Genomic DNA, 55500 nt, shown 5'->3' with positions numbered 1-55500 from the left:
ATCGGCCTCGTCGGCCGCAACGGCGCCGGCAAGACCACCCTCACCAAGTGCCTCGCCGGCGAGGGCATCCCCGCCGGCGGCACCATCACCCGCTCCGGCGAGGTCGGCTACCTCCCGCAGGACCCCCGCACCGGCGACCTCGACGTCCTCGCCCGCGACCGCGTCCTGTCCGCGCGCGGCCTGGACGTACTGATCCGCAAGATGCGCGAGAACGAACAGCGGATCGCGAACGGCCAGGGCGCCACCCGGGAGAAGGCGCTCAAGCAGTACGAGCGCCAGGAGACGGAGTTCCTCACCAAGGGCGGGTACGCCGCCGAGGCCGAGGCCGCCACCATCGCCGCCGCGCTCAACCTACCCGACCGGGTGCTCGGCCAGCCCCTGCACACGCTCTCGGGCGGTCAGCGCCGCCGTATCGAGCTCGCCCGCATCCTGTTCTCGGACGCCGACACGCTGCTGCTCGACGAGCCGACCAACCACCTCGACGCGGACTCGATCGTCTGGCTGCGCGACTACCTGAAGACCTACCGCGGCGGCTTCATCGTCATCTCCCACGACGTCGACCTGGTCGAGACGGTCGTCAACAAGGTGTTCTACCTGGACGCCAACCGTGCCCAGATCGATGTCTACAACATGGGCTGGAAGCTCTACCAGCAGCAGCGCGAGGCCGACGAGAAGCGCCGCAAGCGCGAGCGGCAGAACGCCGAGAAGAAGGCCGCCGCGCTGCACTCACAGGCCGACAAGATGCGCGCCAAGGCCACCAAGACCGTCGCCGCGCAGAACATGGCCAAGCGGGCCGACCGGCTGCTCGCCGGACTCGAGGCGGTGCGGGTCTCCGACAAGGTCGCCAAGCTGCGCTTCCCCGAGCCCGCGCCCTGCGGCAAGACCCCGCTCACCGCCGAGGGCCTGTCGAAGTCGTACGGCTCGCTGGAGATCTTCACCGATGTCGACCTGGCCATCGACAAGGGATCCAGGGTCGTCATCCTCGGCCTCAACGGTGCCGGCAAGACCACCCTGCTCCGCCTCCTCGGCGGGGTCGAGAAGCCCGACACCGGAGAGGTGATCGAGGGGCACGGCCTCAAGCTCGGGTACTACGCCCAGGAGCACGAGACCCTGGACCCCGACCGCACCGTCCTGGAGAACATGCGCTCCGCGGCCCCCGACATGGACCTCGTCGAGGTCCGCAAGGTGCTCGGCTCGTTCCTGTTCTCGGGCGACGACGTCGACAAGCCCGCCGGGGTCCTCTCCGGCGGCGAGAAGACCCGCCTCGCCCTCGCGACCCTGGTCGTCTCCTCGGCGAACGTCCTGCTCCTCGACGAGCCCACCAACAACCTCGACCCGGCCAGCCGCGAGGAGATCCTCGGCGCGCTGCGCACCTACAAGGGCGCGGTCGTGCTCGTCACCCACGACGAGGGCGCCGTGGAGGCGCTCCAGCCGGAGCGGATCATTCTGCTGCCGGACGGCGTCGAGGACCTGTGGGGCGCCGACTACGCGGATCTCGTCGCGCTGGCTTGATCGAATGCGTGATCACCGGCGTATGGATCATTCGGCCTATCGGTGATCCATCATCTGTGTGAGATCTCCTCGTACCGAGGTGTGTACTACATCGATTTCACGGCCGAGTCCTTTATCGACAAGGGCTCGGCCGTCGTGCGTCCCTGACCTGGCATTTCGCGAAAGAACCCGTTCGGCCGTACGGACAACTCGCGGCGGAATTACAGATTCCGCATGTGGGGATGTGCTCCTGTCGTCAAAACCATGTCTCACGGACCTTGCCGAATGGGTGGCCATGAAGGCCCGGAGGGGTGATCATGAGGAGACCAGAGCGCACTTCCCATGAGGAGGCACGGGTGGCCGAGACTCTGAAGAAGGGCAGCCGGGTAACCGGCGCCGCGCGCGACAAGCTCGCGGCAGACCTGAAGAAGAAGTACGACTCCGGTGCGAGCATTCGGGCACTGGCCGAGGAAACCGGCCGCTCGTATGGCTTCGTGCACCGGATGCTCAGCGAGTCGGGCGTCACGCTCCGTGGGCGTGGCGGTGCGACACGAGGCAAGAAGGCCGCCGGCTGAGACCGGGCGGCCCATCGGCTTCGATGGTGGCCACCCGGTCGGTCGGTTGATCGGCCGGGTGGTTACTGTGCAGTCACTTAGGGGGTGCCCTCCGGGCATCCCGTGATGACCGCACGCATCGGAGGCACCCCATGGCTTCGGCCGACCAGGAACTCGCTCCCCTGCTCGACAAGAACGGCGTACGGCTCACCGTCGACGGCGCGATCGCCACGGTGACGCTGAACAACCCGGCCAAGCGCAACGCGCAGAGCCCCGCCATGTGGCGGACGCTCGCCGAGGCCGGGCAGTTGCTGCCGGGCAGCGTGCGTGTCGTCGTGCTGCGCGGTGAGGGCAAGTCCTTCTCCGCGGGGCTCGACCGGCAGATGTTCACGCCCGAAGGGATCGAGGGCGAGCCTTCGTTCATCGAGCTCGCGCGCAGCAGCGACGGCGAACTCGACGCTGCCATCGCCGAGTTCCAGGAGGGCTTCACCTGGTGGCGGCGCAACGACATCGTGACCATCGCCGCCGTACAGGGCCACGCCATCGGCGCGGGTTTCCAGCTCGCGCTCGCCTGTGACGTGCGCGTCGTCGCCGACGACGTGCAGTTCGCCATGCGCGAGACCAGCCTCGGGCTGGTGCCGGACCTGACGGGCACGCATCCGCTGGTCGGGCTGGTCGGATACGGCCGTGCGCTGGAGATCTGTGTGACGGGCCGCTTCGTGCTGGCCGAGGAGGCCGTGAGCAGCGGCCTGGCCAACCTCGCGGTGCCCGCCGAGCAGCTCGACGACGCCGTACGGGATCTGGCGGGGGCCATCGTGGCCGCGCCGCGGGATGCCGTGATCGAGACCAAGGCGCTGATTCGTGGTGCCGTGGACCGGACGTACGACGAGCAGCGCGGCGCCGAGCGCGCCGCGCAGGCGCGGCGGTTGCGGGACCTGGCCGGCCTCGGCGAATGAGGCGTGCGCCGCTGAGCCATGCCCGGGTCAGCCGATGGCGGTGACCAGTACCGCCACCGTCGGATGATCCGGCAGCGCCTCTCCCACCTTCCTGCGGACCTCCCGGGCCACCTCCACGGCCCGGCGGTCCGCGCTCACCGCGATCTCCACGCGCGCGTGCCGACGCGGCAGGGCTGTCTCGTCCTGCCGCTCCTCGAGGTGCACCGCACGCCCCAACCCGCCCAGCGCGCCCGTCAGTCGGGTCACGCCCGGTACCGCCAGGGCCGCGGCGGCGAGGCGCTCCTCGTCGGGGTTCTGGGGCTCCGCGGCCTGCGTCGGCTCCGGCTGCCGTAGCGGTGCGGGTTCCGCGTCCTCGTCGAGCAGAGCCGTCACCCGTAGGTCCACCTCGGCCACCGGCAGACCGAGGCGTTCCGCCGCCGCCGTGGTCAGCAGCTCGCGCAGCCGTTCCGCCGTCGTCGGCAGTGGCCCGGTCGCCGTCGCCGCGAAATCCGCCGTCACCCGGAGGGGGCCAGGCGGCAGGGCGCTCGGCGGCGGCGGTACGGCCGCCTCGCCGACGTCGTCCGGGTCGATGAGCGCGATCCGGAGCGCGTCCAGCCGTACCCCGCGCATGTCCTGGGCCGCACGCCGGAGCACCGCCTCGGCCGCCCCCTCGGTGATCCACGCGCCGTCGTGCGGGCCGCCCAGGGGCAGAAGCCTGCCGAGGCCGAGCTGTCGTTTCACTGCCTGCGTCCATCGGTCCGCCGTCATTCCTCCAGCCTGCCGCATCCCTGGCGCGCGATCGCGCAACCGTGATTAACGTGGTCAAAGGACGACAACCGAAAAGGATGTACGGCCATGACTGAGACTACGGAGCAGACCCGGGGGACGGAGGGCGAGGCCCTCAGCACACGAAAGAGCCAGGCGCCCAGGCGCGGCGGGGGAGACCCCGGCGCCCGGGGGCGGACGACCATCGCGGACGGCGTGGTGGAGAAGATCGCCGGGATGGCCGCACGTGATGTGGACGGCGTGCACGCCATGGGCAGCGGACTGTCGCGCACCTTCGGCGCCGTGCGCGACCGGGTGCCCGGCGGCGGGCCGAAGTCGGTGACGCGGGGTGTGAAGGCCGAGGTCGGCGAGGTGCAGGCCGCGCTCGACCTGGAGATCGTCGTCGAGTACGGCGTGTCGATCGCCGACGTGGCCCGGGACGTCCGCGAGAACGTGATCACCGCCGTCGAGCGGATGGCCGGCCTCGAAGTGGTCGAGGTCAACATCGCGGTGAGTGACGTGAAGCTTCCGGAGGAAGAGGAAGAGGAACCGGAGCGCCGGATCCAGTGAGGCATCGGCGACCGACAACTCGGCGGCGGAAGCCGCTGAGGAGCTGAGGAGCGCACCATGAGCATGGCTGTGGTCGGCATGATCGCCGGCATGGCACTGGGCTTCGCCGGATACTTCGGCGGATTCGGCGCCTTCCTGCTGGTGGCGGCCCTGGGCGCCGTCGGTTTCGTCGTCGGGCGGTTCTCGGACGGCGAGTACGAGCTCGGTGACTTCTTCCGGCGCCGTGACGAACGGCGGCGGTGAGACCGGTGGGCGCGGGGGCCGGTGAGTTCGGCAGACCCCTTCCCGTCGTGCCGCCGGGTGAGCGCGGGGCGACCCGGATCGCCGACCGGGTCGTCGCGAAGATCGCCTCGCAGGCCGCACGCGAGGCGGTGGGGAAGCCGGCCGACGACGCCAACCGGCCCTACGCCGACGTCGTCGTCGCCCACGACACCGCCCGCGTCCGTGTCCACCTCGAACTCGACTACCCCACCGACATCGGCGCCCGATGCGCCGCCGTGCGTCGGCATGTCGCGGAGCGGGTAGGCGCGTTGGTGGGCATGCAGGTGCCGGAGGTCGCCGTGCACGTGGAGCGGCTGCACCCGGCGCCCGGACAGGGCGCGGCACGCGGGAGGACGCGATGAGCGAGTCCCAGGGCTCCGAGGGCACCACACAACGACTGCCGGTCATGGAGAAGACGGCCGAACCCGACCACCCCCTCGACCAGTCGGCGTCGGCGGCGGACTACGATCCGCCGCCCCCGGTCGACGACAAGGGCGGCGGCGAGGGCCGCTTCTGGTCGGCACGCCGGATCCCGGCCGCGATCACAGCCCTCCTGCTCTTCCTCGGCGCAGGCATCTTCCTGTACGACATCGCCGCCGTGCGCGCCGACCGGCCCGCCATGCGCTGGCGCCGCGAACTGGCCCACCAACTCGCCGAACGCCCCCTCGACGACATCTGGGTGCTGCTCGGCGCGGGCCTCGCCGCGCTCCTCGGCCTGTGGCTGCTGGTCCTGGCCACCACGCCCGGCCTGCGCTCGGTCCTGCCGATGCGGCGCACCCACCCCGACGTCCGCGCCGGCCTCCACCGCGACCTGGCCGCCCTCGTCCTGCGCGACCGGGCCATGGAGGTCTCCGGGGTCCAGTCCGTCCGGGTGCGGATGGGCCGGGCCAAGGCCGATGTCCGCGCGGTCTCGCACTTCCGCGACCTGGACGACGTACGCGCCGAGCTGGACGCCGTGCTCGCCGACGCGATCAGGGGCCTGGGGTTGGCCCGGCCGCCCTCGCTGTCGGTGCGTGTACGGCGGCTCGGACGGAAGGGGTGAGGGCCGTGCTCAGGGTGGTCAACCGGGTGCTGATCGGGCTCGTCGGACTGGTGCTGCTCGTGATCGGCGGCTCCGTACTGGCCGTGGGACTGGGGCTGGAGCCCCCCTCCTGGTGGATCCACGACAGCCGCCACGACGTCCTGCTCAGCGACGCCGAGCGGACGCGCTGGCGGGACGACGGCTGGTGGTGGCCGACCGTGATCGCCGTACTCGCCGTCCTGGTCCTGCTCGCCCTGTGGTGGCTGACCTCGGTGCTGCGCCGACGCCGCCTCGCCGAGGTCCTGGTCGACACCGGCGACGGCGAGGGCGCCCTGCTGCGGGGCCGGGCCCTGGAGGGCGTACTGGCGAACGAGGCGGGGGGCCTGGAGGGCGTCCACCGCGCCCACGTCCACCTGCGGGGCAGGCGCAGCGCCCCCGAGACGCGGGTACGGCTGCTGCTGGAGCCGCATGTGGACCCGGGCACCGCTTTGAACGACCTCACGGCCCAGGCGCTGACCCACGCCCGCAATTCAGCGGGCCTCGCATCATTGCCGACAGAGGTCCGCTTGAGGGGCGTCAAGCACCGTGCGGAAAGGGTGAGTTAGAACCCGTGCCGCATCCCGCCATCCACCGGCAACATGATCCCCGTCAGATATGACGCGGCCGGAGACAACAAGAACGCCGCCGCACGCCCGAACTCCTCCGGCGTCCCGTACCGCCGCAGCGGAATGCGGGCCTCATTCGCCGCCCGAGTCGCCTCCGGGTCGGCGGACATGCCATCCAGCTCCCGCACACGATCCGTGTCGATACGGGACGGAAGCAGCCCCACCACCCGAATCCCCCGCGGCCCCAATTCGTCCGCAAGGGACTTGGCGAATCCGGCGAGCCCCGGCCGCAGCCCATTCGAAATGGTCAGCCCCGGAATCGGCTCATGCACCGACCCCGACAGCACGAACCCGATGACACCGCCCGCGTCCAGCTCCGCCGCCGCGGCCCGCGCCAGCCGGACCGCTCCCAGGAACACCGACTCGAACGCGGCCTGCCACTGCTCGTCCGTGTTGTCGGCGACGAACCCGGCCGGCGGCCCACCGACACTCACGAGGATGCCGTCGAAGCCCCCGAACGCCTCCCGCGCGGCAGCGATCAACCGTGCGGCCGCCTCCGGATCGGCGTTGTCGACGGCCAGCCCGAGGGCGTTCGGCCCCAGCTCGGCCGCGGCGGCGGCGACCCGCTCCTCGTCCCTGCCGGTCAGCACGACCTTCGCCCCGTCGGCCACGAGCTCACGTGCCGCAGCGTTGCCCAGTCCACGGGTGGCCCCCGTGACGACGTACACCCGGTCCTTCAGTCCAAGATCCATGGCCCCTATCCTGCCCCGTCGCCCCCGAACAGGGCGAGGGCGGTGTTCACCAGGCCGATGTGGCTGAAGGCCTGCGGGAAGTTGCCGAGCTGGCGTTCGGCCACCGGGTCGTACTCCTCGGACAGCAGGCCCACGTCGTTGGCGAGCCCCACCAGCCGGTCGAACAACTCGCGTGCCTCCCGCGTACGACCCGTCATGTGCAGCGCCTCCGCCAGCCAGAACGAGCAGGCCAGGAACGTGCCCTCGCCGCCCGGCAGCCCGTCGACCGTCGTCTCGTCGGTGCTGTAGCGGCGCAGGAAGCCCCCGTGGCTGAGCTCGGCGCGGATCGCGTCGATGGTGCCGGTGACGCGCGGGTCGTCCGGCGGCAGGAAGCCGACGCGCGGGATGAGCAGCAGCGCGGCGTCGAGTTCGCGGGAGCCGTAGGACTGCGTGAAGGTGTTCCGCTCGGCGTCGTAGCCCTTCTCGCACACCTCGCGGTGCACCTCGTCACGCAGCTCGCGCCAGCCGTCGAGGTCGCCCTTCAGCTTCGGGTTCTTCTCCAGGGTGCGCACGGCCCGGTCCGCGGCCACCCACACCATCACCTTCGAGTGCACGAAGTGGCGGCGGCCGCCGCGCACCTCCCACAGCCCCTCGTCCGGCTGCCGCCACTCCGTGCGCAGCCACTCCATGAGGGAGGTCTGGATCGCCCACATGTGCGGCTTGATGGGCAGGCCTGCCTCCCGGGCCAGCGCCAGGGTGTCCATGACCTCGCCGTACACGTCCAACTGCAGTTGTTTCACTGCCTCGTTGCCGATGCGTACGGGTCCGGAGCCGGCGAAGCCGGGCAGCCACGGCACCTCGAACTCGGGCAGTCGGCGCTCGCCCGCCAGGCCGTACATGATCTGCAGGTCGGCCGGGTTGCCGGCGACCGCGCGCACCAGCCAGTCGCGCCAGGCCTTGGCCTCCTCCCGATAGCCCGCCGACAGGCCCACGTTCAGCAGGAGGGTGGAGTCGCGCAGCCAGCAGTAGCGGTAGTCCCAGTTGCGCACGCCGCCCATCTCCTCGGGGAGCGAGGTGGTGGGGGCGGCGACGATACCGCCGGTGGGCCGGTAGGTGAGGGCCTTGAGGGTGATCAGGGAGCGGACGACGGCGTCGCGGTACGGGCCGTCGTAACGGCACTGCCCCGCCCACTTCCGCCAGTCCCGGACGCTGGCGTGCAACGCCTTGTACGGGTCGACGAGCGGCGGGCGCGGCTCGTGCGAGGGGTGCCAGGTGAGGACGAACGCGACCTTCTCGCCCTTCTCGACCGTGAACTCCGAGTGCGTACCGAAGTTCTTGCCCCACGTGTGCACATGGGGTTCGCTGCGCAGCCAGACCGAGTCGGGGCCGGCCACGGCCACCCGGTGCCCGTCGGTCTTGCGCACCCACGGCACGATCGAGCCGTAGTCGAAGCGGAGCCGCAGGGAGCTGCGCACGGTGACGCGGCCGTCGAGGCCCTCCACGATGCGCACGAGGTCGGGGGCGCGGTCGCGTTGGGGCATCAGGTCGGTGACGCGTATCGCGCCCTCGTCGGTCTCCCACTCGGTGTCGAGGACCAGCGTGTCGCGGCGGTAGGCGCGGCGCGTGCAGGGGCCCCTGGCGTGTTTGGGGGCGATGCGCCAGTGGCCGTTGTCGCTGTTGCCGAGGAGTCTGGCGAAACAGGCTCCCGAGTCGAAGCGGGGCAGACACAGCCAGTCGACGGAGCCGTCCCTGCCGATCAGGGCGGCCGTCTGCTCGTCGCCGATGAGGGCGTAGTCCTCGATGCGCGGGTGCACGCAATTGCGGGTTCCCCAAGGGCCGGTGGGCCAATCAGGGCTGGGGCCGGGGGAGTGATGCGCCTGCCTGGGGCCCGGTGGGCGATACACCTGCCGGGGGTCCGGCGACCGAACCGTCTGCCGGGGACCCTCCGGTGACCGAACCGTCTCCTGGCGGTCCGGTGACCGGAAAGTCTGCCTGGGGCGCGGTGAGCGCTACGTCTGCCGGGGGCCGGTGACCGAACCGTCTTTCGGGGATCCGGCAGTCATGCGCCCACCGGGGATGCGGCGAGTCATGCGCCCACCAGGGATCCGGCGAGTGATGCGCTCGCCGGGGCCTAGGTGAGCGACAAGTCCGCCGTGGACCCGGTGAGTGACAAGTCCGCTGTGGACCCCGTGCCGGAGAAGATCACGCCGGGATCGGCCGGGGCCTGGTTGAGGACCCACAGCCCGATCAGCGTGGCCAGGGCGAACACGACCGCGACGAGGACGGCGAGGACGAGCCGGCGCCGGCGTTCCCGGCGCAGCCACTCACCGCGCGCCGTGCGATAGGCGTCGGGCGCCGCCTGCACCCCGTCGGCGAGCGCGGAGAGCGCCTCGCGCAGCTCACGCTCCGTGCGGTCCGCACTGGTGCCGGGCGACGGGGTCGCGTCTCGATGCGTCATCGCCGGGCCTCCATCGCCTGGGTCAGGGCGGCAAGGCCGCGTGCCGTATGGGTCTTGACGGACCCGCAGGAGATTCCCATCGCCGCGGCGATCTCGCTCTCCTTCAGTCCGAGCCAGTGCCGCAGCACCAGCGCCTCGCGCTGCCGGGCCGGCAACTGCTGGAGCGCGTCGATCAGGACGCGCTGGTCGTCGCGCAGGAGCGCGGTGCTCTCGGCGGAGGCGACGAGCTCGTCGGCCGGCTTCTCGACATGTTTGCGGGCCACTTGGAGGTGTCGTATCCGCATCCGCGTCAGATTGCACACCGTGGAGCGCAGATACGCCTCCGCCGCCTCGGTGTCCCTCAGCCGCCGCCACTTCCGGTAGATCTGGTAGTAGGCCTCCGCGACCACGTTCTCCGGGTCGTCGGCGCCGAGCAGGACGGCCAGGCGCAGCATCGAGGAGTAGTGCAGCTCGAACAGGCGGGCCAGGCCCGCCTCCCGTTCCAGGTCCGCGGGGTCGCTCACCGGCGGGGCGAGGGGCACGGCCGGTGCGGGGGTGCTCGCGGCGGCGGTGCCGCCGAGCGGCGGAGCCGCGTTCCGGTGCAGCCCGTCTCGGTGCTGTCTCACGGGTGGTTCACTCCCGTCTCGGGGCGCCGCCTGACGCTCAGGTGTGACGGCAGGTCGGTGAGGTCGGCGCCGCGCGGGACGCCGAGACGTTCGAGCACCGCGGTCCCGGCCACGGCGATGGTCAGGTTGAGGAGCAGGGCGGCGAGCCCGGCGTAGATCTCCGGCCCGGAGCCGAGCGGCACGATCGACGAGAATCCCTCCCGTACGACCATGAAGGTCCCCGCCACCATGCCCACGCCCCACCCGGCGAGCAGCGCCCGCGGATGCAGCCGCCCGGTGAACAGCCCCACCGCGACGGCCGGGAAGATCTGCAGGATCCAGACCCCGCCGAGGAGCTGGAGGTTGATGGCGTCCTGGTCGCGCAGCCCGAACACGAACGCCACGGCGCCCACCTTCGCGGTGAGCGACACCGCCTTGGCGATGCGCACCTGCCGTTTGGGCGTGGCCGTCGGATGGACGTACTCGACGTACACATTGCGTACGAAGCTCGTGGCGGCCGCGATCGACATCACCGCCGCCGGGACCAGCGCCCCCACGGTGATCGCCCCGAAGACCAGCCCGGCCAGCGGCGCCGGCATCAGCCGGTCGACCAGCATCGGTACGGCGGCCTCGGCGCCGCCCGCCGGGGCGCGCACGCCGGTCGCGAGGGCCGCGATGCCGAGGAACCCGAAGAGGGCGAGCAGCCCGGTCCAGGCGGGCAGCGCCACGGACACCTTGCGCAGCGTCCGCGGGCCGTCGGCGGCGAAACCGGCGGTGAGCACGTGCGGGTACATCAGCAGGGCGAGCGCCGAGCCGAGGGCGAGGGTGGCGTAGGCGGGCTGCTGCTCCGGCGTGAGGAGCAGCGCCGGGCCGCCGATGCGCTCGGCCGCACCGTCGAAGACGGCACCCGGGCCGCCGAGCCGTTCGAGGACCAGCCAGGTCACCGCGGTCAGCGAGACGAAGACGGCCACGGCCTTGAGCGCCGAGATGACGGTGGGGGCGCGCAGCCCGTGCCGGTAGGTCGCGACGGCCAGCCCCGCGAACAGGGCCACCATCACCAGATCACCGGCCGCACCCCGCGGATACACGCCCCCCGCCGCCAGCACCGCCCGGATGCCGAGCAGCTGCAGCGCGAGATACGGCATCGTCGCGAGGATCCCGGTCAGCGCGACCACCAGGGCCAGCGGCGGCGAGCCGTACCGCCCGCGCACGAAGTCGGCCGCGGTGACGTAGCCGTGCCGGCGGGCCACCGACCACAGGCGGCTCAGCAGCACGAAGGCGAGCGGGGAGACGATCACCGTGTACGGCACGGCGAAGAAGGCGGGCGCGCCGTTGCCGTACGCCAGGCCGGGTATGGCGGCGAAGGTGTACGCGGTGTAGATCGTGCCGCCGAGCAGCAGCCAGGTCCACACCGGGCCGAGGCTGCGGTCGGCCAGCGCCCAGCCCTCCAGGGAGGGCAGCTTCTCGCTCGGGTGCAGGCGCCGCGCGGTCACGGCGAGCAGCGACGCCCCGCCGATCACGGCGAGGAACGTCGCGGTCATGGCGCCGTCGGCCATGGGTCACCGTCCTTGGTGTGCCTGGGCCTGTGACTGTGCCCTCGCGCGAGAGTTGCGCGGACGGCCCGAACGGATGACAGAAGACGGGCGGGAAATTTCCCGGAAATCCGCTGTCAACCGGTCCGAGGGAGTGGGCAACTCTTGCACAGACCGACAGCGATCGGGAGGGGAGCTCCGGCCCCCGCCTGCCTGTCGATCTGCTGAGTCACCTCTGACTCGTCTTCCAAGGAGCCGCCATGCCCGCATCAGTCCTGCCCGAAAACGGCCGTCCAGCGCCGGAAAAGTCCCGGATATCCCCTCGCTCGATCCTCCTGTGGACCACTGTCTCCCTTCTCGGCGCCATCGCCTGGGGCGTCCTCGCGCTGGCCCGGGACGAGGAGATCTCCGCGGTCTGGCTGGTGGTCGCCGCGCTCGGCTCGTACGCCATCGCCTACCGCTTCTACTCCCGCTTCGTCGCCCGCCGCGTACTGAAGCCGGACGACCGCCGGGCGACCCCCGCCGAGCGCCTGGAGGACGGCGTCGACTTCCAGCCCACCGACCGCCGGGTGCTCCTCGGCCACCACTTCGCGGCGATCGCGGGCGCCGGGCCGCTGGTCGGTCCCGTCCTCGCGGCCCAGATGGGCTATCTGCCCGGCACGCTCTGGATCGTCGCCGGGGTGATCTTCGCCGGGGCGGTGCAGGACATGGTCGTGCTGTTCCTGTCCATGCGGCGGGACGGCAAGTCACTGGGGCAGATGGCCCGCGAGGAGATCGGCCGGGTGGGCGGCGCGGCCGCACTGATCGCCGTCTTCGCGATCATGATCATCCTGCTGGGCGTGCTGGCCCTGGTCGTGGTCAACGCCCTCGCCCACTCGCCGTGGGGCACCTTCTCCGTGGCCATGACCATCCCGATCGCCCTGTTCATGGGCTTCTGGCTGCACCGCATCCGCCCGGGCCGGGTCGTCGAGACCAGCCTCATCGGCGTCGCGCTGCTGCTGCTCGCGATCGTCGGCGGCAGCTGGGTCCAGGAGTCCTCGCTGGCCGGCGCCTTCACCCTCAGCCCCACGACCCTCGTGCTGTGCCTCGTCGGCTACGGCTTCGTCGCCTCCGTACTGCCGGTGTGGATGCTGCTCGCCCCGCGCGACTACCTCTCCACCTTCATGAAGATCGGCACCATCGCCCTGCTCGCGGTGGGCGTCGTGGTCGCCGCCCCCGTACTGCGCGCGGACGCCGTGAGCGACTTCGCCTCGAACGGCGCGGGGCCGGTCTTCGCCGGGTCCCTCTTCCCCTTCCTGTTCATCACCATCGCCTGCGGCGCGCTGTCCGGCTTCCACGCGCTGGTCGCCTCCGGTACGACTCCGAAGCTGATCCAGAAGGAGTCCCAGGTCCGGCTGATCGGATACGGCGCGATGCTGATGGAGTCGTTCGTCGCGATCATGGCGCTGATCGCGGCGGCGACCCTGGAGCCGGGCCTGTACTACGCGATGAACGCCCCCGCCGGTCTCCTCGGTACCACCGCCGAGTCGGCGTCCCAGGCCGTGGCGGGCCTCGGCTTCACCATCACCCCCGACCAGCTGACCCAGGCCGCCAAGGCGGTCGAGGAGCAGACGCTGATCGCCCGCTCCGGAGGCGCCCCGACCCTGGCGGTCGGCATGTCGGAGATCTTCTCCGGCGTCTTCGGCGGCACCGCGATGAAGGCCTTCTGGTACCACTTCGCGATCATGTTCGAGGCCCTGTTCATCCTGACCACCGTCGACGCCGGCACCCGCGTCGGGCGCTTCATGCTCCAGGACATGCTCGGCAACGTCTGGAAGCCGATCGGCCGGGTCAACTGGAAGCCCGGCATCTGGCTGTGCAGCGGCCTCGTCGTGGCGGCCTGGGGCTACTTCCTCTACACCGGCGCCACCGACCCGCTCGGCGGAATCAACCAGCTCTTCCCGCTCTTCGGCATCGCCAACCAGCTCCTCGCGGCCGTGGCGCTCACCGTCTGCACCACGGTCCTGATCAAGTCCGGCCGACTGCGCTGGGCCTGGGTCACCGGCGTGCCGCTCGCCTGGGTCGTCGCGATCACCTTCACCGCGGGGTGGCAGAAGATCTTCTCCGACGACCCCAAGATCGGCTTCTTCGCCCAGCGCGCCAAGTACGCCGACGGCATCGACGCCGGCCAGGTCCTGCCGCCCGCCAAGGCCGTCGACGACATGCACACCGTGGTCACCAACTCCACGGTCGACGGCGTACTGATCGCGCTGTTCCTGCTGCTGGTCGCGGTCGTGATCGTCAACGCGGCGGTGGTCTGCGTCCGCTCGATCCGCCGCCCCGGCTCCCTGCCGACCACCGAGGCACCGTACGTCGAGTCCCGCATCGACGTGCCCGAGCAGGCGGGCGAGCCGCTGGTGGGGGTGCGGTCGTGAGGGCGGCGCGCTGGGTGCGCTGGTACGTACAGGAACTGATCAAGGTACTGAGCCGCCAGCACCGGGAGGGGCACAGGCAAGGCCGCTGCTGCTGAAACACGGGTGAGTGGACGCCCCTCAGGGGCGCGGGGCCGTGTCCGACATGCGGCTCGGCCGCGTGGGCGCGACCGGCCCCACCACCCTCAGCCGCCGGACGCGTCAGCCACCCGTGGCGAGTGGGCGGACCTACACACCCACCGGTTCCGCCTCCGCCGGCTTCTCCCTGCCCGCTGCCCGGTCACGAGCCTCCCGGCGCGCCAGAATCACCCAGCCGACGGGAACGCCCGCCGCGAACAGCCACCACTGAAGGGCATACGCGTAATTCAGCGGAGCGTTCTCGTCGCCGGGCTTTCCGATCAGTTCCGGTGTGTCCCCCTTCGGCTCCGGCGTCGCCAGCACGATGTACCCGCCGAGCACCCCCGCGCCGAGCCGGGAGGCCTCCTCCTTGCTGTTGATCAGCATGACCTGCCGGTCGGGCAACCCCTTGAGGTCCTTGATACCGCTCGCCTCGGTCGTCTCGTCGGGCATCAGCCGCCCGGTGACGGTGATACGCCCGCTCGGCGGCGCCGGGATCTTGGGGAACGCCGTCTGACTGGGACCGTCCGCGGGGATCCAGCCACGGTTGACCAGCAGCACCTTGCCGTCCGTCAGGACGAAGGGGGTGAGGACGTGGAAGCCGACCTCTTCGTCGGCGTTGACGCGCCGCCTGACGACGAGTTCCCGGTCGGTGTCGAAGCGGCCCACGGCGGTCACGGTGCGGTACCGCTCCTTGGTGGTGACCGTGTGCCCTGGGGAGGTCAGCTTCTCCACGGGTACCGGCTTCGCACCCAGCGCGTCGGCGACCAGCTGGTTGCGGGCGGAGCGCTCCTCGTAACGGTGCATCTGCCAGATGCCCAGCCTGATCATCGTGGGGATGAGGACGAGGGCGACCAGCGTGAGGATCACCCACTGCCGGGACAACAGGAAGCGGTACACCCCACGACCGTACAACTCGGTCGTGGGGTGCTTTCAGGCGGGTACGGGTCGGGGCCGAGGCCGGGGCCGGTGTCGGGACCGGCTCACACTTTGTCGACGATCCCCACCTTCCCCTCCTCGCGGGCGCAGTGGGCACCGCAGTACCACTGGCCCTCGACCTCGACGCCCTGCCCGATGATCTGGACGCGGCAGTGCTCGCAGACCGGTGCCATGCGGTGGATCGCACAGGAGAAGCAGTCGAAGACGTGCACCGCGCCCTGCGCGTGCACCTCGAAGGTCATGCCGTAGTCGTTTCCGCATACTTCACATGTCGCCATGCGCCACAGGGTGAGCCGTCGCCGCGGCCCGGGCGAGACGGCTCCGGGCGAGTCGCGCGGCAATCACCCGTCCGTACGGTCACGGCTCCGACGCCGGTTCCACGTCCCGCAGGAGCTGCCCGAACGCCGCCTCGTCGATCACCGGCGTCCCGTACTGGCGGGCCTTGACCACCTTGGAGGTGCCCGCGTCCGGATCGTTGGTGACGAGCAGGCTGGTCAGCCGGGACAGGCTCGTCGACACATGCAGCCCGGCCTCGATCGCGCGGTCCTCCAGCAGGTCGCGCTCGATCGAGGTGTCGCCGGAGAAAGCGACCCGCATGCCTTGTTTGAGCCGCTTGCCCTCTTCGTAGCGCCCTGGGTTGGGGTAGGGACAGGCGGGCCTCTTGCGGGACGGACGCCAACTGGTCGGCCGATAGCCGCTGGAGCCGCCGTAACCGCTGTAGCCGCCCGCCTGCTGTCCGATGCGGGGAGCGGCGGTGTCGCGCCACTCGGTCAGCGGCCGGCACTCCTGCAGCGGCAGCCGCACACTGCCCGCCGCCGCGGCCCGCAGGCTCGGCCGGAACGCCTCCGCCAGCACGCGCGCGTCGTCCAGCGCGTGGTGCGCGCGCTGCTGCACGACGCCGAAGTGCGCGGCGAGCGACTCCAGCTTGTGGTTGGGCAGCGGCAGGTCCAGCTCCTTGGAGAGCGCGATGGTGCACAGCCGCTGCCGTACGGGCGCCTCGCGCTCCGCGCGCGCGTACTCCCGCGCGATCATCTGCCAGTCGAAGACGGCGTTGTGCGCGACGAGCACCCGGCCGTCGAGCCGGGCAGAGAACTCCTCGGCGATGTCCTGGAAAAGGGGCGCCGCTTCGAGCACGTCGCTCGTCAGACCGTGGATCCAGACCGGGCCCGGGTCCCGCTCCGGATTGACCAGTGTGTACCAGTGGTCCTCGACCTCGCCGCGCGCGTCCAGCCGGTAGACGGCCGCGGAGATTATCCGGTCGTCCCGGGCCAGGCCCGTGGTCTCCACGTCAACGACCGCGTATCCCTGGGGATACGCGGCCGGCCACGCTGTGGCGGAGGGCGCTGCGGCAGTTCGGTCTTCGAGCATGGTCACTGAGGATACGGGCCGGGACTGACACTCCTGGCCGTCAGGTGCCTTGCCCCGTCCGCCCGTTCGAGCGCCGCGAACGTCAGCGCGTCAACCGCTCGGCGCATACACGGTGTTGCCGTTCCGTCCGTGAGCCCGGTACCTGCCCGGGAGCGTCGGTACGCCCTGGATGACCGCTGTGGTGCAATCCTCCGCATGTGGCCGAAGCGACACATGACGAGGCCCACGGTGGCGCACTGGGGGAGCCGGCTGAACCGGCTGCGGGCAGCCGTTCTCGGGGCGAACGACGGCATCGTGTCGACCGCGGGACTCGTCGTGGGCGCCCTCGCCCTGACCGGCTGGAGCAGCGCACGCCTGGGCGCCGCCGCCCCGCCCCGGGCCGTACTGCGCAATGTGGCGGGCGGCGCGCCGGCCATGAGGGTCACGTACCTGGCCGGGGCGCTGCTGGACGTGGCCGGGGTGTAGCCGCGGGCCTGCCGAGAGCGGCGCCGGTATCGCCGCGCGGTCCTCACCGGTCGCTGGCACACTCGGAGCCCTCGTAGCGCGCCGGGCGCCGACGGCGACGTACGGTGGACGCGCGCTCGACCATCCCCTGAGCGCACGTACGACCAGAGACGAGAAGGACCCTCGCCATGCGCGCCACCACAATCCACGCACCTTTCGACATGCGCGTGGAGGACGTGCCCGACCCGGTGGTGCGGCAGCCCACCGACGCCGTGGTCCGGGTGCTGCGCGCCTGCATCTGCGGCAGCGACCTGTGGGCGTACCGGGGTGAGGCGGCACGGCAGCCCGGCCAGCGGATCGGCCACGAGTTCCTCGGCGTCGTCGAGGAGACCGGCTCCGAGGTGACCGGCGTCGAGCGGGGCGACCTCGTCGTCGCGCCCTTCATGTGGTCCGACGGCGTCTGCGACTACTGCCGCGAGGGCCTCACCACCTCCTGCGAGCACGGCGGCTTCTGGGGCACCGTCGGCTCCGACGGCGGCCAGGGCGAGGCCGTGCGCGTCCCCTACGCCGACGGCACCCTCGTCCGGTTGCCCAAGGACGCGGCCTCCGACGACCACCTGCTGTCCGCCCTGCTGACCCTGTCCGACGTCATGGGCACCGGCCACCACGCGGCCCTCGGCGCCGGAGCCCGCCCGGGTGCCACGGTCGCCGTGGTGGGTGACGGCGCCGTAGGACTGTGCGCGGTGCTCGCGGCCAAGCGGCTCGGTGCCGAGCGGATCATCGCGCTGGGCCGCCACCAGGTCCGCACGGACATCGCGCGCCGCTTCGGCGCCACCGAGGTCGTCGCCGAGCGCGGGGACGCGGCCGTCGAGGCCGTACGCGAACTCACCGGCGGTCAGGGCGCACACGCCGTCGTCGAGGCCGTCGGAACCGAACAGTCCATGCGTACGGCGGTCGGCATCACCCGGGACGGCGGCGCCATCGGCTTCGTGGGTGTGCCGCACGGCAGCGGCACCGGGCTCGACCTCGGTGTCATGTTCGACCGCAACATCGCGCTCCGCGGCGGCGTCGCACCGGTCCGCGCGTACATTCCCCAGCTGCTGCCCGACGTCCTGGACGGCACGATCGACCCGTCGCCCGTCTTCGACCTGACGGTCGGTCTGGAGGACGTCCCCGCCGGCTACAAGGCGATGGACGAGCGCACGGCGCTCAAGGTCCAGGTCACCCTCTGAGTCACCAGCGGATCGGCACCGGCAGCGCCGTCAGCAGTCCGGACAGCGCCACCACCACACCCAGGGCGACGACCTCCGCCCGCGCGGGAGAGCAGGCCGTCAGCGGGTCGGCCGCCCGGCCCAGCCTGATCCGGGCCCACAGGGCGAGCGCGGCCACGGCCGCCACCAGGAGCACCTTGGCCAGCAGGGCACGCCCGTACGCCGTCTCGGTCAGCTGCGCCAGGATCGTGTCCGACGGCATCCGGCGCAGCGAGCTGCACACCCCCGTCGCCGTGATGGCGGCGAGCAGTACGGCCGCCACGCGCGCGTAGAGCCCCAGCAGGGCAGCGCCCGCCTGCGCGCCGCCCCATCCGCGCAGGGTCCGCAGCGCGTGCAGCAGCCCGCCGACCCAGAGCGACGCGCAGGCCAGATGAACCAGCGTCAGCCCGGAGCCGAGCAGCGGGCCGTGCTCGGTCGGGGGATGCGCACGCAGCGCCTCGGCGGCAACGACCGCGGCCAGCGGCCAGACCTGGGTGGCGGGCCGGCGCGAGAGGGCGCACAGCCCGGCCACGACGAAGGCGTTGACCTCCAGCAGCGCGAGCTTGCCGTCGCGTGACGCGTAGAGGCCGCCGACGTCGAGGTCGGCAGGGCTGTGCGGCACGAGGTTGCCCGTGGACACCACCGAGGCGAGGCCGAGAGCGGCGGCGAAACCGGCGCCGGCCGCGTACGGCGCCCAACTGCGAGGCATGGCCGGGGGAGCGCCGGGCACATGACGGGCCAGCCGGTTCACGAACAGCTCGCCCAGCGGGACGCACAGCGCCGCGAACAGCACCGTACGCAGCAGCGCGATCCCACCGGTGCCGGGCGCGGCGGCCTCCCCGGTACCGTCCAGCGCGGCCGACGGCCCGAGCAGCGGGATCAACGCCGCCAGCGCCACCAGGACGACGACGGCGACAGCTCGGCCCACCCCTGGGCGCGGTCTGGGCGCACTCCCGTCGGACACGCCAAGGGAGGGTCTCGTCAACGTCACCTCATGATCTTCACAAAACACTACAGAGTCGGGCAAGTGCTGGAAAACAAGTGGTGGTACGGCATTCCGCCCCTGAGTACGTTTCCGGTCCCCCCGGCGCTCAGGCCCACCGCGCCGAATCCAGCCCTCCGTCGCTCAGGCCCACCGCGCCGAATCCAGCCCTCCGCCGCTCAGGCCCACCGCGCCGGATCCGCACCCCAACCCCCCGGAGGCCGCGCCCAGTCGACCGGGCCGCCCGCGAACGACACCGGCGGCAAGGCGTACCGCAGCCGCCCGAGCGTGCTGTCCCGCTCGGCGAGCCAGTCATCCGGCCCGTCGTACGCCGCGTTCCCGTCCGGGCCCGGCTCGATCTGGTTCGTCAGCCATGCAGCCGTGCGCGCCAGCGACAGCCGTACGCACCGGCCGTCCCCCTGCTCCGCCCGCTCGGTCAACGCCCGCAGCACGGCCGCCGCCAGCAGATACCCCGTCCCGTGGTCGAGGGCCTGGGCGGGCAGCGCGCCGGGCCGCTCGGCCGATCCCTCGATCGCGGCGATCCCGGTCGCGGCCTGCACGAGGCTGTCGAACCCGCGCCGCCCGCTCCACGGCCCGTACGAGCCCCACGCCGACAACTGCGCGACGATCAGCCCGGGCCGCCGCTCGGTCAGCTCCCGAGCCGACAGCCCGAACCGGTCCAGGGCGCCCGGCCGGTACCCGGTGACGACGACGTCCGCCGCCGTGAGCAGTTCCTCGAAGGCACGCCGGTCGGCCACCAGGTCCAGCGTCGCCGAGCGCTTCCCGAAGCCCGTGTCGGCGTGCTGGTCGGCCAGTTCGGGAAGGTGCGGCGCGTCCACGCGCAGGACGTCCGCGCCGAGCAGCGCGAGCGTGCGCGTGGCGACGGGACCCGCGATGACCCGCGTCAGATCCAGTACGCGCACCCCGGCGGCGGGCAGCAGGGGCGAACCGTCGAGCGGCGGCAGCGCACGCGCGCGTGCCGTGTCCAGCCGCTCGCGCTCGACGAGCGGCCGCCGGGCCACCGCGGCGGCCTGCTCGTGCGCCGCCCACTCCTCGGGCGTACGCAGCGCCACGGCCAGCCCGCCGGCCGCGTACACGGACTCCTCCACCTCGCGCGAGGACCGCTCGGCGAGCGCCGCCCCCGCGGCGTCCGGATCCTCCTCCGGCACCCCCAGCGCGGTCAGCAGCCGGGCCCGGTGATGCGGATAGTTGGCATGCGTGCGGACCCAGCCGTCCGCCGTTCGCCAGAACCGCGACAGCGGCGCGAAGGAAACCGGTGCGCGCCCGTCGACCAGGAGATGCCGTTCACTCACGAACGCCGTGGCGATCGCCCCGTCGTCCAGCCGCACTCCGGGCACCTCGGCGAGACCGGCCCGCCGCGCTCCCAGCTCGGCCGCGGCCAGCGCACACGCACCCACACAGGCGCGCGCCAACTCCCGTACCGGAAGGCGCGCATGGAGCGCGCCTTCCCACAGCACGGTGGACACCCGCGGGAGAAGGGCGGGATCGCCGCCCACCGCGGACCAGGCGGACTTGATTCCAGTCATGACTGCACTATGCAGTATTGATTCGCTCAATATGTTGACCGGAGGCGTTGCTCTATTAGCCGGAGATGTTGCCGCCGTACATCCGGCCTCCGCGATCAATCAACGGCGTCCAGTGCGTTGACGATGCCGAACCCGTAGAACCCGTTGAACCGCTTGCCGCCCTCGCACACCGCGTCCTGCGTGCCGTCGCCGTTCTGGTCGTAGGACTCCGGGCAGCCCGGATTGTCCGCCTCGGCCTTCAGCAGTGCCTTCAGTTGGCCCGGAGTCGCGTACGGGTAACGGGACTTCAGCAGTGCGGCGACGCCCGCGGCGTGCGGGGAGGCCATCGACGTGCCCTGCAGGAAGCCGTACTTGCCGTTCGGGACGGTGGACAGGATGCGGCCGTTCTTCGACGGGGTGTCCGGGATCTGGTGGAGCCGGTCGCCGCCCGGGGCCGCGATGTCGATGACGCCGTAACCGTACGAGGAGTAATAGGACTTGAGGTTCTGTACGCCCGTGGCGCTGACCGTGACGATGCCCGGCAGCTGCGTCGGTACGTCGAAGCACTCGTGCGGGTCGACCGTCCGCTTGACCGCGGTCGAGTCGTCGGGGCTGCTCTCGTCGACGATCGCGTCGGAGTCCAGGTCGTGGGCGGAGTTGCCGGCCGACGCGAGGTTGAGCGTCCCCTTCTTCTGGGCGTACAGCTGGGCCCTGTTGACCGCATCGACGATCGCCCGCTGGTCCGGATCGTCCATGCAGTTGTACAGCCATGGATCAACGTAGTAGCTGTTGTTCGTGATCTCGACGCCGTGGTCGGCGGCGAACATGAAGGCGCACACGACGCTCTCGGGGTAGTAGAGCCCGTTGACCGGATCGCTCACCTTGATGCCGGAGACCTTGACGCCGGGAGCGACGCCGGCGATACCGATGCCGTTGCGGGGCGCGGCTATCTCGCCCGCCACATGCGTGCCATGGGCGTCGTCGCTCGTGTACGGCCGCCAGGCGCCCGTACGGGTGTCCGCCTTGCCGCCGGCGCAGTTCGCGGACTGGGCGGCGGAGAAGTTCGGCGCGAGGTCGGGATGCGTGTCGTCGACGCCGTTGTCGATCACGGCGACGGTCACCCTGCCGCTGCCCGGGTTGATCTTCGCCGCGCGGTCGGCGCCGATGGCGCGCAGGTTCCACTGATCGGCTTCGAGGGGCTCGCTGTCGTCCGCCCCGGTGGCCGCGCTCGTCGTCCTCGCGGCCTGGTCCCGCGTCATGAGCTGGAGGGGGCCCTCGTCCGTCGCTCCGGCGGCGGTCAAGGGCGCCGTACGCGTCGCCCCCGCCGACTGGACGCCGCGCACCGCGCGCAGCTCCTTGGCGAAGCCGGGGTTCGCGGAGTGGACGACGATCACGCCGATCCGCGCGTACGTGATCACCACCGTCCCGTCGGCCGCGGCGATCGCCTTCTGTACCGACTCGATCGAGCGGCGGTCCGGCCTGGTGTTGACGACATACGCCAGCGAGGGCGCGTCCGCGGCCCGCGCGGCCGGCTTCGCGGGCGGTGCCGCCGACGCCCCTGTCGGCAGGAAGCCGAGCGAGGCGGTCAGCGACAGGGCGAGGGGTACGGTGAGGCCGAGTCGGCGTCTGGACCGCAGATGAGCCATGGGATCTCCACATCATCCGGAACGAGACCGCCCGAGACGCGGATGGCGCTCGGGCAGGTACATGACGAGTGGTGCAGAGGCGAAGCTATCCCCGAACTTACTGGTCAGCAATCTGACCCGGGGCGTCTTCGGAAAGTAGCCCGGGGAGTTGAACCGGTCCTCGCGTGGCGCCGTGACGTTGAACAGGAGGCGCGAGCACCATCGAGCCCCCTGTCGGATCACGCGCCGGAGCCCTAACATCGCCACCCGGCTCAGGTGATCCATGTCACTGCGAGGAACAGAGCCGTCCATGTCCCTACCCGATTCGTCCCCGACTTCCGATCCGCCCCCCACCCCCGATCCATCCCCGTCCACTGCCGCAAAAGCGCCCGCAACGCGAGGAGACTCCGTGGCCACCGACGCACCGCCCCCCTCGAAAGAGACACACAAACTCCCCTCCACCGAGGAGTTCACCGAGGTGCAGGAGAGCGCGGAGTTCGGTGAACTGCGCCGCTCCTACCGCTCCTTCGCCTTTCCGCTGACCGTCGCCTTCATCGTCTGGTACCTGCTGTACGTCCTGCTCTCCAACTACGCGGGCGACTTCATGGGCACCAAGCTGTTCGGCAACATCAACATCGCGTTCGTCTTCGGTATCGCCCAGTTCGTCACCACGTTCCTCATCGCCTGGTGGTACGCGCGGCACGCAGGCGCCAAGCTCGACCCCAAGGCCGAGGCCATCAAGACCCGTATGGAGGGCGGCGCATGAGCCCCGCGATGACCCAGGTGCAGCTCGCGGCCAACGAGGCCAGCGAGCACCGGCCGTTGATCATCACCCTGTTCGCGCTCTTCGTGGTCGCGACCCTCTTCATCACCGTCTGGGCGGGCCGCCAGACCAAGGACGCCGCGGACTTCTACGCGGGCGGCCGGTCCTTCAGCGCCTTCCAGAACGGACTCGCCGTCTCCGGCGACTACATGTCCGCCGCGTCCTTCCTCGGCATCGCGGGCGCCATCGCCCTCTTCGGCTACGACGGCTTCCTCTACTCCATCGGCTTCCTGGTCGCCTGGCTGGTCGCCCTGCTCCTGGTGGCCGAGCCGCTTCGGAACTCCGGCCGCTACACGATGGGCGACGTCCTCGCGTACCGCATGCGCCAGCGCCCGGTCCGTACGGCGGCCGGCACCTCCACGATCGTCGTGTCGATCTTCTACCTGCTGGCCCAGATGGCGGGCGCGGGCGTCCTGGTCTCGCTGCTGCTCGGCATCACCTCCGACGCGGGCAAGATCCTCATCGTCGCCCTCGTCGGCGTCCTGATGATCGTGTACGTCTCCATCGGCGGTATGAAGGGCACCACCTGGGTCCAGATGGTCAAGGCCGTGCTGCTCATCGGCGGCACCATCCTGATCACCTTCCTGGTGCTGCTGAAGTTCAACTTCAACATCTCCGACCTGCTCGGCAAGGCCGCCGAGAACAGCGGCAAGGGTGCCGCCTTCCTGGAGCCCGGCCTCCAGTACGGCGCCACCGGCACCTCCAAGCTGGACTTCATCTCCCTCGGCATCGCCCTGGTCCTCGGCACCGCCGGTCTGCCGCACATCCTGATCCGCTTCTACACGGTGCCCAACGCCAAGGCCGCCCGGAAGTCCGTGAACTGGGCCATCGGCATCATCGGCGGCTTCTACCTGATGACCATCGCCCTCGGCTTCGGCGCCGCCGCGCTGATCTCCCAGGACGAGATCATCGCCTCCAACCCGTCCGGCAACACCGCGGCACCACTGCTCGCCCTGCACCTCGGCGGCGTCGACTCGGCCTGGGGCGCGATCCTGCTGGCCACCATCTCGGCGGTGGCCTTCGCGACGATCCTCGCCGTGGTCGCCGGCCTGACCCTGGCCTCGTCCTCGTCGTTCGCCCACGACATCTACGCGAACGTCATCAAGAAGGGGCAGGCCACCGAGAAGGAGGAGATCCGGGCGGCCCGCCTCGCCACCATCGGTATCGGCGCCGTCTCCATCCTCCTCGGCGCCCTCGCCCGCGACCTCAACGTCGCCGGCCTGGTCGCCCTGGCCTTCGCGGTCGCGGCCTCGGCCAACCTGCCGACGATCCTCTACAGCCTGTTCTGGAAGAAGTTCACCACCCAGGGCGCGCTGTGGTCGATCTACGGCGGCCTGATCGTCGCCGTCGGCCTGGTGCTGTTCTCGCCGGTCGTCTCCGGCGACCCGAAGGCGATGTTCCCCGACGTCGACTTCGCCTGGTTCCCGCTGAAGAACCCGGGCATCATCTCCATCCCGTTCGGCTTCTTCATGGGCTGGCTCGGCACGGTCCTGTCCAAGGAAGAGCCGGACGCCGGCAAGTACGCGGAGCTGGAGGTCCGGTCCCTGACCGGCACCGGCGCCCACTGAGCACGCCCCCTGAAGCGGCCGCGTCGTAGATGTCTACGACGCGGCCGCGTCGTACGTCGTGGGATCGGGTCGGTGTCGCTGTCAGTGCTGTCACGTAGGCTCGCAGGTAAGACGGAAGTTGAATCTGGTTGTGACGAGGGAGGGGGCCCACGTGCTCATCGACACCTACGGCCGAGTGGCCACCGACCTGAGGGTCTCGCTGACCGACCGCTGCAATCTGCGGTGCACGTACTGCATGCCCGAGGAGGGCCTGCAGTGGTTGGCCAAGCCCGATCTGCTCACGGACGACGAGATCGTCCGCCTGATCGACATCGCGGTGAGCTCCCTCGGCATCGAGGAAGTCCGCTTCACCGGCGGTGAGCCCCTGCTGCGCCCCGGCCTGGTCGGCATAGTCGAGCGGGTCGCGGCCCTGGAGCCCCGCCCCCAGATGTCCCTGACGACGAACGGCATCGGCCTCAAGCGCACCGCGTCCGCCCTGAAGGCGGCGGGCCTGGACCGGGTCAACGTCTCCCTGGACACCCTGCGCCCGGACGTCTTCAAGACCCTCACCCGCCGTGACCGCCACAAGGACGTCATCGAGGGCCTGTACGCGGCCCGGGACGCAGGCCTGACCCCGGTCAAGGTCAACTCGGTCCTGATGCCGGGCCTCAACGACGACGAGGCCCCGGACCTGCTGGCCTGGGCGGTGGAGCACGACTACGAACTGCGGTTCATCGAGCAGATGCCCCTGGACGCCCAGCACGGCTGGAAGCGCGACGGCATGATCACCGCCGGGGACATCCTGACCTCCCTGCGCACCCGCTTCGAGCTGACCGCCGAGGGCGAGGAGAAGCGCGGCTCGGCCCCCGCGGAGCGCTGGCTGGTCGACGGCGGCCCGCATGTGGTGGGCGTCATCGCCTCCGTCACCCGCCCCTTCTGCTCGGCCTGCGACCGCACCCGCCTGACGGCCGACGGCCAGGTCCGCACCTGCCTGTTCGCCCGCGAGGAGACGGACCTGCGCGCGGCCCTGCGCTCGGATGCCCCCGACGAGGAGATCGCCCGCATCTGGCGGTTGGCGATGTGGGGCAAGAAGGCGGGAGCGGGCCTGGACGACCCGTCGTTCGTGCAGCCGGACCGTCCCATGTCAGCGATCGGTGGCTGAGGAGCCCTCTTCCCACTCCTCCAGCAGGACCACGTCCTTCAAAAACCCCCGCACCCCGAGAAACTGCGACAAATGCTCCCGGTGCTCCTCGCAGGCGAGCCACGTCTTGCGCCGCTCCGGCGTATGGATCTTCGGGTTGTTCCACGCCAGCACCCACACGGCGTCGGCGCGGCACCCCTTGGCAGAACAGATCGGCGTCTCGTCACTCACAGATTCGTCTCACAAGTTCGCGCATAAAAAGGCGACGCCGAGCAGCCACGGGGGGAGCTGCCCGGCGTCGGTCCGTCGCTCCGACGGGGGATGCGGAGCGCCTACGAAGTATGTCACGGGTAACCCGCCGCCCGGCACCGGAACAACACTATTGATCTGAGCTTTTCCTGAGCTTGGCGTGGACTCGACTTCCGGAGGGAAGAGGTCCGCAGGCTCACACCTCGTCGTCCGGTTTCCTTTGTGCGCCCGGCGCGGAGTCGCCCGCGACATCTTCCGGGACGGATTCCGCGAAACCGTCGTTCGTCCGCGGCGGCGTGATCATCGGCCGCATCGGAGCGGTCACGAACGTCGACGGCAAGGACGGCGCATTCTCCCGCCCCGCGTTGGCGATCACCACCGCGATGTACGGCAGGATCGCGCCGAGCACCAACGCCACGATCGCGACGTGCCGTTCGACGTTCCACAGCGAGGCCGCGAGGATCACCGACACCGTACGGACCGACATCGAGATGACGTACCGGCGTTGCCGCGCACGCACATCGTCGTGGAGGCCCGCCCGGGCCCCGGTGATCCGGAACACCTCGGTGTTGCCGCCCGCGTGCAGCTTCCGCATCACATTCCACCATCCGCCCGCATCGGACTCTCCCCCTGCCCGTACCCGTCCGCCCCCGGTCGGGGACCCGGGCCAGGACACCTCCCACGGTACGCCCCGTCTCCGCCGCCTACGAGACCGGGGCCCCTGCCACCTGGGGGAACGCCCTCAGCCGTAACGCGTACGGCCGTACCCGGCATGCGACGTACCACGTCCGGACCAACACTGGGCGTAATGCTCACCCCGAGCCGTACGAGGAGGCAGCCATGGGCTGGTTGTGGGCGATCATCGTGGGATTCGTGCTGGGTCTGCTCGCCAAGGCACTCATCCCGGGCAAGCAGCACAGCCCCCTCTGGCTGACCACCATCTTCGGCATGCTCGGCGCCATCGTCGGCAACGCCGTCGCCCGTGGCTTCGGCGTCGAGTCGACCCGTGGAATCGACTGGAGCCGGCACATCTTCCAGATCGTCGCGGCGGTGATCATCGTGTACGCGGGGGACATGCTGTACATGTCGACGCTGGGCAGGCGGAAGCAGCGGCGCTGAGACTGATCATGACGAGGGGGCGGCCTCCCTGCCGGGAAGCCGCCCCCTCGTCGTGCGTACCTACGCTCAGCCTCCGGTGACCTCGACCGCCGCCAGGTTCTTCTTCCCGCGCCGCAGCACCAGCCACCGCCCGTGCAGCAGATCCTCCTTCGCGGGCACCGCGTCCTCGCCGGCGACCTTGACGTTGTTCACGTAGGCGCCGCCCTCCTTCACGGTCCGCCGCGCGGCGGACTTGCTGGCCACCAGGCCGACCTCGGCGAAGAGGTCGACGACCGGGCCGAGCTGCTCGACCTGGATGTGCGGAACCTCGGAGAGAGCCGCCGCCAGCGTCCGGTCGTCCAGCTCCGTCAGCTCACCCTGGCCGAAGAGGGCCTTGGACGCGGCGATCACGGCGGCCGTCTGGTCGGCACCGTGCACCAGCGTCGTCAGCTCCTCGGCCAGCGCCCGCTGCGCGGCACGGGCCTGCGGCCGTTCCTCGGTCTGCTTCTCCAGCTCCTCCAGCTCCTCGCGGGACTTGAAGGACAGGATGCGCATGTACGTCGAGATGTCCCGGTCGTCCGCGTTCAGCCAGAACTGGTAGAACGCGTACGGCGTCGTCATCTCCGGGTCGAGCCAGATGGCGCCACCCTCGGTCTTGCCGAACTTGGTGCCGTCCGCCTTGGTCATCAGCGGGGTCGCGAGAGCGTGCACGCCCGCGTGCGGCTCCAGCTTGTGGATCAGGTCCAGACCCGCCGTGAGGTTGCCCCACTGGTCGCTGCCGCCCTGCTGGAGCGTGCAGCCGTGCCGCCGGTACAGCTCCAGGAAGTCCATGCCCTGCAGCAGCTGGTAGCTGAACTCCGTGTAGCTGATGCCCTCTTCGGACTGCAGGCGACGGGCGACCGAGTCCTTGGTCAGCATCTTGTTGACGCGGAAGTGCTTGCCGATGTCCCGCAGGAACTCGATGGCCGACATGCCGGCCGTCCAGTCCAGGTTGTTCACCATCGTCGCGGCGTTGTCGCCCTCGAAGGACAGGAACGGTTCGATCTGCGCGCGCAGGCGGTTCACCCAGTTCGCGACCGTCTCCGGGTCGTTCAGCGTGCGCTCGGCCGTCGGGCGCGGGTCGCCGATCTGGCCCGTGGCGCCGCCGACCAGCGCCAGCGGGCGCAGGCCCGCCTGCTGGAGGCGGCGCATGGTGAGGACCTGGACCAGGTGGCCGACGTGCAGGCTGGCCGCGGTCGGGTCGAAACCGCAATAGAACGTGACGGGACCGTCCGCGAGCGCCTTGCGCAATGCGTCCTCGTCAGTGGACAGGGCGATCACGCCGCGCCACTTCAGCTCGTCGACGATGTCCGTCACGGTTCTCGTGTCTCCTCGATGGTCTTCGGGCAGTCGGGTGACAGCCGACTACGAGGTTATACGCCCTGACTGACAGAGCTCATGTTGAAATCGGGGACGCGCAGCGCGGGCATCGCCGCCCTGGTGAACCAGTCGCTCCACTCCCTCGGCAGCGTCTTCTCCGTACGCCCCGCCTCCGTGGCCCGCCCCAGCAGGCCGACCGGCGACTCGTTGAACCGGAAGTTGTTGACCTCGCCGGTCACCTCACCGTTCTCGACGAGGTACACCCCGTCCCGGGTGAGGCCCGTCAGCAGCAGCGTCGCCGGGTCTACCTCGCGGATGTACCACAGGCAGGTCAGCAGCAGCCCGCGCTCGGTGTTCGCGACCATCTCCTCGAGCGAGCGGTCCTCGCCGCCGTCCAGGATCAGGTTGTCGGCGCCCGGCGCCACCGGCAGACCGGTCAGCCCGGCGCTGTGGCGGGTGGTCGTGAGGTGCTTCAGCTCGCCCTCGCGCATCCACTCGGTGGCCGCGATCGGCAGCCCGTTGTCGAACACCGACTGGTCCCCGCCGGAGGAGTGCGCGATCACGAAGGGCGCGGACTCCAGGCCCGGCTCGTTCGGGTCGCTGCGCAGGGTCAGCGGCAGCTCGCTCAGCTTCTCGCCGACCCGCGTCTTGCCGCCCGGCTTGGAGAACACCGTCCGCCCCTCGACCGCGTCCCGCCCCGACGCCGACCACATCTGGTAGATCAGCAGGTCGGCCACGGCGGTCGGCGGCAGCAGCGTCTCGTACCGGCCCGCCGGAAGCTCCAGGCGCCGTTCGGCCCAGCCGAGGCGTACGGCCAGCTCGGCGTCGAGCACGGTCGGGTCGACGTCCTTGAAGTCCCGTGTGGAGCGCCCCGCCCACGCCGAGCGGGTACGGTCCGGGGACTTGGCGTTCAGCTCCAGCGTCCCGTTGGGCTGGTCGTGCCGCAGCCGCAGCCCCGTGGACGTGCCCACGTACGTCGACACCAGCTCGTGGTTGGCGAAGCCGTACAGCTCCCGTCCGCCCGCACGCGCGCGTGCGAACGCCTCACCCAGCGCCGGGGCGAAGTCGGCGAACACGGTGGACGACGTCTCGGCCGGGGCGTCCGTGAAGTCCGGCGACGCAGGTGCGTCCGTCACCAGCGGCTGCGCGTCCTCGGCGGGCCCGGCGCTGCGCGCGGCGGCCTCGGCGGCCCGCACCAGCGGCTCCAGCTCGTCGGCGGTCACCGCGGACCGCGACACGACCCCGGAGGCCGTGCCCTCCTTGCCGTCGACGGTCGCCACCACGGTGAGCGTCCGCCCGCGCGTGACGCCGTTCGTGGTCAGCGCGTTGCCCGCCCAGCGCAGATTGGCGGTCGACTGCTCGTCGGCGATGACGACACACCCGTCGGCCCGGGACAGCTCCAGGGCCCGCTCGACGATCTCGTGCGGCTTGTTCGTGCGGGCGCTCATCGACCGGCCTCCTGGGTGGTGTTAAGGATGTTGACGCCCTTGAAGAGGGCCGACGGGCAGCCGTGCGACACCGCCGCGACCTGCCCCGGCTGGGCCTTGCCGCAGTTGAACGCGCCGCCGAGGACATAGGTCTGCGGACCACCGACGGCCGCCATCGAGCCCCAGAAGTCCGTGGTCGTCGCCTGATAGGCCACGTCCCGCAGCTGCCCGGTGATCCGCCCGTTCTCGATCTTGAAGAACCGCTGCCCGGTGAACTGGAAGTTGTAGCGCTGCATGTCGATCGACCAGGACCGGTCGCCGACGACGTAGATCCCGCGGTCGACGCTCCCGATCAGGTCCTCGGTCGACATCCCGGCGGGATCCGGCCGCAGCGACACATTGGCCATGCGCTGCACCGGCACATGTCCGGGGGAGTCGGCGAACGCGCACCCGTTGGACCGCTCGAACCCGGTGAGCTTCGCGATCCGCCGGTCCAGCTGGTAGCCGACGAGGGTGCCGTCCTTCACCAGGTCCCAGGACTGGCCCTCGACGCCCTCGTCGTCGTATCCGATGGTCGCCAGGCCGTGCTCGGCGGTGCGGTCACCGGTGACGTTCATCAGGTCGGAGCCGTACCTGAGCTTGCCGAGCTGGTCGAAGGTGGCGAAGGAGGTGCCGGCGTAGGCGGCCTCGTAGCCGAGGGCGCGGTCCAGCTCGGTGGCGTGGCCGATGGACTCGTGGATCGTCAGCCACAGGTTGGAGGGGTCGACGACGAGGTCGTACGGCCCCGCCTCGACACTCGGCGCCCGCATCTTCTCGGCGAGCAGTTCCGGGATCTGGGCCAGCTCGGACTCCCAGTCCCAGCCCGTTCCCGTCAGGTACTCCCAGCCGCGTCCCACGGGCGGCGCGATGGTGCGCATGGAGTCGAACTCGCCGCTCGACTCGTCGACCGACACGGCGGTCAGCTGCGGGTGCAGCCGTACGCGCTGCTGGGTCGTCACGGTCCCGGCGGTGTCGGCGTAGAACTTGTTCTCGTGGACCGTGAGCAGCGAGGCGTCCACGTGATTGACCCCGTCCGCCGCCAGCAGCCGCGCGCTCCAGTCCGCCAGCAGCGCCGACTTCTCCTCGTCGGGCACGGTGAACGGATCGATCTCGTACGACGAGATCCACGTCTTCTCGGCGTGCACGGGCTCGTCGGCGAGCTCCACCCGCTCGTCCGACCCGGCGGCCTTGATCACCTGGGCGGACAGCTTCGCCATCGCCACCGCCTGCGAGGCGACCTTGGCGGCGGCGTCCAGGGTCAGATCCACCCCTGAGGCGAACCCCCAGGTCCCGCCGTGCACCACCCGCACCGCGTATCCGAGGTCGGTGGTGTCCGACGATCCGGCGAGCCTGGCGTCCCGCAGGCGCCAGGACGCGCTGCGCACCCGCTCGAACCGGAAGTCCGCGTGCTCGGCCCCGAGCGCACGCGCGCGTGCCAGCGCGGCGTCGGCCAGGGCGCGTAGGGGAAGTGCCGTGAAGGCTTCGTCGATCGTATGAGGCACGGAGGTCTCCCTGCTGTCGTGGCCTGTCGGTATCGATCATGTCGCGCGGGCGGGGCCGTGGACCACACGTTTCCGGCTGGGGTGCGCATCTTTCTGTAGGGACCCGACAGCGACACCCTTACGCCACTGTCGGTGCCCGAATGTTCCCGAGCGGGACCGGACCGATAGGTTTTCGGTGAAGCCGCCTGCCATCCAGATGTTCGGGCGGGTGTGTCAGACCCCTATCGAAAGGGTGATCCGTTGAGCCGCTCGGTTCTCGTCACCGGAGGCAACCGGGGCATCGGCCTCGCCATCGCCCGCGCTTTCGCCGACGCCGGCGACAAGGTCGCGATCACGTACCGCTCGGGTGAGCCGCCGGCCGGCTTCCTGGCCGTCAAGTGCGACATCACCGACACCGAGCAGGTGGAGCAGGCCTACAAGGAGATCGAGGCCGAGCACGGCCCGGTCGAGGTGCTGATCGCCAACGCCGGCATCACCAAGGACCAGCTCCTGATGCGCATGTCCGAGGAGGACTTCACCTCGGTCATCGACACCAACCTCACCGGCACCTTCCGGGTGGTCAAGCGCGCCAACCGCGGCATGCTGCGCGCCAAGAAGGGCCGCGTGGTGCTCATTTCGTCGGTCGTCGGCCTGTACGGCGGCCCCGGCCAGGCCAACTACGCCGCCTCCAAGGCCGCCCTGGTCGGCTTCGCGCGCTCCCTCGCCCGTGAGCTGGGCTCGCGCAACATCACCTTCAACGTCGTCGCGCCCGGCTTCGTCGACACCGACATGACGAAGGTGCTCACCGACGAGCAGCGCGCGAACATCGTGTCGCAGGTCCCGCTCGGCCGGTACGCGCAGCCGGACGAGGTCGCCGCCGCGGTGCGCTTCCTCGCCTCGGACGACGCCTCGTACATCACTGGAGCCGTCATCCCCGTTGACGGCGGACTGGGAATGGGTCACTGATCACCATGAGCGGAATTCTCGAGGGCAAGCGCATCCTGATCACGGGTGTGCTGATGGAGTCCTCCATCGCGTTCCACGCCGCCAAGCTGGCCCAGGAGCAGGGCGCGGAGATCATCCTCACCGCCTGGCCCCGGCCCACGCTGACCGAGCGCATCGCCAAGAAGCTGCCGAAGCCGGCCACGGTCCTGGAGCTCGACGTCTCCAACGACCAGCACCTCGCCCGCCTGGAGGGCCAGGTCCGCGAGCACCTGGGCGACCGGCTCGACGGCGTCGTGCACTCCATCGGCTTCGCGCCCCAGGACGCGCTCGGCGGCAACTTCCTGAACACGCCGTTCGAGTCCGTGGCCACGGCGATGCACGTCTCCGCCTTCTCCCTGAAGTCGCTGACCATGGCGTTGCTGCCGCTGATGACCGAGGGCGGTTCCGTCGTCGGCCTCACCTTCGACGCGCAGTTCGCCTGGCCGCAGTACGACTGGATGGGCCCCGCCAAGGCCGCCCTGGAGGCCACGAACCGCTACATGGCGCGTGATCTCGGCAAGCACGACATCCGCTGCAACCTGATCTCGGCGGGTCCGATCGGCTCCATGGCCGCGAAGTCCATCCCCGGCTTCGCCGAGCTGGCGTCCGTGTGGGACAGCCGCTCCCCGCTGGAGTGGAAGCTGGAGGACCCGGAGCCGGCGGGCAAGGGCGTCGTCGCCCTGCTGTCGGACTGGTTCCCGAAGACCACCGGCGAGATCATCCACGTGGACGGCGGCCTGCACGCCATCGGCGCCTGAATCTCCGTACGTCACCGACGCCCCGTTTTCCCGCCCCGCGCGGGGAGCGGGGCGTCACCCGTTCGGCCTACCCGGTCGGGCGAGGGGGACCCACAACTGCGCACTCTGGATTACGCGTTCACTACGCGAGCCCCTCCCCAGCACGGCCGAGGAGGTCCCCTTGTGCGCTTGTTCCGCAGCCTGGCCTCAACGACCGTCGTCGTCGCTCTCGTCCTGGTCGTGTCGTACGAGTCGATACCCCACGCGCGCGTGCATGCGGCGGAGGTGGAGTCCGCGGAGCCGTTCGGCGCCGCCTGCCGGATCCGCGTCAGCGGCTCCCATGTGACGGCGTACTGCCACAACCCCTATCCAGGCACCGACAGGGTGACCCTGCACGTCGAGTGCGCCCGCTGGTGGGACCTCGACAGCGACAGCTCCCCGGTCGAGGCCGGCCCCGCGCAGACCGTGCGGCTGACCGGGCGCTGCTGGAAAGAGGTCGGCTCGGTGTGGATCAGCCACCGTCGGGAGCGCTGAGGCGTCCCGGACGGCACAGGAACGGATAGCTCGCCGCCTCCGCCGCGGCCGCCGAGGAGTCCCCGGCGCGGATCGCGTCGACCAGCCGCCCGTGGTCCATGTGCGTCTCCGGCGTCAGCTCCTCGCCGACGTCCTCGCGCAGCCAGTCCCGCAGGACCTCGCCCAGGTCCGCGTACATCGCGGTCATCACGTCGTTGTGGGACGCCGCCACCACGGCCAGATGGAAGGTCGCGTCGGCCGCCACGAACGCCTCCGCGTCGCCCGACTCCCAGGCCTCCTCGCGCCGCACCAGTAGCGCGTCCAGCTGCTTGAGGTCCTTCTCCGTACGCCGCTCGGCGGCCAGCTTCGCGGCGGCGGACTCCAGCGTGGAGCGCAGCTCGGCGATGTGCCGTGGGTCGGCGTCGGCGAAGCGGCGGTGCATGACGCCGGCCAGTTCGCTGGTGGCCACCACGTAGGTGCCGGAGCCCTGGCGGATGTCCAGCAGGCCGTTGTGCGCGAGCGCGCGAACCGCCTCGCGGACGGTGTTGCGGGCCACGCCGAGCTGTTCGACCAGCTCGGGCTCGGTCGGGATGCGGGAGCCGACCGGCCATTCGCCCGAGGCGATCTGGTTGCGCAGCGCCGCGATGACCTGCTCGGACAACGCCGAGCGGCGGGGGTGGCTCAGGGGCATGGCTCACCTTCGCACGGGAAGGGCGGGGCCGCGTAGCCCTGAGGTGGACAGTCAATCATCCCATGATTCTATGATGGGTCTCATGGCAGCACGCGAGAAGACCCGGACGGCGACGTCCACGCGCATACGCACCCCCGAGGCAAGCACTCCCACGGCGCCCGCCACGCGCGCGTGGACGATGCGGCTGCTCGTGCTCGGCATCGTGCTGACCGCGCTGAACCTCCGCCCCGCCATCACCAGCCTCGGCGCCCTCCTCGAAGAGGTCCGCGACGGACTCGGCATGAGCGGCAGCGTGGCCGGACTGCTCACCTCCGTGCCCCCGCTCTGTTTCGCCGTCTTCGGCGTCACGGCCCCGCGCCTGGCCCGCCGCTTCGGCCCGGGAGCCGTGGTGTGCGCGGGCATGGCCGCCATCACCGCGGGCCTGCTCATCCGGCCGTACGCGGGCAGCACGGCAGGCTTCCTGGCCGCCAGCGCGTTCGCCCTCATGGGCATCGCCGTCAGCAACGTCCTGATGCCGGTCATCGTCAAGCGCTGGTTCCCGGACCGGGTCGGCTCCATGACCGGCCTGTACTCGATGGCCCTCGCGCTCGGCACCTCGTCCGCGGCGGCCGTGACGGTGCCCATGACCGAGGTGCTGGGCGGGAGTTGGCAGACCGGACTCGCGGTGTGGGCGGCGCTCGCGGCGGTGGCCGTCCTGCCGTGGGTCCCGTTCGTACGGAACCGGGGTGCGTCACCCGCCGCCTCCGCGCAGGAGAGCCACGCGCGCGTGGACGCGCCTGCGCTGCGGATCACCCGGAGCCGCACCTCCTGGGCCCTCGCCGTCTACTTCGGGCTCCAGGCCACCGGTGCCTACATCACCATGGGCTGGATGGCGCAGATCTTCCGCGACGCGGGGGTGCACGCCGGCACGGCGGGGCTGCTGCTCGCCGTCACGATGGTGATGGGCGTACCGCTGGCCTTCGTCATCCCGCGCGTGGCCACCAGGCTGCCGCACCAGGGGCCGATCGTGCTCGTGCTGGGCGCCTGCGGCCTCATCGGCTACGCCGGCCTGTACCTCGCTCCGGCCGCCGGATCCTGGGCCTGGGCCCTGCTGCTCGGCGTCTCCAACTGCTCGTTCCCGCTGGCCCTCACGATGGTCGGTATGCGGGCGCGGACCAGCGCGGGCGTGGCCCAGCTGTCGGGCTTCGCGCAGAGCACCGGCTATCTGATCTCGATCCCCGGCCCGCTCCTGGTGGGTGTGCTCTACCAGCACAGCGGCGGCTGGGGGCTGCCGATCGCGCTCATGGCGGGCCTGATGATCCCGCAGATGGCGGTGGGCGTCCTGGCGGGACGCGACCGTACGGTGGAGGACGAGGCGGCCCGCTGAGCCGCACCCCGGAGGGCCGCGCCGGGGCGGAGGGTGCGAGACTTGCCGCATGTCGCCAGTGCTCGACCCGAACCCCCAGAACGGCCAGAAGAAGATGCTGCTCGTCTTCGGCGCGTTCTTCGCCATCTTCGTGATCATCGCCGTCATCGCGACGATCGCCTCTCCCTGACACCTCTCCCGGAGGCCTGTGCCTCCCGCCTCTCCTGGCGTACGGCCCGACGCACGCCGTCCCGCCGATGGTGGGGCTAGCCCCCCATCCCCTAGGGGGCGAGTGTCAGGGTCAACTGGGTGGATCACCGGATGGGTTGAGGGTCGAGAAGTCCGTAACTTCGAAGTGTGACCGCGAGAGGCGGACACGGACCACTCGAAGACCCACGGAGGCGTCATGTCGGCCCGCACGCACACCCCGCCCCACCCGGCGTCCACGGGCCGTGCCGACATCCGGCTGCCCTGGTGGGCCCTCGCCCTGCCGACGCTCGCCTTCATGACGCTGCTGATGCTGATCATCAACCCGTCCGACGCGCAGGCGGCGACCACTGAGCCCGCGATCACCCAGCTCTTCGAGCGCATACAGCAGTTGATCACGCGCTGAGCACTACAGAAGCCGCCCGTCAACTCCCTGCGCCCCGTGGCCTGTTTCATGCGAAGCTGGATCTCATGAGCGTCGCAGAACCCCGCAGGATTGTCCTCTTCCGGCATGCGAAAGCCGACTGGCCACAGGTGAACGACCACGAGCGGCCGCTCGCGGATCGGGGCCGAATGGACGCGGCAGAGGCCGGCCGCAGGCTGGTCGACACCGACATCCCCTTCGATCTGGCCCTGTGCTCCACCGCGACCCGGACCCGGGAGACCTGGAAGCTCGCCGTCCACGAGTTCCCGCACCGGCCGAAAACCATCTACGAAGAGCGGGTCTACGAGGCCTCACCTGGCGAGCTGATCGCCGTGCTCAACGAAACGCCCGACGACGCGCAGAACGTCCTGCTGATCGGCCACAACCCGGGTGTACAGGGACTCGCCGAGATCCTTTCCGGCTCGGCCGACAGTGACGCGCGCGAGCGGATGAGCCGCCGCGGCTTCCCGGCCGCCGCCTTCGCCGTTCTCTCCTTCAGCGGCTCCTGGAAGACGCTGGAGCCCGGCGTGGGCACCCTGCTGGACTACTGGGCACCGTCCGAGTGACCGACCCATGACAAGGGGCCCGGCACCGCGACGGTGCCGGGCCCCTTCTCATACGGCTCATACGGCCCATACATACGGGCCATACGGGCCATCAGCCCTCGTCGTGCATGTCCGCCGCCTCGACCTCTTCACGGGTGACGCCCAGCAGATACAGGACCGTGTCCAGGAACGGCACGTTCACCGCCGTGTGCGCCGCCTCCCGCACCACCGGCTTGGCATTGAAGGCGACGCCGAGACCGGCCGCGTTCAGCATGTCCAGATCGTTGGCGCCGTCACCGATCGCCACCGTCTGCGACAGCGGCACCCCCGCCTCCGCGGCGAACCGCCGCAGCAGCCGCGCCTTGCCCGCCCGGTCCACGATCTCGCCGGTGACCCTGCCCGTCAGCTTCCCGTCGACGATCTCCAGCGTGTTCGCCTGGGCGAAGTCGAGCCCGAGCCGCTCCTTCAGATCATCCGTGACCTGGGTGAACCCACCCGAGACGACCCCGACTTGATAGCCGAGCCGCTTCAGCGTACGGATCAGCGTGCGCGCGCCCGGCGTCAGCCGCACCTCGTTGCGCACCTTCTCCACCACGGAGGCGTCCAGCCCCTCCAGCAGCGCCACGCGCGCGTGCAGCGACTGCTCGAAGTCCAGCTCCCCGCGCATCGCGGCCGCCGTCACCTCGGCCACCTTGTCCTCGCAGCCGGCGTGCGCCGCGAAGAGCTCGATCACCTCGTCCTGGATGAGGGTCGAGTCCACGTCCATGACGACCAGGCGCTGCGCCCGCCGGTGCAGACCGGCCGCGACGACCGCGATGTCGACACCCAGTGCCGCCGCGTCGGTCACCAGGGCGGTGCGCAGCGGCTCCGTCTCCACGCCGGACACCGCGAACTCCACTGCCGTCACGGGGTACTTGGCGAGCCGGAAGATACGGTCGATGTTGCCGCCGGACTTGGTGATCCGGGCCGCGATCGCGGCCGTCGCCTCCGCGGTGAGCGGGTGTCCGAGCACGGTCACCAGGGAGCGCCCGAGGCCGCGGGGCCGGTTGTCGCCGAGGCCGGAGATGATCTCCGCCTGCATCTTCATCGACTCGGCCCAGCTGTGGACGGTCGCCCGAAGGTCCCCCTCCAGCCCGGCGGGAGGCTGCGTCACGAGCGCGCACAGCGTGATCCGGCCACGGGTGAGGACCTGCTCGATGTCGACGACGTCGACGGAGTAGGCGGCCAGCGTGTCGAAGAGGCCGGCCGTGATGCCCGGCCTGTCCTTCCCGAAGATCTTGACGAGAAGGGTGGGGATGTCGGAGGTCTGCGAAGCGCTCATGGTGCTTCCACCGTATCCGGCACCCAGTGCCTGCCGCCGCTGAGGTCCGTCTAGCGGACACGGAACAGTGGGTGTCGGTCGGGTGGCGTGAGCCTTACGTTCCGGCCACGGCCGGGCCACCGACTCACGCCGGACGCGACTGCGGATGTGAGGGGCAGGTCCGAGGGCACAGGGGGGACCCCGGCAGACCCACCCCCGGCTCGGGATCAGGAGCGCCCCTTCGGCCTCCCCGGCGGCGGGGGAGGGGGAGAGGGTGGGGGAGGTGGAGGCGGTGGCCCTTCCTCCGCTCCGGACGACGACCGGTTCCCACGCCGCCGAGGCGGGCGGGGCGACCTCGGGGGCGGTGCGAACGGCCGGGCCACGGTAGGGGCGCCGTACATGTCGTCGTCACCGGGACGGGGCGGCTCGCCCGGCGGGGGGTCACTGGGCGGTGGCTCGGCGGATTGTGGATCACGGGGCAGCGGGTCGCGGTAATGCGGGTCACGGGGCCGCCACGCGCCGTCGCGCCCCCGCCTCGCATCACGCTCCGGCGCCTCCTCGAACGGCCGGGCGCCCCCTGGAGGCGGGGCCGTGCCCGGCGGTCGCGCGTCCTCCGGCTCGCGCAGGTGGTCCGGCGCACGCAGATACGGGTTCGTCGCCGGGTTCGGCGGCCGGTACGGCGTGCCGGGCGTGTACGGCCCGGACCGGCTCCCGTACGACGAAGCCCCGGCCCCCGCGGTCGCCGGTCCCGAGCCACCTTCCCGCGCACCCCCTGTCACCTCACCCCGAGCCAACGGCGCCGCCCGCTGCCCCGCGGCCCCCGTCACCCAGGCCAGCAGCGCCCCCACGGCACCCGCCCCCGCGCCCCAGACCGCCCCCAGGATCAGCGCCATACCGAGGTTCCCTCGCAACTCCACCCCGGCGCCGAACGCGTCGAAGCCCAGCACCGACAGCGACGCGTCCACGGACAGCTCCGTCAGCCACGCGAGCAACGGCAGCGTCAACGCCGTGGCGACTCCCAGGCGCAGCGCACACCGCCCGGCGAAAGTGAGGGGCCCTGGATCCCGTACGCCCCAGGAAACCGCGCTTCCCGTGGCGCCGGCTCCTGATGGCCGTACGCTCCGGACACCACCCGAGCCACCCACCGGTCCTGCACCCGAAGCCACCCCGCCTCGCAAGCCCGCAGCCTCGCCGGAGGCGGCACCCCCGCCCCCCACCCCCACCGGTGTCCGCACCGCCGTAAGCACCCCCGCGAGCAGCATCATCAGTGCCGCCGCGACCCCCAGCAGCCACACCCGCCCGTCCAGCTCGGCCAGCCCGCTCAGCGTCACGGACTGGTCGGCGCCGCCGTTCAGGAGGTCGTCCAGGGGTGCGGGCAGCAGCCCCGCCAGCACTCCCGTCGCCCTGCCGTCGAACGGCACGAACAGGCCGATCGGGATGCCGAGCCACACACCGTTCGGGGCGCCGAGCAGGGCGGCGCCCGCGATCCGCTTGGGGTGGTCGTCGCCGATCGCCGCGTAGACCGCGGCCGCGAGCCCCGCGGCGACCGCCAGCAGCAGCACCGTGACGAGGGCGGACGCGGCGGGACGTACGACGCGGTGCACGGCCTGCCAGCCGCGCGGCAGCGGGGTGCGGCGCGAGGCCAGCAGGGCGATCAGCAGGATGCCGGCGGACCAGAACATGCCGCCGAGGAGCGTCGGCGCGGTGTCCACCGTGAAGCCGACCGCCGCCTTCGCGTCGATGAGGTCACCGATCTGGTCGGGCAGCAGCCCGCCTACGTCCCCGATGTCCCCCACCCCGGGGATCTCGATCCCGGCGCCACCCCCGCCACCGGGCAGGTCGTCGAGCCCCAGCGAGCTCCCGTCGATCGTGATGACGTCGTGTCCCGCCCAGGCCAGTCCGCCCAGCATGGCCACGAACAGCGCGACCACCGCGCCCGCGCGCGCGAGGAGTTCGGCCGGCGCGATCACAACTCCCGCGCCCCGCAAGGACCGTAGGAAGAACCATGACAGCAGCACGGCGCCGACCAGGCTCACCCCCAGTGGCGTGATCTCGATGGCCGTCGCCGCCTCCGCGCCCGTCAGCCCGAAAGCGGACACATCACCGGACGGCGTGACGGAACCACCCGCCCCAAGGGCCACCACCGCCGCGGTCATCGGGCCCAACGAGCCCGCCGTGTCCGCCTCCAGCAGACGCAGACCGAGTGCCGCCGTGCCCGCCATCCCGATCAACGCCCAGCTCACAGAGGCGATCGCGGACAACAGGATGTCTCCCCACGGCAGCCGTGTGCCGTGCATCGCGGGCTCGACGTTCGTGGACGCGCTCATGGCAGACCCCCCGATCCGCGGCACGGCGGCTGTTCGCCGCGCATGTCCCCCTCGCGTGGATTACCACTCTCCGGACTGATTTCAACCCCGTCAACGGAACCAGTCGAAGCGCGTCGGCGTGCTTCTCACAAGGCCCGACTTTCGGTCAGGGGGCGGAGCCTGAAATAGTTCCCGACGATGTTCGACATCCCTAGACTCCCTGTGTTGGGGGTAACTCGGGGGACTACTCAGTGGGGCATGGAGTGCCGGAACTCGTACTGGAATTCAACGGACGGACCTGGACGCTCGATGCGTCCAGGTCCTACAGCCTCGGACGCGATCCGCAGGGCGACATAGTGTTCGACGACGCCAGGGTCTCCTGGCGGCACGCCACCATCAGCTGGAACGGCCGTAGTTGGGTCATCGAGGACCACGGCAGCACCAACGGCACGTTCGTGCAGGGGCAGCGGATCCACCACCTGGAGATCGGCCCCGGCTCGGCCGTGCACCTGGGCAACGCGACCGACGGACCGCGCCTGGACCTCTCCGGCACCACGGCCGCCGTCGCCTCGCCGCAGGCCCAGCCGCAGCAGCCCCAGCAGCAGCCGTACGCCGCGCAGGGCGCACCGGCGGGCTGGGCCCAGCAGGCACCGGCTCCCCAGCAGGCTCCGTACCAGCAGGCCCCGCAGGCCGGCTGGCAGCAGCCGCAGCAACAGCCGCAGTCCGTCGCGAAGGTTCCGCAGCAGCAGGGCCCCGGTGGTGGCGCGGGGGCGCCGCCGGTCTACGGCGACCGCAGCCCCACCACGTTCCACCAGTTCTCCGTCGGCCGCGTCATGCGCATCGGCCGTGCCCTGGAGAACGAGCTGGTCGTCTCCGACCTGCAGGTCTCCCGCCACCACGCCGAGTTCCACTCGACGCCCGACGGCCGTATGGAGATCCGCGACCTCGGCTCCCACAACGGCACGTACGTCAACGGCCAGCCGATCGCCAAGGGCGGCTCGGCGATGCTCGGCCCGGCGGACATCGTCGGTGTCGGTCACTCCACGTTCCGTATCGTCGGCGACCGCCTCGAGGAGTTCGTCGACACCGGTGAGGTCTCCTTCTCCGCGCGCCACCTGACCGTCACGGTCGACGGCGGCAAGCAGATCCTCAAGGACGTCTCTTTCGGCGTCCCCGAGAAGTCCCTCATCGCGGTCATCGGACCGTCCGGTTCCGGCAAGTCGACCCTGCTCAAGGCCCTCACCGGCTACCGGCCCGCCAACCAGGGCGACGTCCTCTACGACAACCGGAACCTGTACAAGCAGTTCGCCGAGCTGCGTCAGCGCATCGGTCTGGTCCCGCAGGACGACATCCTGCACAAGGAGCTGACCGTCAAGAAGGCCCTCAAGTACGCGGCCAAGCTCCGCTTCCCCGCCGACACCACCGGCAAGGAGCGCGAGGCCCGCATCGACGAGGTGCTGCGCGAGCTGAAGCTCGACATCCACAAGGAGAAGAAGGTCACCTCGCTCTCCGGCGGCCAGCGCAAGCGCGTCTCGGTGGCCCTGGAGCTGCTCACCAAGCCGTCGCTGATCTTCCTCGACGAGCCCACCTCGGGCCTCGACCCGGGCATGGACCGCGACGTCATGCAACTGCTGCGCGGCCTCGCCGACGACGGCCGCACCGTCCTCGTCGTCACCCACTCCGTGGCCGAGCTGGCGCTGTGCGACAAGCTCCTGGTGATGGCGCCGGGCGGTGCGGTCGCCTACTTCGGCCCGCCCGAGGAGGCGCTGAACTTCTTCGGCTACGACAGCTGGGCCGACGTCTTCTCCGCCTTCGAGAACTACCGCGACTACGACTGGGCGGGACGCTGGAAGGGCTCGCAGCACTACCAGATGTACGCCGCGGACATCGACGCCGTCGCACCACAGTCCGTACAGATGCCGCCGATGCAGGCGATGAAGCCGCCCAAGCCCCAGGGCTGGCTGTCCCAGTTCCTGACGCTGGTGCGCCGCTACGTCGCGGTGATCGCCTCCGACAAGGGTTTCCTGGCCCTGATGGTGATCCTGCCGGGCGTCCTCGGCGCGGTGAGCCTGCTCATCGACTCGGGCAAGGACCTGCTGCCCAACCCGGCCAACCCGCAGACCGGCCGGATCATCCCGAACGGCACGGCCACCACCGTTCTGCTGATCCTCGCGGTCGGCGCCTGCTTCGCCGGTGCCGCGAACTCCGTGCGCGAGCTGATCAAGGAACGGGTCATCTACGAACGGGAGCGCGCGACCGGCCTGTCCCGCTCGGCGTACCTGATGTCCAAGGTGTTCGTGCTCGGCATGATCACCGTGCTGCAGGGCCTGATGGTCGGCGTGATCGGCTTCGCCAGCCGGGAGATCCCCGAGGAGGGTCTGGTCCTCGGCAACCTGACGCTCCTGGAGCTCTCCCTGCCGATCATGGCGCTGGGCTTCACCTCGATGATGTTCGGCCTGATCATCTCGGCGCTGGTGAAGACCGCCGAGAAGACGATGCCGCTGCTGGTCATGTTCGCGATCATCCAGGTCGTCTTCACGGGCTGCCTGTTCGCCCTCAACGGCTCGATCGGCGTCAACCAGTTCTCGTACCTGATGCCGTCGCGCTGGGCGGTGGGTGCCGCGGGCGCCACGCTCGACTTCAACAAGATCAGCCCGCCCGACAAGGGCGAGAGCAACGACCCGCTGTGGGAGCACACCGTCGGCGCCTGGACCATGGACATGCTCGCGCTGATCGCCCTCGGCGTGATCTGCGGCATCTTCGTGGCCCGCTTCCTGCGCCGGCACGAGCCCGAGGTCATGCGCAAGTAGCCGCTGACCTGCGGCCGGCCGCGTCGTACGACGCCCGAAGGGCGGCACCCCGTCAGGAGGGTGCCGCCCTTCGGCGTACGGAGCAGAGGCCCGCGCCTACCTCGGTCAGTACGCGCTGTTGACGTTGTCGATCGAGCCGTACCGGTCGGCCGCGTAGTTGGCGGCGGCGGTGAGGTTGGCGACCGGGTCGTACTGGCTGAAGGCCGTGCCGGGGACGTGGTACGCGTCGAAGGTCGGCTTGATGACCTGGAGCAGACCGATCGACGGAACGCCGTTCTGGGCGTTGATGTCCCAGTTGTTGATGGCGTTCGGGTTGCCGGAGGACTCCCGCATGATGTTGCGGTACAGGCCGTTGTAGGTGCCCGGGATGTCGTGCTTCTTCATGATGTCCAGGGCCTCGCGGATCCAGCCGTCGAGGTTGTTGGCGTAGGTCTTGGCGGCGACCGGCTTGACCTGGACCCGCTCGGTGGACCGGCTGGCGGCCTCCTTCGCCTTGCGCGCGGCCTCGGCCTTCTTCTTGGCGGCAGCCTCGGCGGCCCTCTTCTTGGCGGCGGCTTCGGCGGCCACGTGCTTGTCGTGGGCCACCGCGGCCCGGTGCTTGGCGGCGGCCACGGCGGCCTTGTGCTTGGCCGACATCTCCTCGGCCTTCACCGTGTCGCCGGCGAGCTGGTCGGTGACGCTGCCCTTGACGTCCTTTATCTGCTCACTGCTGTACGCCACCTGGCCCGCGGGGGCCTCGGCCGTGGTCGTCCCCCCGTTGCCGGGAACGGCCGAGAAGGCCAGGGCGGCGGCGCCGAGCGTGGCGACACCGGCGATCGCGATCTTGTGCCGCTTGTTCAGCGCACGACTGAGACCACGGTTGTTGGTGTTCTTGAGCATGGCAGATGGACCTCTTCGAATAGCGCGGAGGTCGCTCGCTGTCCGACGGGGGACACGGGTGCTTCCTGCACAAACGCCGCGGGCGGAACCCGCGGCGTTGAGCGACGTCAGCAATTCTTAGCGGCCGCAAAATTGCCTGGCAAAGGTGTGACGTACGATCCTCGATAGTGGACCCGTGAGGGGCAAATCAGGACAGACAGGACTGTCTGTCCCGCTCAAAAGGGACGTCGTCACCTACTACGGACTTTCGTACGTGACGTGCGCCCTATGCGCGGGCTCACATCAGCCCCGTAACAGTCTCACCGGCAGTTGCTGGCGCAATGCTCTTAGTGAGGGCTCTCCGTCGTGAGGATGAGGTGCACGTCGCCGAACTCGTGCCACAGGTAGAGCCCGCGCAGCGCCTCCTCGTAGCTGCGGTCGATCGCCGCCCGTCCCGCGACCGCCTCCAGCATCAGCAGATGCGAGGCCTCCGGCTCGTGCAGCCCGGTCAGCAGCCCGTCCACCACCCGCACTCCGCGCTCCGGGGTCACGACGAGATCCGTCCACCCTTCACGCGCGCGTACGACCCCGTCGGCGCCCGCCGCCGACTCCACGGCCCGCACGGCCGTGGTCCCGACGGCGACGATCCGCCTGCCTCCCGCCTTCGCCGCGTTGATCAGCCGCGCCGACGCCTGCGGCACCGCGAACCGCTCCGGATACGGCGGCTCGTGCGCCTCCGCCGAGGCCACCCCGGTGTGCAGCGTGATCGGCGCGAACTGCACACCCCGGCTCACCAGCTCCGTCACCATCCGCAGCGTGAAGGGCCGCGCCGCGCTCGGCATCTCCGCGCTGCCCGCCCCGTCGGCCGACGGCAGCGCGAACACCGTCTGGTAGACGGACAACGGCTGGTCCCGCTCCGTATAGGAGTAACGAATCGGCCGCCCGTACTCCCGCATCACGCCGAGGACTCCCGCGCCCTGGGACCTGGCTCTCCCCGGGTCGGCCTCCTGGGACCCGCCGGCCCGCGCCCACCACAGCCGCTCGCTCCCCACGCTCAGCGGCTCCTCCAGCACCAGCCGCAGCCCACCCGGCAGCCGGACCTCAGTCCCCGCGGGCCCTCCCGCACGCGCGCGCGTGGTGCCCCGCTCGTCGGGATCCCGCAGCTCGACCGCCCACCGCCCGTCGTCACCGCGCGTGGAGAAGTGCACCACCACGCGCGCGTCCCCGATCCGCCCGTCCACGGCGGCGGCCAGCGTCTGAGACGTGTTGACGACCAGAAGATCCCCGGCCCGCAACAGCCGCGGCAGCTCGCCGAACACGTGGTGCGACACCTCGGTCCCACGCGACACCAGCAGCCGTACGGCATCCCGGTCCAGCCCCGGCCCACGCTGCTCGGCCGGCACCCGGGCCGACAGCTCATCCGGCACGTGCACCGCCAGCGTCATCGCCGTCCCTCCAGCAGAGCCGGAGCCGCGTAGCGGCCGCTCGCCGGACGCTCGTCCAGCAGTCGCAGGAAGGCCGGCACCACACCGGCCGGCGTCGGCCGCGGATCTTCGTCGTCCGGTACGGCCGCCGCGTACAGGTCCGTGGCCATGTCCCCGGGATCGACCGCCCACACCCGCAGCCCCGGCTCCTCCTCGCCGAGCACCGCCGCGAGATGGTCCAGGGCGGCCTTCGACGCCCCGTACCCACCCCATGTCTCGTACGCCTCGACGGCCGCGTCCGAGCTGACGGTGATCACCGTGCCCGTCCCGGACGCCCGCAGCAGCGGCAGCGCCTCCTGGACCAGGCCGAGCGCGCCGACGACGTTCACCTCCAGCGCCCGCCGCAGCCCCTCCAGGCGCAGCTCGTCCAGCCGTACCAGCGGCTCGGCGCCCAGCGCGCTGGCGTTGCTCACCAGCAGGTCGACGCCGCCCAGCCGCCATGCGGCCGCCACCAGCTCGGACCTGTGCCCGGCGTCCGTGACATCCCCCGGCACCGCCGTCACGCGCGTGACGTACGCCCGAAGCCCGGCCGCCGCCTCATGGAGCACCTCGGGAGTCCTGGCGTCGAGCACCAGATCCCAGCCGCGCGCGGCCAGCGCCTCGGCGAGCGCCCGCCCCAGCCCCTTCGATGCCCCCGTAATGATCGCTACCGGCATGACAACCGTCCCCTCGTTCCACTCCGCCTCGGTCGGCGGTGTCCTCAACGTAGGAACCGGCAGACCCGCCCCGCCTCGGACGCGGGCCGCAAAGCCGTGGGGCCCTTCGTCCTACGCCGCGCACCCGGGGCCGTTCGCCCTACGACCCGGAACCCGGGACCAGAGGACTAGGACCGCCGCCCCAGTCGGCCGCCGTCACAGGTCCGATCCGCCTGTCACACCCCGCCGGTACCGTGAGGGCATGAGTCAAGGCCCCAGGTCCGGCCTCGCCGCGGTGAGCTCCGCGTTGCTGGCCATGAGCAGGCATCTCGAGGTGCGCGACGTCCTCAAAACGATCGTCGCCTCGGCCCGCGAGCTGCTCGGCGCGCAGTACGCCGCGCTCGGCGTCCCGGACGACCACGGCGGCTTCGCCCAGTTCGTGGTCGACGGCGTCAGCGACGAGCAGTGGAAGGCCATCGGGCCCCTCCCGCGCCAGCACGGCATCCTCGCCGCGATGCTCCAGGAGGCCGAGGTCGAGCGCCTCGCCGACGTGCGCGAGGACCCCCGCTTCGAGGGCTGGCCGACGGCTCACCCCGACATGTCCGACTTCCTCGGACTGCCCATCCGCGACGGCGACGAGGTCATCGGCGCGCTCTTCCTGGCCAACAAGCTGCGTTCTGTGGGGGGTCACCCCCCGGGCCCGAAGCCGGAGGGAGGCTGCGGCTTCACCGAGGAGGACGAGGACCTCCTCGGCATCCTCGCCCAGCACGCCGCGATCGCCCTCACCAACGCCCGCCTCTACGAACGCAGCCGCGAGCTGACCATCGCCGAGGAACGCTCCCGCCTCGCCCACGAACTGCACGACGCGGTCAGCCAGAAGCTGTTCTCCCTGCGTCTGACGGCCCAGGCCGCCGCTGCCCTCATCGACCGCGACCCGTCCCGCGCCAAGGACGAGCTGCACCAGGTGGCCGCGCTCGCCGCCGAGGCCGCCGACGAACTCCGCGCCGCCGTCGTGGAGTTGCGCCCCGCCGCCCTAGACGAGGACGGCCTCGTCGCCACCCTGCGCACCCAGATCCAGGTCCTCGACCGCGCCCACACCGCGCGCGTGACCTTCGCCGGCCGTGGCGTGAAGGCCCTGCCCGCCACCCAGGAGGAGGCCGTCCTGCGCGTCGCCCAGGAGGCCCTGCACAACGCCCTGCGGCACTCCGGAGCCGAGCACGTCGACGTGACACTGGACCGGCGCGGCAGCGGAGCCGTCCTGCGGGTCACGGACAACGGCACCGGCTTCGACCCGAAGGCGATACGCCGAGCCGGCCGCCACCTCGGCCTGGTCTCCATGCGGGACCGCACGAACGGGGTCGGCGGCACGCTGACCGTGGAATCGGCGCCCGGCAAGGGCACCACGATCGAGATGGAGGTCCCCGGTGGCTGACGCAATCAGGGTGCTGCTCGTCGACGACCACCAGGTGGTCCGCCGGGGCCTGCGCACCTTCCTCGAAGTGCAGGACGACATCGAGGTCGTGGGCGAGGCCGCCGACGGCGCCGAGGGAGTGGCCCGCGCGCAGGAACTCAAGCCGGACGTCGTCCTCATGGACGTCAAGATGCCGGGCATGGACGGCGTCGACGCCCTGCGCAAGCTCCGCGAACTCGACAACCCCGCGCGCGTGCTGATCGTCACCAGCTTCACCGAACAGCGCACGGTGATCCCGGCCCTGCGCGCGGGCGCCGCCGGGTACGTCTACAAGGACGTGGACCCGGACGCCCTCGCCGGAGCCATCCGCTCGGTCCACGCCGGGCACATCCTGCTCCAACCCGAGGTCGCGGGCGCCCTGTTGTCCCAGGAGGAGGCCAACGCGGGCCAGGGGAGAGGCGGCTCGCTGACGGAGCGCGAGCGCGAGGTCCTCGGCCTGATCGCGGACGGCCGCTCGAACCGCGAGATAGCCAGAGCCCTGGTCCTGTCGGAGAAGACCGTCAAGACACACGTCTCGAACATCCTGATGAAGCTCGACCTGGCAGACCGCACCCAGGCCGCGCTGTGGGCCGTACGCCATGGCGTGACCGGCTGAAACGCTCTCCGCAGGGCATGACGGACGGCAATACGGAGGGTTCCGCTCCGGACTGAGATTCATACCGTCGTGGGAATGTCCCCCAGATGGCGCATCCTCCGGGGCTCTCCGCCGTTTTCCAGTGCGTGCTGCGGCGACTGCCGCGGCAATCGCAAGGAGGACTCAGAAGTGAAGAACCTGAAGAAGGCAGCGGCCGTGACGATGGTGGCGGGTGGCCTGCTGGCCGCCGGGGCCGGTATGGCCTCCGCCACCAGCGGCGCGCACGCCGACGGCAAGGCCGTGGGCTCCCCGGGCATCGGCTCGGGCAACCTGGTCCAGGCCCCGGTCCACATCCCGGCCAACGTGTCGGGCAACACCGTGAACGTCGTCGGCCTGCTGAACCCCGCCTTCGACAACCTGGCCGTCAACCGCTGACGACCACCCCGAAGCGAGCAGTGACCTCCGGCCTCCCGGGCTTTCTCGGGAGGCCGGTCAGTTGTATTCAGCCCGTCCGGCGTTTGAGGGCGAGGCCCGTTCAGGGCCGATACGGGGGTCTGGGGGCGGAGTCCCCAGGCACGGTCACATCAATGCCGGTCACGAGGACATCCCGCGCTCACCTCACGCCCCGCTCCCGCTCCTCCACAACGGAGTTGTACGCAGCGACCTGAGCCCGCCGAGCCACCCGCTCCACCGGCCGCAACGCAGCGGCCCGCGCCCCCATCTCCGCGGAGCTGACCGCACCCCCGTGCCCGTTCTCATACGCCAGCGAAACCAACAACCCCACCCGCTGCGCAAGCTCCAGCACCCGCACCGCCCGCGGCGGATACCCCGGCGCCAGCACCTCCCGCCCCCGCTCGGCCCGAGCCCGATACGCGTCGATCGCCGCCTCGGCCACCGGCCCCGACCCGGCCACATCCAGCCGCGCCAACACGTCCGTCGCATCCCGCAGGGCCTCGGCCAGCTCCCGCTCGGCCTCACCCAGCGACGGCACATCCGCGGGCGGCGCCTCCCGTACGGGCAGTACATGCCAGACGACCTCGACATGTACATCACCGTCGGGCCCGGCCTCGTACACCTCGGGCACCAACCCCCACGCGGCGCCGTGACAGATCACGGCCTCCTCGGCATCCAGCGCCCGCGCGTTGAACTCCGGCGGCCCGCTCAGCCCCAGCGGATGCCCCGGCGCCGGCAGCGCGACCCGCAGCCCGCTCACCCCGAGCGCCCGCAGCCGCCCCAGCGCCAGCGTGAGCCCGACGGGCGCCGACTCACCCGGCAGCCCCTCCACCCGGTGCACGACGTCGTCCCCGACGATCTCGAGCACAGCGTCATCCGGCGAGACAAGTCCGGCCAAAAGGGCATTTCCCCAAGCGGCAAGGCGTCCTGAACGTGGTTCCGAGAGCATGCCTCCACCCTAAGGACAGGACCGATGGAATGAAGCGGTGGACCGGTGGCGTAGATTTCCTTGAGGGCTGCGCCCACAGGCGCCAGCGACCACTGAGACGCCGAGACGCCGAGACCGGTCACAGCAAGGGGAGACAACGCGCTCATGAGCGATGTTCTGGAGCTTCAGGACGTATCCGTGGTCCGCGAGGGCCGGGCTCTGGTGGACCAGGTCTCCTGGTCGGTCAAGGAGGGCGAGCGCTGGGTCATCCTCGGCCCCAACGGCGCCGGCAAGACCACGCTCCTGAACCTCGCGTCCAGCTACCTCTACCCCACCCAGGGATCCGTCTCCATCCTCGGCGAGACCCTCGGCAGGCCCGGCACCGACGTCTTCGAGCTGCGCCCGCGCATCGGCATGGCCGGCATCGCCATGACCGAGAAGCTGCCCAAGCGCCAGACCGTCCTGCAGACCGTGCTGACCGCCGCGTACGGCATGACCGCCACCTGGAACGAGGACTACGAGGAGATCGACGAGCAGCGCGCCCGCGCCTTCCTCGACCGCCTCGGCATGAGCGAGTACCTCGACCGGAAGTTCGGCACCCTCTCCGAGGGCGAGCGCAAGCGCACCCTGATCTCCCGTGCCCTGATGGCCGACCCCGAACTGCTCCTCCTCGACGAGCCCGCCGCCGGCCTCGACCTCGGCGGCCGCGAGGACCTCGTCCGCCGCCTCGGCCGACTCGCCCGCGACCCGATCGCCCCCTCGATGCTCATGGTCACCCACCACGTCGAGGAGATCCCCCCGGGCTTCACCCACGTCCTGATGATCCGCCAGGGCAAGGTCCTCGCCGCCGGCCCCATGGAACTCGAACTCACCTCCCGCAACCTCTCCCTCTGCTTCGGCCTCCCCCTCGTCGTCGAACAGGTTGGCGACCGCTGGACGGCACAGGGCCTCCCCCTGTCCTGACCCGGCCCTTCACCCCGAGAAACCCCGGTAAGAAGCCCCTTCAAACTGATCGGCGCCCTGTCCGTGACAGGGCCCGCGGTCCTACCATGACCATGTGGAAATCGACGCGTGGGTTTGGTGGTTGATCGGCGCGGCAGCGCTCGGCATCGGGCTCGTGATCACGGCGATGCCCGAACTCGGCATGCTGGCGGTGGGTGCCGTCGCGGCCGCGGTGGTCGCCGGCATCTTCGGCGGTGACGCCGTCGTCCAGGTCGTGTCCTTCGTCGTCATCTCGACCGCACTCATCGCCGTCGTACGGCCCATCGCGAACCGACATCGCGCACAGCGGCCCCAACTCGCCACCGGCATCGAGGCGTTGAAGGGCAAACAGGCCGTCGTACTGGAGCGGGTCGACGCCTCCGGCGGCCGGATCAAGCTCGCCGGAGAGGTCTGGTCGGCACGCTCCCTCGACACCGACCGCGCCTACGAAGTAGGCCAGGAAGTGGACGTCGTGGACATCGAGGGGGCCACGGCGATCGTCATGTGACCTCGCACGACGTAAGTGGCGCGAACGCGCCACGGGCCACGCGACGGTCTGTCAGACTCGACCAGCAAGATCTTCAACAACCGTAAGATCTGCCGAAGTTGCCGCAGCGGAGAAGGGGTACGGGGAAACGACGATGGAACCGGTCATCATCGTCCTGATCATTCTGGTGGTGTTGGTTTTCATCGCCCTGATCAAGACGATCCAGGTCATCCCACAGGCGAGTGCGGCCATCGTCGAACGCTTCGGCCGTTACACGCGGACACTCAACGCGGGCCTCAACATCGTGGTCCCGTTCATCGACACCATCCGCAACCGCATCGACCTGCGCGAACAGGTCGTACCGTTCCCGCCGCAGCCGGTGATCACCCAGGACAACCTGGTCGTGAACATCGACACGGTCATCTACTACCAGGTGACCGACGCCCGCGCCGCCACCTACGAAGTCGCCAGCTACATCCAGGCGATCGAGCAGCTGACGGTCACCACACTCCGCAACATCATCGGCGGCATGGACCTGGAGCGGACCCTGACCTCCCGCGAGGAGATCAACGCGGCCCTGCGCGGCGTCCTCGACGAGGCGACCGGCAAGTGGGGCATCCGCGTCAACCGAGTCGAGCTCAAGGCGATCGAACCGCCCACCTCCATCCAGGACTCGATGGAGAAGCAGATGCGCGCCGACCGTGACAAGCGCGCCGCGATCCTCACCGCCGAAGGTACGCGCCAGGCCGCCATCCTCACCGCCGAAGGTGAGAAGCAGTCCCAGATCCTGCGCGCCGAAGGTGAGGCCAAGGCCGCCGCCCTGCGCGCGGAAGGCGAGGCCCAGGCGGTCCGCACGGTCTTCGAAGCCATCCACGCCGGCGACCCCGACCAGAAGCTCCTCTCCTACCAGTACCTTCAGATGCTCCCGAAGATCGCCGAAGGCGACGCCAACAAGCTCTGGATCGTCCCCAGCGAAATCGGCGACGCCCTCAAGGGCCTCTCCGGCGCGATGGGCAACCTGGGCGGCCTGGGCGGCGGTTCGGGCAACGGCGCCTCAGGCACGGGGACGGAACGCCGAGAGAAGCCGTCGATCGACTGACGCCGAGACAGCCGTACGCCAAACAGGGGCCCGCCTTCTTCAGAAGGCGGGCCCCATCGCCCTACAGGGGCGCGGGGAACTGCGCGACCAGCCACAGACAACCCGCACCCAAGCAACAACCTCAGGCCCTACGGCGATTAGTCACGCAGCGTCCACTGCCAGCCAATCCGGCAGCGCCGCAAACTCGTCGGCCCCCAGCGTCAGCAACATCGCATCGGCAGGCGTCGGCTCGAACGGCTCCCGAAGCAACGGCATACCTGCCTCGTCCGGCGTCCGATTCGCCTTCCGGTGATTGTCCTCCGCACACGAGGCCACCGTATTCAGCCACGTGTCCTGCCCACCCCGCGACTTCGGCACCACATGGTCCACAGTCGTCGCCCTGCGCCCGCAGTACGCGCACCGGTGCCGGTCCCGCACCAGCACACCCCGCCTCGACCACGGCGCTTGTCTTCGGAACGGCACCCGTACGTACCTGCAGAGCCGAATCACCCGCGGCGCCGGTATGTCCACCGCGGCTCCACGCATGCGCAGTTCGGGGTGGGACTGCTCGACGACGGCCTTGTCCTGAAGCACCAGAACGACGGCTTTGTTCAACGTCACCGTCGACAGCGGCTCGAAGCTCGCGTTGAGTACCAGCGTGTCCCGCATAACAGCCCACCTCCCGTGCGCACCTGCCCACCCCCTGGCGGGCTGGGATCAACTCTGGCCGGGCACGCCGAGATGGACAACGAAATAAAAAATGCCCGCCCCTGATCAATTCCATGACCAGGGGCGGGCAAACGTTCCATGAACGTCAGGCTTCGGCGGGCACCTCGTACTCACCGATCACATGGGCACGCGCGATCGCGTGGAACCGCAGGTTGAACCCGACGACGGCCGGGCTGGCATCCTCGTCCGGTCCGAGCTTCTCCTGGTCCACGGCGTACACCGTGAACACATAGCGGTGCGGCCCGTCCCCGGCGGGCGGCGCGGCACCACCGAAGTCCTTCGACCCGTAGTCGTTCCGCGCGTGTACGGCACCCTCCGGCAGCCCTTCGAACTTGCCGCTGCCCGCCCCTGCAGGCAACTCGGTCACCGAGGCCGGGATGTCGAAGACGACCCAGTGCCAGAACCCGCTCCCCGTAGGGGCATCGGGGTCGTAGCAGGTCACGGCGAAGCTCTTGGTCTCGGCCGGGAAGCCCTCCCAGCGCAGCTGCGGCGAGGTGTTGCCGGCCGCGTAGACCTGAGCGTCCCTGAGGATCCCGCCTTGCTCGACGTCCTCGCTCGTGACCGTGAAGGACGGCACGGGCGGATGGAAGTCGTGGGGCAGCGGCCGCCTCTTGAGCTCGGTCACTTCGATACCTCCTGACGAAACAGTGGAATCAGCGCTTCCGAGCCTAGGACCAGTTGCGCTTGCTGCCGACCTCGGACAGCCACTGGTTGAGATACGCCGCCCAGTCCGTCCCCTGGAAGTCGTTCAGACCCACCTGGAACGACCGGAAGGTGTCGCTGCCCGCGCTGAACAGCCCCGGCTTCTTGTCCATCTCGAGGACGACGTCCATCGTGTGCTCGTCCGCGACGAAGCTCAACTCGACCTGGTTGATACCGCGGTACTGCTGCGGCGGGAAGAACTCGATCTCCTGGTAGAACGGCAGCTTCTGCCGCGTACCCCGGATGTGGCCGCGCTCCATGTCCGCGTTCTTGAAGCGGAAGCCCAGCTGGATGAAGGCGTCGAGAATCGCCTTCTGCGCCGGCAGCGGGTGCACGTTGATCGGGTCCAGGTCGGTGGAGTCCACGGCCCGCGCGATCGACAGCTCCGTCGTCACGCCGATGTTCATGCCGCGCAGCGTCTGACCGTCGATCGTGGTGACCGGCGTCTCCCACGGGATCTCCAGCCCGAACGGCACCGCGTGCACGGCCCCGGCCTGGAGCTCGAAGGCACCACCCAGCGGCATCTTCGTGAACTCGATGTCCTGCTTGTACTCCGAGTCCTGGCTCTCGACCTCGACCCGCGCCTGCAGGCCCACGGACAGGCCCTCGATGTTCTGCTTCACGGACCCGCCCTGAATCCGCACCTCACCCTGGACGACACCGCCCGGGACGACGTTGACCTCCGTCAGCACCGTCTCGACCGAAGCCCCACCGGCCCCCAGGCTCGCGAGCAGCTTCTTGAACGCCATGACTCTCCTCTTTTCAGAGTGGATCCTTGATCCCTACAAACGCGATCCGGCCGTGGCCGGTTCCGCGCCCCACCCTGGCAAGGCGAACGCCCCCTGACCACCCCGTTGCGACCACCCGTCTGCACTACCCTCGGACGGCATGATCGTGACCCCCGACCGTACGCCCCTCCCCAGGAACTTCTTCGACCGGCCCGTCCTCGAAGTCGCCCCCGACCTCCTGGGCCGCCTCCTGGTACGCACGACCCCCGACGGTCCGATCACCCTCCGCCTCACGGAGGTCGAGGCCTACGACGGCCCGAACGACCCCGGCTCCCACGCCTATCGCGGCCGCACGCCCCGCAATGACGTGATGTTCGGTCCTCCCGGACACGTCTACGTCTACTTCACCTACGGCATGTGGCACTGCATGAACCTGGTGTGCGGCCCCGACGGACAGGCGAGTGCGGTACTGCTCCGCGCAGGCGAGATCGTCGAGGGCGCCGAGCTCGCTCGCAAACGTCGACTCTCGGCCCGCAACGACACGGAACTGGCCAAAGGCCCGGCCCGCCTGGCCACCGCACTGGACGTGGACCGAGCCCTGGACGGCACGGACGCGTGCGCCTCCGACGAGACGCCGCTGAGGGTCCTCGCCGGCACTCCCATCCCCTCCGACCAGGTGCGGAACGGCCCACGCACCGGTGTGGCAGGCGACGGCGGCAACGGGGACGTCCACCCCTGGCGCTACTGGATCGCCAACGACCCGACAGTGAGCCCCTATCGGGCCCATGTCCCGAGGCGCCGCCGAAGTTGACGCGCCTTGGGGGAGGCGCGTAACGTGGCCCGAGCCGCTGAACCGGGTACTGCGAAGTCAGCAGCCGGAGCGGCCAACCCACTACTACGAACACCCTCAACGGGGTCGTTTTTTGGCGTGCCCGCATGCCCGAATTCGAGCCCACGGAGCCCGATTATGAATCGGGCGGGGGAATCGGCTAACGTAGTGAATGTCGAAAGGCCGACGGGCGAAAGCCCAGAGCCTCACGACAATCCCTCCCGACAGGGAATCGGATCGGAAAAGGATCTGATAGAGTCGGGAACGCAAGAACGAAGGGAAGCGCCCGGAGGAAAGCCCGAGAGGGTGAGTACAAAGGAAGCGTCCGTTCCTTGAGAACTCAACAGCGTGCCAAAAATCAACGCCAG

The 55500-nt window shown here is 70.6% G+C and carries 56 protein-coding genes and 1 pseudogene (1 of these 57 only partly in view); 30 read left to right on the top strand and 27 right to left on the bottom strand.

The window, feature by feature from the left end; genetic code table 11:
- The 3 genes from ACIREI_RS43885 to ACIREI_RS43875 all read left to right on the top strand — a co-directional run.
- Positions 1-1512, top strand: partial view of an ABC-F family ATP-binding cassette domain-containing protein gene (locus ACIREI_RS43885; RefSeq protein ID WP_403345732.1) — the 3' portion only. The gene continues 87 nt to the left of window position 1, outside the view; 1512 of the gene's 1599 nt are visible here — the last part of the coding sequence; the start codon falls outside the window, past its left edge; its stop codon occupies positions 1510-1512.
- A 335-nt stretch (positions 1513-1847) separates the two neighbouring features.
- On the top strand, positions 1848-2066 hold the full coding sequence (locus ACIREI_RS43880; RefSeq protein WP_019758351.1) for a helix-turn-helix domain-containing protein: 219 nt from the start codon (positions 1848-1850) through the stop codon (positions 2064-2066).
- A gap of 131 nt (positions 2067-2197) precedes the next feature.
- Positions 2198-3001, top strand: a complete 804-nt coding sequence (locus tag ACIREI_RS43875) for an enoyl-CoA hydratase/isomerase family protein (protein WP_403345729.1) — start codon at positions 2198-2200, stop codon at positions 2999-3001.
- A gap of 27 nt (positions 3002-3028) precedes the next feature.
- Here the strand turns inward: ACIREI_RS43875 and ACIREI_RS43870 are convergent, their stop codons facing one another.
- Positions 3029-3748 (bottom strand): nucleopolyhedrovirus P10 family protein, encoded by a 720-nt coding sequence (locus tag ACIREI_RS43870; RefSeq protein ID WP_403345727.1) that lies wholly within the window; start codon positions 3746-3748, stop codon positions 3029-3031.
- A gap of 87 nt (positions 3749-3835) precedes the next feature.
- Here ACIREI_RS43870 and ACIREI_RS43865 point away from each other — a divergent pair, with 87 nt between their 5' ends.
- Genes ACIREI_RS43865 through amaP form a run of 5 tightly spaced genes read left to right on the top strand, consistent with a single transcriptional unit; the run spans position 3836 to position 6202 of the window.
- On the top strand, positions 3836-4315 hold the full coding sequence (locus tag ACIREI_RS43865) for an Asp23/Gls24 family envelope stress response protein (RefSeq protein WP_403345725.1): 480 nt from the start codon (positions 3836-3838) through the stop codon (positions 4313-4315).
- A 57-nt stretch (positions 4316-4372) separates the two neighbouring features.
- The gene (locus ACIREI_RS43860; protein ID WP_403345723.1) at positions 4373-4558 is read left to right on the top strand and encodes a hypothetical protein; all 186 of its coding nucleotides are present in this window, start codon (positions 4373-4375) and stop codon (positions 4556-4558) included.
- Complete coding sequence (locus ACIREI_RS43855; RefSeq protein WP_403345721.1) at positions 4555-4938, top strand: Asp23/Gls24 family envelope stress response protein; 384 nt, start codon at positions 4555-4557, stop codon at positions 4936-4938. Before ACIREI_RS43860 ends, ACIREI_RS43855 begins: the two co-directional genes overlap by 4 nt.
- Positions 4935-5618, top strand: a complete 684-nt coding sequence (locus ACIREI_RS43850) for a DUF6286 domain-containing protein (protein WP_403345719.1) — start codon at positions 4935-4937, stop codon at positions 5616-5618. Before ACIREI_RS43855 ends, ACIREI_RS43850 begins: the two co-directional genes overlap by 4 nt.
- A gap of 5 nt (positions 5619-5623) precedes the next feature.
- On the top strand, positions 5624-6202 hold the full coding sequence (gene amaP / locus ACIREI_RS43845; RefSeq protein WP_403345717.1) for an alkaline shock response membrane anchor protein AmaP: 579 nt from the start codon (positions 5624-5626) through the stop codon (positions 6200-6202).
- Here amaP and ACIREI_RS43840 read toward each other — a convergent pair.
- The 5 genes from ACIREI_RS43840 to ACIREI_RS43820 form a co-directional block, all read right to left on the bottom strand.
- Positions 6199-6954, bottom strand: coding sequence for an SDR family oxidoreductase (locus ACIREI_RS43840; protein WP_403345716.1), 756 nt, complete (start codon positions 6952-6954; stop codon positions 6199-6201). The two genes, amaP and ACIREI_RS43840, sit on opposite strands and share 4 nt — an antisense overlap.
- A 5-nt stretch (positions 6955-6959) precedes the next feature.
- Complete coding sequence (locus ACIREI_RS43835; protein ID WP_403345714.1) at positions 6960-8747, bottom strand: glycoside hydrolase family 15 protein; 1788 nt, start codon at positions 8745-8747, stop codon at positions 6960-6962.
- Positions 8748-9064: 317 nt separating this feature from the next.
- Entirely contained in the window at positions 9065-9391 is a 327-nt protein-coding gene (locus ACIREI_RS43830) for a hypothetical protein (RefSeq protein ID WP_403345713.1), read from the bottom strand.
- Positions 9388-9912: a sigma-70 family RNA polymerase sigma factor gene (locus tag ACIREI_RS43825; RefSeq protein WP_403345792.1), complete on the bottom strand. Its 525-nt coding sequence runs from the start codon at positions 9910-9912 to the stop codon at positions 9388-9390. The genes ACIREI_RS43830 and ACIREI_RS43825 overlap by 4 nt, the downstream gene beginning before the upstream one ends.
- A gap of 80 nt (positions 9913-9992) precedes the next feature.
- Positions 9993-11531 carry a sodium:solute symporter gene (locus ACIREI_RS43820; protein WP_403345711.1) on the bottom strand — a complete coding sequence of 513 codons (1539 nt, stop codon included), beginning with the start codon at positions 11529-11531 and terminating at the stop codon, positions 9993-9995.
- Between the two features lie 236 nt (positions 11532-11767).
- On the opposite strand from ACIREI_RS43820, the gene ACIREI_RS43815 reads away from it, so the two are divergent.
- Complete coding sequence (locus tag ACIREI_RS43815; protein WP_403345709.1) at positions 11768-13921, top strand: carbon starvation CstA family protein; 2154 nt, start codon at positions 11768-11770, stop codon at positions 13919-13921.
- A 225-nt stretch (positions 13922-14146) separates the two neighbouring features.
- Here the strand turns inward: ACIREI_RS43815 and ACIREI_RS43810 are convergent, their stop codons facing one another.
- From ACIREI_RS43810 to ACIREI_RS43800, 3 genes are all read right to left on the bottom strand, one after another.
- Entirely contained in the window at positions 14147-14935 is a 789-nt protein-coding gene (locus ACIREI_RS43810; protein ID WP_403345708.1) for an SURF1 family protein, read from the bottom strand.
- An 83-nt stretch (positions 14936-15018) separates the two neighbouring features.
- Positions 15019-15252: a hypothetical protein gene (locus ACIREI_RS43805; RefSeq protein WP_128436605.1), complete on the bottom strand. Its 234-nt coding sequence runs from the start codon at positions 15250-15252 to the stop codon at positions 15019-15021.
- A 79-nt stretch (positions 15253-15331) separates the two neighbouring features.
- The gene (locus ACIREI_RS43800) at positions 15332-16342 is read right to left on the bottom strand and encodes a DEDDh family exonuclease (protein WP_403345706.1); all 1011 of its coding nucleotides are present in this window, start codon (positions 16340-16342) and stop codon (positions 15332-15334) included.
- A gap of 197 nt (positions 16343-16539) precedes the next feature.
- On the opposite strand from ACIREI_RS43800, the pseudogene ACIREI_RS43795 reads away from it, so the two are divergent.
- Positions 16540-16705, top strand: a pseudogene (locus ACIREI_RS43795) (VIT family protein); the annotation flags it as partial.
- Between the two features lie 269 nt (positions 16706-16974).
- Complete coding sequence (locus ACIREI_RS43790; protein WP_403345704.1) at positions 16975-18018, top strand: zinc-dependent alcohol dehydrogenase family protein; 1044 nt, start codon at positions 16975-16977, stop codon at positions 18016-18018.
- A 1-nt stretch (position 18019) separates the two neighbouring features.
- On the opposite strand, the gene ACIREI_RS43785 is transcribed toward ACIREI_RS43790, so the two are convergent.
- From ACIREI_RS43785 to ACIREI_RS43775, 3 genes are all read right to left on the bottom strand, one after another.
- Entirely contained in the window at positions 18020-19027 is a 1008-nt protein-coding gene (locus tag ACIREI_RS43785) for a CopD family protein (protein ID WP_403345702.1), read from the bottom strand.
- A 170-nt stretch (positions 19028-19197) separates the two neighbouring features.
- Complete coding sequence (locus ACIREI_RS43780; RefSeq protein WP_403345701.1) at positions 19198-20565, bottom strand: CoA transferase; 1368 nt, start codon at positions 20563-20565, stop codon at positions 19198-19200.
- Between the two features lie 95 nt (positions 20566-20660).
- Positions 20661-22190: a S8 family peptidase gene (locus ACIREI_RS43775; RefSeq protein ID WP_403345700.1), complete on the bottom strand. Its 1530-nt coding sequence runs from the start codon at positions 22188-22190 to the stop codon at positions 20661-20663.
- A 388-nt stretch (positions 22191-22578) separates the two neighbouring features.
- Between ACIREI_RS43775 and ACIREI_RS43770 the strand changes: the two genes are divergently transcribed.
- The 3 genes from ACIREI_RS43770 (at position 22579) to moaA (ending at position 25701) form a co-directional block, all read left to right on the top strand.
- Positions 22579-22935: a DUF485 domain-containing protein gene (locus ACIREI_RS43770; protein WP_403345698.1), complete on the top strand. Its 357-nt coding sequence runs from the start codon at positions 22579-22581 to the stop codon at positions 22933-22935.
- A complete protein-coding gene (locus tag ACIREI_RS43765; protein ID WP_403345696.1) occupies positions 22932-24560 on the top strand; it encodes a cation acetate symporter in 1629 nt (542 codons plus the stop codon). Before ACIREI_RS43770 ends, ACIREI_RS43765 begins: the two co-directional genes overlap by 4 nt.
- A gap of 151 nt (positions 24561-24711) precedes the next feature.
- On the top strand, positions 24712-25701 hold the full coding sequence (gene moaA / locus ACIREI_RS43760) for a GTP 3',8-cyclase MoaA (protein ID WP_403345694.1): 990 nt from the start codon (positions 24712-24714) through the stop codon (positions 25699-25701).
- On the opposite strand, the gene ACIREI_RS43755 is transcribed toward moaA, so the two are convergent.
- Positions 25684-25911, bottom strand: a complete 228-nt coding sequence (locus ACIREI_RS43755; RefSeq protein ID WP_403345692.1) for a hypothetical protein — start codon at positions 25909-25911, stop codon at positions 25684-25686. The two genes, moaA and ACIREI_RS43755, sit on opposite strands and share 18 nt — an antisense overlap.
- A 214-nt stretch (positions 25912-26125) precedes the next feature.
- The gene (locus ACIREI_RS43750; protein ID WP_403345690.1) at positions 26126-26524 is read right to left on the bottom strand and encodes a DUF3099 domain-containing protein; all 399 of its coding nucleotides are present in this window, start codon (positions 26522-26524) and stop codon (positions 26126-26128) included.
- Between the two features lie 245 nt (positions 26525-26769).
- Between ACIREI_RS43750 and ACIREI_RS43745 the strand changes: the two genes are divergently transcribed.
- Positions 26770-27048: a GlsB/YeaQ/YmgE family stress response membrane protein gene (locus ACIREI_RS43745; protein ID WP_403345688.1), complete on the top strand. Its 279-nt coding sequence runs from the start codon at positions 26770-26772 to the stop codon at positions 27046-27048.
- A gap of 66 nt (positions 27049-27114) precedes the next feature.
- Here the strand turns inward: ACIREI_RS43745 and tyrS are convergent, their stop codons facing one another.
- Genes tyrS through ACIREI_RS43730 form a run of 3 tightly spaced genes read right to left on the bottom strand, consistent with a single transcriptional unit; the run spans position 27115 to position 31354 of the window.
- Positions 27115-28383 (bottom strand): tyrosine--tRNA ligase, encoded by a 1269-nt coding sequence (tyrS, locus tag ACIREI_RS43740; RefSeq protein ID WP_403345687.1) that lies wholly within the window; start codon positions 28381-28383, stop codon positions 27115-27117.
- 56 nt (positions 28384-28439) lie between these two features.
- Positions 28440-29834 carry a metallopeptidase TldD-related protein gene (locus ACIREI_RS43735; protein WP_403345685.1) on the bottom strand — a complete coding sequence of 465 codons (1395 nt, stop codon included), beginning with the start codon at positions 29832-29834 and terminating at the stop codon, positions 28440-28442.
- The gene (locus ACIREI_RS43730) at positions 29831-31354 is read right to left on the bottom strand and encodes a TldD/PmbA family protein (RefSeq protein WP_403345683.1); all 1524 of its coding nucleotides are present in this window, start codon (positions 31352-31354) and stop codon (positions 29831-29833) included. The genes ACIREI_RS43735 and ACIREI_RS43730 overlap by 4 nt, the downstream gene beginning before the upstream one ends.
- A 240-nt stretch (positions 31355-31594) precedes the next feature.
- Between ACIREI_RS43730 and fabG the strand changes: the two genes are divergently transcribed.
- The 3 genes from fabG (at position 31595) to ACIREI_RS43715 (ending at position 33588) form a co-directional block, all read left to right on the top strand.
- Positions 31595-32299 (top strand): 3-oxoacyl-[acyl-carrier-protein] reductase, encoded by a 705-nt coding sequence (fabG, locus tag ACIREI_RS43725; protein WP_403345681.1) that lies wholly within the window; start codon positions 31595-31597, stop codon positions 32297-32299.
- A 5-nt stretch (positions 32300-32304) separates the two neighbouring features.
- Complete coding sequence (fabI, locus tag ACIREI_RS43720) at positions 32305-33075, top strand: enoyl-ACP reductase FabI (RefSeq protein ID WP_403345679.1); 771 nt, start codon at positions 32305-32307, stop codon at positions 33073-33075.
- A gap of 162 nt (positions 33076-33237) precedes the next feature.
- On the top strand, positions 33238-33588 hold the full coding sequence (locus ACIREI_RS43715) for a hypothetical protein (RefSeq protein ID WP_403345678.1): 351 nt from the start codon (positions 33238-33240) through the stop codon (positions 33586-33588).
- Here the strand turns inward: ACIREI_RS43715 and ACIREI_RS43710 are convergent.
- Positions 33566-34258 carry a FadR/GntR family transcriptional regulator gene (locus ACIREI_RS43710; RefSeq protein ID WP_403345676.1) on the bottom strand — a complete coding sequence of 231 codons (693 nt, stop codon included), beginning with the start codon at positions 34256-34258 and terminating at the stop codon, positions 33566-33568. The genes ACIREI_RS43715 and ACIREI_RS43710 overlap by 23 nt on opposite strands.
- A 70-nt stretch (positions 34259-34328) precedes the next feature.
- On the opposite strand from ACIREI_RS43710, the gene ACIREI_RS43705 reads away from it, so the two are divergent.
- The 4 genes from ACIREI_RS43705 to ACIREI_RS43690 all read left to right on the top strand — a co-directional run bounded on the left by ACIREI_RS43705 (position 34329) and on the right by ACIREI_RS43690 (position 36800).
- Positions 34329-35624: a CynX/NimT family MFS transporter gene (locus tag ACIREI_RS43705; RefSeq protein WP_403345675.1), complete on the top strand. Its 1296-nt coding sequence runs from the start codon at positions 34329-34331 to the stop codon at positions 35622-35624.
- A 49-nt stretch (positions 35625-35673) separates the two neighbouring features.
- Positions 35674-35793 carry an SGM_5486 family transporter-associated protein gene (locus ACIREI_RS43700; RefSeq protein WP_302001726.1) on the top strand — a complete coding sequence of 40 codons (120 nt, stop codon included), beginning with the start codon at positions 35674-35676 and terminating at the stop codon, positions 35791-35793.
- Between the two features lie 216 nt (positions 35794-36009).
- A complete protein-coding gene (locus tag ACIREI_RS43695) occupies positions 36010-36216 on the top strand; it encodes a hypothetical protein (protein ID WP_403345673.1) in 207 nt (68 codons plus the stop codon).
- A gap of 65 nt (positions 36217-36281) precedes the next feature.
- A complete protein-coding gene (locus ACIREI_RS43690; protein ID WP_403345671.1) occupies positions 36282-36800 on the top strand; it encodes a SixA phosphatase family protein in 519 nt (172 codons plus the stop codon).
- A 91-nt stretch (positions 36801-36891) separates the two neighbouring features.
- On the opposite strand, the gene serB is transcribed toward ACIREI_RS43690, so the two are convergent.
- Together serB and ACIREI_RS43680 are read right to left on the bottom strand one after the other, a co-directional pair.
- Positions 36892-38100, bottom strand: coding sequence for a phosphoserine phosphatase SerB (gene serB / locus ACIREI_RS43685; protein WP_403345670.1), 1209 nt, complete (start codon positions 38098-38100; stop codon positions 36892-36894).
- 206 nt (positions 38101-38306) lie between these two features.
- The gene (locus ACIREI_RS43680) at positions 38307-40406 is read right to left on the bottom strand and encodes a streptophobe family protein (protein WP_403345668.1); all 2100 of its coding nucleotides are present in this window, start codon (positions 40404-40406) and stop codon (positions 38307-38309) included.
- A 242-nt stretch (positions 40407-40648) separates the two neighbouring features.
- On the opposite strand from ACIREI_RS43680, the gene ACIREI_RS43675 reads away from it, so the two are divergent.
- Positions 40649-43195 carry an FHA domain-containing protein gene (locus ACIREI_RS43675; RefSeq protein ID WP_403345667.1) on the top strand — a complete coding sequence of 849 codons (2547 nt, stop codon included), beginning with the start codon at positions 40649-40651 and terminating at the stop codon, positions 43193-43195.
- A 105-nt stretch (positions 43196-43300) separates the two neighbouring features.
- Here the strand turns inward: ACIREI_RS43675 and ACIREI_RS43670 are convergent, their stop codons facing one another.
- The 3 genes from ACIREI_RS43670 to ACIREI_RS43660 form a co-directional block, all read right to left on the bottom strand.
- Positions 43301-44074, bottom strand: coding sequence for a transglycosylase SLT domain-containing protein (locus ACIREI_RS43670; RefSeq protein ID WP_403345665.1), 774 nt, complete (start codon positions 44072-44074; stop codon positions 43301-43303).
- A 326-nt stretch (positions 44075-44400) separates the two neighbouring features.
- Complete coding sequence (locus ACIREI_RS43665) at positions 44401-45498, bottom strand: S-adenosylmethionine:tRNA ribosyltransferase-isomerase (protein WP_403345663.1); 1098 nt, start codon at positions 45496-45498, stop codon at positions 44401-44403.
- Positions 45495-46193, bottom strand: a complete 699-nt coding sequence (locus ACIREI_RS43660; protein WP_403345662.1) for an SDR family NAD(P)-dependent oxidoreductase — start codon at positions 46191-46193, stop codon at positions 45495-45497. Before ACIREI_RS43660 ends, ACIREI_RS43665 begins: the two co-directional genes overlap by 4 nt.
- A 241-nt stretch (positions 46194-46434) precedes the next feature.
- Here ACIREI_RS43660 and ACIREI_RS43655 point away from each other — a divergent pair, with 241 nt between their 5' ends.
- The 3 genes from ACIREI_RS43655 to ACIREI_RS43645 all read left to right on the top strand — a co-directional run bounded on the left by ACIREI_RS43655 (position 46435) and on the right by ACIREI_RS43645 (position 48652).
- Positions 46435-47604, top strand: coding sequence for a GAF domain-containing sensor histidine kinase (locus ACIREI_RS43655; RefSeq protein WP_403345660.1), 1170 nt, complete (start codon positions 46435-46437; stop codon positions 47602-47604).
- Positions 47597-48238 carry a response regulator gene (locus ACIREI_RS43650; RefSeq protein WP_403345658.1) on the top strand — a complete coding sequence of 214 codons (642 nt, stop codon included), beginning with the start codon at positions 47597-47599 and terminating at the stop codon, positions 48236-48238. The genes ACIREI_RS43655 and ACIREI_RS43650 overlap by 8 nt, the downstream gene beginning before the upstream one ends.
- Before the next feature lie 168 nt (positions 48239-48406).
- On the top strand, positions 48407-48652 hold the full coding sequence (locus ACIREI_RS43645; RefSeq protein ID WP_302001738.1) for a chaplin: 246 nt from the start codon (positions 48407-48409) through the stop codon (positions 48650-48652).
- A 178-nt stretch (positions 48653-48830) separates the two neighbouring features.
- Here ACIREI_RS43645 and ACIREI_RS43640 read toward each other — a convergent pair whose 3' ends face one another.
- A complete protein-coding gene (locus tag ACIREI_RS43640; protein WP_403345656.1) occupies positions 48831-49619 on the bottom strand; it encodes a hypothetical protein in 789 nt (262 codons plus the stop codon).
- A 144-nt stretch (positions 49620-49763) separates the two neighbouring features.
- On the opposite strand from ACIREI_RS43640, the gene ACIREI_RS43635 reads away from it, so the two are divergent.
- From ACIREI_RS43635 to ACIREI_RS43625, 3 genes are all read left to right on the top strand, one after another.
- Positions 49764-50561, top strand: coding sequence for an ABC transporter ATP-binding protein (locus tag ACIREI_RS43635; RefSeq protein ID WP_403345655.1), 798 nt, complete (start codon positions 49764-49766; stop codon positions 50559-50561).
- A 94-nt stretch (positions 50562-50655) separates the two neighbouring features.
- A complete protein-coding gene (locus tag ACIREI_RS43630) occupies positions 50656-51087 on the top strand; it encodes an NfeD family protein (RefSeq protein ID WP_403345653.1) in 432 nt (143 codons plus the stop codon).
- A 133-nt stretch (positions 51088-51220) separates the two neighbouring features.
- The gene (locus ACIREI_RS43625) at positions 51221-52165 is read left to right on the top strand and encodes an SPFH domain-containing protein (protein ID WP_394727479.1); all 945 of its coding nucleotides are present in this window, start codon (positions 51221-51223) and stop codon (positions 52163-52165) included.
- Between the two features lie 141 nt (positions 52166-52306).
- Here ACIREI_RS43625 and ACIREI_RS43620 read toward each other — a convergent pair whose 3' ends face one another.
- From ACIREI_RS43620 to ACIREI_RS43610, 3 genes are all read right to left on the bottom strand, one after another.
- The gene (locus ACIREI_RS43620) at positions 52307-52813 is read right to left on the bottom strand and encodes an HNH endonuclease (protein WP_403345651.1); all 507 of its coding nucleotides are present in this window, start codon (positions 52811-52813) and stop codon (positions 52307-52309) included.
- A gap of 145 nt (positions 52814-52958) precedes the next feature.
- The gene (locus tag ACIREI_RS43615; protein WP_403345649.1) at positions 52959-53498 is read right to left on the bottom strand and encodes a YbhB/YbcL family Raf kinase inhibitor-like protein; all 540 of its coding nucleotides are present in this window, start codon (positions 53496-53498) and stop codon (positions 52959-52961) included.
- A 43-nt stretch (positions 53499-53541) separates the two neighbouring features.
- Positions 53542-54324 (bottom strand): sporulation protein, encoded by a 783-nt coding sequence (locus tag ACIREI_RS43610; protein WP_403345647.1) that lies wholly within the window; start codon positions 54322-54324, stop codon positions 53542-53544.
- Positions 54325-54463: 139 nt separating this feature from the next.
- Between ACIREI_RS43610 and ACIREI_RS43605 the strand changes: the two genes are divergently transcribed.
- Entirely contained in the window at positions 54464-55114 is a 651-nt protein-coding gene (locus tag ACIREI_RS43605) for a DNA-3-methyladenine glycosylase (RefSeq protein ID WP_403345645.1), read from the top strand.
- Positions 55115-55500 lie beyond the last annotated feature (386 nt).

It is taken from the genome of Streptomyces sp. NPDC093591, assembly GCF_044764885.1.
Taxonomy (GTDB): domain Bacteria; phylum Actinomycetota; class Actinomycetes; order Streptomycetales; family Streptomycetaceae; genus Streptomyces.
Note: the sequence above shows the minus strand (reverse complement) of the source record. Positions and strands in the feature narration are given on the sequence as shown.

Coding starts and splice junctions, on each gene's coding strand:
- ACIREI_RS43635 (WP_403345655.1), top strand. CDS start 49,764: ATGAGCGATGTTCTGGAGCTTCAGGACGTATCCGTGGTCCGCGAGGGC.
- ACIREI_RS43780 (WP_403345701.1), bottom strand. CDS start 20,565: ATGACTGGAATCAAGTCCGCCTGGTCCGCGGTGGGCGGCGATCCCGCC.
- ACIREI_RS43620 (WP_403345651.1), bottom strand. CDS start 52,813: ATGCGGGACACGCTGGTACTCAACGCGAGCTTCGAGCCGCTGTCGACG.
- fabI (WP_403345679.1), top strand. CDS start 32,305: ATGAGCGGAATTCTCGAGGGCAAGCGCATCCTGATCACGGGTGTGCTG.
- ACIREI_RS43735 (WP_403345685.1), bottom strand. CDS start 29,834: ATGAGCGCCCGCACGAACAAGCCGCACGAGATCGTCGAGCGGGCCCTG.
- ACIREI_RS43815 (WP_403345709.1), top strand. CDS start 11,768: ATGCCCGCATCAGTCCTGCCCGAAAACGGCCGTCCAGCGCCGGAAAAG.
- ACIREI_RS43840 (WP_403345716.1), bottom strand. CDS start 6,954: ATGGATCTTGGACTGAAGGACCGGGTGTACGTCGTCACGGGGGCCACC.
- serB (WP_403345670.1), bottom strand. CDS start 38,100: ATGAGCGCTTCGCAGACCTCCGACATCCCCACCCTTCTCGTCAAGATC.
- ACIREI_RS43625 (WP_394727479.1), top strand. CDS start 51,221: ATGGAACCGGTCATCATCGTCCTGATCATTCTGGTGGTGTTGGTTTTC.
- ACIREI_RS43690 (WP_403345671.1), top strand. CDS start 36,282: ATGAGCGTCGCAGAACCCCGCAGGATTGTCCTCTTCCGGCATGCGAAA.
- ACIREI_RS43605 (WP_403345645.1), top strand. CDS start 54,464: ATGATCGTGACCCCCGACCGTACGCCCCTCCCCAGGAACTTCTTCGAC.
- ACIREI_RS43820 (WP_403345711.1), bottom strand. CDS start 11,531: ATGGCCGACGGCGCCATGACCGCGACGTTCCTCGCCGTGATCGGCGGG.
- ACIREI_RS43765 (WP_403345696.1), top strand. CDS start 22,932: ATGAGCCCCGCGATGACCCAGGTGCAGCTCGCGGCCAACGAGGCCAGC.
- ACIREI_RS43610 (WP_403345647.1), bottom strand. CDS start 54,324: ATGGCGTTCAAGAAGCTGCTCGCGAGCCTGGGGGCCGGTGGGGCTTCG.
- ACIREI_RS43870 (WP_403345727.1), bottom strand. CDS start 3,748: ATGACGGCGGACCGATGGACGCAGGCAGTGAAACGACAGCTCGGCCTC.
- ACIREI_RS43640 (WP_403345656.1), bottom strand. CDS start 49,619: ATGCTCTCGGAACCACGTTCAGGACGCCTTGCCGCTTGGGGAAATGCC.
- ACIREI_RS43665 (WP_403345663.1), bottom strand. CDS start 45,498: ATGACGCTGGCGGTGCACGTGCCGGATGAGCTGTCGGCCCGGGTGCCG.
- ACIREI_RS43670 (WP_403345665.1), bottom strand. CDS start 44,074: ATGCTCAAGAACACCAACAACCGTGGTCTCAGTCGTGCGCTGAACAAG.
- ACIREI_RS43750 (WP_403345690.1), bottom strand. CDS start 26,524: ATGCGGAAGCTGCACGCGGGCGGCAACACCGAGGTGTTCCGGATCACC.
- ACIREI_RS43680 (WP_403345668.1), bottom strand. CDS start 40,406: ATGAGCGCGTCCACGAACGTCGAGCCCGCGATGCACGGCACACGGCTG.
- ACIREI_RS43830 (WP_403345713.1), bottom strand. CDS start 9,391: ATGACGCATCGAGACGCGACCCCGTCGCCCGGCACCAGTGCGGACCGC.
- ACIREI_RS43790 (WP_403345704.1), top strand. CDS start 16,975: ATGCGCGCCACCACAATCCACGCACCTTTCGACATGCGCGTGGAGGAC.
- ACIREI_RS43705 (WP_403345675.1), top strand. CDS start 34,329: ATGATGGGTCTCATGGCAGCACGCGAGAAGACCCGGACGGCGACGTCC.
- ACIREI_RS43875 (WP_403345729.1), top strand. CDS start 2,198: ATGGCTTCGGCCGACCAGGAACTCGCTCCCCTGCTCGACAAGAACGGC.
- ACIREI_RS43745 (WP_403345688.1), top strand. CDS start 26,770: ATGGGCTGGTTGTGGGCGATCATCGTGGGATTCGTGCTGGGTCTGCTC.
- ACIREI_RS43860 (WP_403345723.1), top strand. CDS start 4,373: ATGAGCATGGCTGTGGTCGGCATGATCGCCGGCATGGCACTGGGCTTC.
- ACIREI_RS43655 (WP_403345660.1), top strand. CDS start 46,435: ATGAGTCAAGGCCCCAGGTCCGGCCTCGCCGCGGTGAGCTCCGCGTTG.
- ACIREI_RS43710 (WP_403345676.1), bottom strand. CDS start 34,258: ATGCCCCTGAGCCACCCCCGCCGCTCGGCGTTGTCCGAGCAGGTCATC.
- ACIREI_RS43775 (WP_403345700.1), bottom strand. CDS start 22,190: ATGGCTCATCTGCGGTCCAGACGCCGACTCGGCCTCACCGTACCCCTC.
- ACIREI_RS43865 (WP_403345725.1), top strand. CDS start 3,836: ATGACTGAGACTACGGAGCAGACCCGGGGGACGGAGGGCGAGGCCCTC.
- ACIREI_RS43660 (WP_403345662.1), bottom strand. CDS start 46,193: ATGCCGGTAGCGATCATTACGGGGGCATCGAAGGGGCTGGGGCGGGCG.
- ACIREI_RS43805 (WP_128436605.1), bottom strand. CDS start 15,252: ATGGCGACATGTGAAGTATGCGGAAACGACTACGGCATGACCTTCGAG.
- ACIREI_RS43850 (WP_403345719.1), top strand. CDS start 4,935: ATGAGCGAGTCCCAGGGCTCCGAGGGCACCACACAACGACTGCCGGTC.
- ACIREI_RS43695 (WP_403345673.1), top strand. CDS start 36,010: ATGTCGGCCCGCACGCACACCCCGCCCCACCCGGCGTCCACGGGCCGT.
- ACIREI_RS43800 (WP_403345706.1), bottom strand. CDS start 16,342: ATGCTCGAAGACCGAACTGCCGCAGCGCCCTCCGCCACAGCGTGGCCG.
- ACIREI_RS43700 (WP_302001726.1), top strand. CDS start 35,674: ATGTCGCCAGTGCTCGACCCGAACCCCCAGAACGGCCAGAAGAAGATG.